This is a genomic window from Actinotignum sp. usb-actsch-213 (genome assembly GCF_059085665.1).
Map to the genome: position 1 here is coordinate 1 of NZ_JBHNSQ010000027.1, position 57,671 is coordinate 57,671.

General features: G+C 59.2%; 50 protein-coding genes (1 of these 50 running past the window's edge). 28 read left to right on the forward strand and 22 right to left on the reverse strand.

Annotated features, from left to right (window positions below; translation table 11 throughout):
- From AC5RK6_RS02020 to AC5RK6_RS02035, 4 genes are all read left to right on the forward strand, one after another.
- A partial coding sequence (locus AC5RK6_RS02020; RefSeq protein ID WP_493926334.1) for an integrase core domain-containing protein occupies nucleotides 1-1,495 on the forward strand: 1,495 nt, incomplete at its 5' end.
- 249 nt (nucleotides 1,496-1,744) lie between these two features.
- Entirely contained in the window at nucleotides 1,745-2,128 is a 384-nt protein-coding gene (locus tag AC5RK6_RS02025; RefSeq protein ID WP_435730787.1) for a Panacea domain-containing protein, read from the forward strand.
- Nucleotides 2,129-2,498: 370 nt separating this feature from the next.
- Nucleotides 2,499-2,831 (forward strand): TM2 domain-containing protein, encoded by a 333-nt coding sequence (locus tag AC5RK6_RS02030; RefSeq protein ID WP_435730786.1) that lies wholly within the window; start codon nucleotides 2,499-2,501, stop codon nucleotides 2,829-2,831.
- A gap of 14 nt (nucleotides 2,832-2,845) precedes the next feature.
- Nucleotides 2,846-3,466 (forward strand): hypothetical protein, encoded by a 621-nt coding sequence (locus AC5RK6_RS02035; protein ID WP_435730785.1) that lies wholly within the window; start codon nucleotides 2,846-2,848, stop codon nucleotides 3,464-3,466.
- 56 nt (nucleotides 3,467-3,522) lie between these two features.
- On the opposite strand, the gene AC5RK6_RS02040 is transcribed toward AC5RK6_RS02035, so the two are convergent.
- Nucleotides 3,523-4,293 (reverse strand): DUF4261 domain-containing protein, encoded by a 771-nt coding sequence (locus tag AC5RK6_RS02040; protein WP_274778515.1) that lies wholly within the window; start codon nucleotides 4,291-4,293, stop codon nucleotides 3,523-3,525.
- Nucleotides 4,294-4,464: 171 nt separating this feature from the next.
- Between AC5RK6_RS02040 and AC5RK6_RS02045 the strand changes: the two genes are divergently transcribed.
- The 5 genes from AC5RK6_RS02045 (at nucleotide 4,465) to AC5RK6_RS02065 (ending at nucleotide 12,265) form a co-directional block, all read left to right on the forward strand.
- Nucleotides 4,465-4,947 carry a helix-turn-helix domain-containing protein gene (locus tag AC5RK6_RS02045; protein WP_435730784.1) on the forward strand — a complete coding sequence of 161 codons (483 nt, stop codon included), beginning with the start codon at nucleotides 4,465-4,467 and terminating at the stop codon, nucleotides 4,945-4,947.
- 108 nt (nucleotides 4,948-5,055) lie between these two features.
- Entirely contained in the window at nucleotides 5,056-6,000 is a 945-nt protein-coding gene (locus AC5RK6_RS02050; RefSeq protein ID WP_435730783.1) for an Abi family protein, read from the forward strand.
- A 150-nt stretch (nucleotides 6,001-6,150) separates the two neighbouring features.
- On the forward strand, nucleotides 6,151-8,901 hold the full coding sequence (locus AC5RK6_RS02055) for a DNA methyltransferase (protein ID WP_435730782.1): 2,751 nt from the start codon (nucleotides 6,151-6,153) through the stop codon (nucleotides 8,899-8,901).
- 2 nt (nucleotides 8,902-8,903) lie between these two features.
- Nucleotides 8,904-11,015 carry a DEAD/DEAH box helicase gene (locus AC5RK6_RS02060; protein ID WP_435730781.1) on the forward strand — a complete coding sequence of 704 codons (2,112 nt, stop codon included), beginning with the start codon at nucleotides 8,904-8,906 and terminating at the stop codon, nucleotides 11,013-11,015.
- Nucleotides 11,015-12,265 (forward strand): GIY-YIG nuclease family protein, encoded by a 1,251-nt coding sequence (locus AC5RK6_RS02065; RefSeq protein ID WP_435730780.1) that lies wholly within the window; start codon nucleotides 11,015-11,017, stop codon nucleotides 12,263-12,265. Before AC5RK6_RS02060 ends, AC5RK6_RS02065 begins: the two co-directional genes overlap by 1 nt.
- Before the next feature lie 122 nt (nucleotides 12,266-12,387).
- Here AC5RK6_RS02065 and AC5RK6_RS02070 read toward each other — a convergent pair whose 3' ends face one another.
- Genes AC5RK6_RS02070 through deoC form a run of 4 tightly spaced genes read right to left on the reverse strand, consistent with a single transcriptional unit; the run spans nucleotide 12,388 to nucleotide 16,863 of the window.
- A complete protein-coding gene (locus AC5RK6_RS02070; RefSeq protein WP_274732620.1) occupies nucleotides 12,388-13,491 on the reverse strand; it encodes a PTS transporter subunit EIIC in 1,104 nt (367 codons plus the stop codon).
- A 27-nt stretch (nucleotides 13,492-13,518) separates the two neighbouring features.
- Nucleotides 13,519-14,640 (reverse strand): PfkB family carbohydrate kinase, encoded by a 1,122-nt coding sequence (locus AC5RK6_RS02075; RefSeq protein WP_274778510.1) that lies wholly within the window; start codon nucleotides 14,638-14,640, stop codon nucleotides 13,519-13,521.
- A gap of 15 nt (nucleotides 14,641-14,655) precedes the next feature.
- Nucleotides 14,656-16,110, reverse strand: a complete 1,455-nt coding sequence (locus tag AC5RK6_RS02080; RefSeq protein WP_274736450.1) for a glycoside hydrolase family 1 protein — start codon at nucleotides 16,108-16,110, stop codon at nucleotides 14,656-14,658.
- Between the two features lie 27 nt (nucleotides 16,111-16,137).
- Nucleotides 16,138-16,863: a deoxyribose-phosphate aldolase gene (gene deoC, locus AC5RK6_RS02085; protein ID WP_274732616.1), complete on the reverse strand. Its 726-nt coding sequence runs from the start codon at nucleotides 16,861-16,863 to the stop codon at nucleotides 16,138-16,140.
- Nucleotides 16,864-17,003: 140 nt separating this feature from the next.
- Here deoC and AC5RK6_RS02090 point away from each other — a divergent pair, with 140 nt between their 5' ends.
- A complete protein-coding gene (locus tag AC5RK6_RS02090) occupies nucleotides 17,004-17,786 on the forward strand; it encodes a GntR family transcriptional regulator (RefSeq protein ID WP_274732615.1) in 783 nt (260 codons plus the stop codon).
- Between the two features lie 504 nt (nucleotides 17,787-18,290).
- Here AC5RK6_RS02090 and AC5RK6_RS02095 read toward each other — a convergent pair.
- Nucleotides 18,291-18,989 carry a CYTH domain-containing protein gene (locus AC5RK6_RS02095; RefSeq protein WP_274732613.1) on the reverse strand — a complete coding sequence of 233 codons (699 nt, stop codon included), beginning with the start codon at nucleotides 18,987-18,989 and terminating at the stop codon, nucleotides 18,291-18,293.
- A 76-nt stretch (nucleotides 18,990-19,065) separates the two neighbouring features.
- Between AC5RK6_RS02095 and ilvA the strand changes: the two genes are divergently transcribed.
- Together ilvA and AC5RK6_RS02105 are read left to right on the forward strand one after the other, a co-directional pair.
- The gene (gene ilvA / locus AC5RK6_RS02100) at nucleotides 19,066-20,367 is read left to right on the forward strand and encodes a threonine ammonia-lyase IlvA (protein ID WP_274732612.1); all 1,302 of its coding nucleotides are present in this window, start codon (nucleotides 19,066-19,068) and stop codon (nucleotides 20,365-20,367) included.
- Nucleotides 20,368-20,565: 198 nt separating this feature from the next.
- Complete coding sequence (locus tag AC5RK6_RS02105; protein WP_126135490.1) at nucleotides 20,566-21,240, forward strand: 1-acyl-sn-glycerol-3-phosphate acyltransferase; 675 nt, start codon at nucleotides 20,566-20,568, stop codon at nucleotides 21,238-21,240.
- A 47-nt stretch (nucleotides 21,241-21,287) separates the two neighbouring features.
- Here AC5RK6_RS02105 and AC5RK6_RS02110 read toward each other — a convergent pair whose 3' ends face one another.
- Nucleotides 21,288-22,655 carry an alpha/beta fold hydrolase gene (locus tag AC5RK6_RS02110; RefSeq protein WP_274732610.1) on the reverse strand — a complete coding sequence of 456 codons (1,368 nt, stop codon included), beginning with the start codon at nucleotides 22,653-22,655 and terminating at the stop codon, nucleotides 21,288-21,290.
- A 138-nt stretch (nucleotides 22,656-22,793) separates the two neighbouring features.
- Here AC5RK6_RS02110 and AC5RK6_RS02115 point away from each other — a divergent pair, with 138 nt between their 5' ends.
- From AC5RK6_RS02115 to AC5RK6_RS02145, 7 genes are all read left to right on the forward strand, one after another.
- Nucleotides 22,794-23,048 (forward strand): 50S ribosomal protein L7/L12, encoded by a 255-nt coding sequence (locus AC5RK6_RS02115; RefSeq protein ID WP_274732609.1) that lies wholly within the window; start codon nucleotides 22,794-22,796, stop codon nucleotides 23,046-23,048.
- A 222-nt stretch (nucleotides 23,049-23,270) separates the two neighbouring features.
- The gene (locus AC5RK6_RS02120) at nucleotides 23,271-24,377 is read left to right on the forward strand and encodes an ATP-binding protein (RefSeq protein WP_274732608.1); all 1,107 of its coding nucleotides are present in this window, start codon (nucleotides 23,271-23,273) and stop codon (nucleotides 24,375-24,377) included.
- 189 nt (nucleotides 24,378-24,566) lie between these two features.
- Nucleotides 24,567-25,406, forward strand: a complete 840-nt coding sequence (locus AC5RK6_RS02125; RefSeq protein ID WP_274732607.1) for an aldo/keto reductase — start codon at nucleotides 24,567-24,569, stop codon at nucleotides 25,404-25,406.
- Between the two features lie 193 nt (nucleotides 25,407-25,599).
- The gene (gene thiD / locus AC5RK6_RS02130; RefSeq protein WP_274755818.1) at nucleotides 25,600-26,403 is read left to right on the forward strand and encodes a bifunctional hydroxymethylpyrimidine kinase/phosphomethylpyrimidine kinase; all 804 of its coding nucleotides are present in this window, start codon (nucleotides 25,600-25,602) and stop codon (nucleotides 26,401-26,403) included.
- Nucleotides 26,404-26,406: 3 nt separating this feature from the next.
- Nucleotides 26,407-26,976, forward strand: a complete 570-nt coding sequence (locus AC5RK6_RS02135; RefSeq protein ID WP_274755817.1) for a YdcF family protein — start codon at nucleotides 26,407-26,409, stop codon at nucleotides 26,974-26,976.
- Between the two features lie 39 nt (nucleotides 26,977-27,015).
- The gene (locus AC5RK6_RS02140; RefSeq protein ID WP_274735570.1) at nucleotides 27,016-27,738 is read left to right on the forward strand and encodes an HD domain-containing protein; all 723 of its coding nucleotides are present in this window, start codon (nucleotides 27,016-27,018) and stop codon (nucleotides 27,736-27,738) included.
- Nucleotides 27,735-28,958 carry a serine hydrolase domain-containing protein gene (locus AC5RK6_RS02145; RefSeq protein WP_274755816.1) on the forward strand — a complete coding sequence of 408 codons (1,224 nt, stop codon included), beginning with the start codon at nucleotides 27,735-27,737 and terminating at the stop codon, nucleotides 28,956-28,958. Before AC5RK6_RS02140 ends, AC5RK6_RS02145 begins: the two co-directional genes overlap by 4 nt.
- A 121-nt stretch (nucleotides 28,959-29,079) precedes the next feature.
- Here the strand turns inward: AC5RK6_RS02145 and dnaB are convergent, their stop codons facing one another.
- Nucleotides 29,080-30,444 carry a replicative DNA helicase gene (dnaB, locus tag AC5RK6_RS02150; protein WP_126135498.1) on the reverse strand — a complete coding sequence of 455 codons (1,365 nt, stop codon included), beginning with the start codon at nucleotides 30,442-30,444 and terminating at the stop codon, nucleotides 29,080-29,082.
- 403 nt (nucleotides 30,445-30,847) lie between these two features.
- Between dnaB and AC5RK6_RS02155 the strand changes: the two genes are divergently transcribed.
- Entirely contained in the window at nucleotides 30,848-32,212 is a 1,365-nt protein-coding gene (locus tag AC5RK6_RS02155) for an MATE family efflux transporter (RefSeq protein ID WP_274755815.1), read from the forward strand.
- Between the two features lie 105 nt (nucleotides 32,213-32,317).
- Here the strand turns inward: AC5RK6_RS02155 and rplI are convergent, their stop codons facing one another.
- From rplI to rpsF, 4 genes are all read right to left on the reverse strand, one after another.
- Entirely contained in the window at nucleotides 32,318-32,773 is a 456-nt protein-coding gene (rplI, locus tag AC5RK6_RS02160) for a 50S ribosomal protein L9 (RefSeq protein WP_016442030.1), read from the reverse strand.
- A gap of 11 nt (nucleotides 32,774-32,784) precedes the next feature.
- The gene (rpsR, locus tag AC5RK6_RS02165) at nucleotides 32,785-33,024 is read right to left on the reverse strand and encodes a 30S ribosomal protein S18 (protein ID WP_016442031.1); all 240 of its coding nucleotides are present in this window, start codon (nucleotides 33,022-33,024) and stop codon (nucleotides 32,785-32,787) included.
- Nucleotides 33,025-33,167: 143 nt separating this feature from the next.
- Entirely contained in the window at nucleotides 33,168-33,731 is a 564-nt protein-coding gene (locus AC5RK6_RS02170) for a single-stranded DNA-binding protein (RefSeq protein ID WP_274778508.1), read from the reverse strand.
- A 57-nt stretch (nucleotides 33,732-33,788) separates the two neighbouring features.
- The gene (rpsF, locus tag AC5RK6_RS02175) at nucleotides 33,789-34,079 is read right to left on the reverse strand and encodes a 30S ribosomal protein S6 (RefSeq protein WP_126135501.1); all 291 of its coding nucleotides are present in this window, start codon (nucleotides 34,077-34,079) and stop codon (nucleotides 33,789-33,791) included.
- A gap of 287 nt (nucleotides 34,080-34,366) precedes the next feature.
- On the opposite strand from rpsF, the gene AC5RK6_RS02180 reads away from it, so the two are divergent.
- Nucleotides 34,367-35,038: a TetR/AcrR family transcriptional regulator gene (locus AC5RK6_RS02180; RefSeq protein WP_164545936.1), complete on the forward strand. Its 672-nt coding sequence runs from the start codon at nucleotides 34,367-34,369 to the stop codon at nucleotides 35,036-35,038.
- Here AC5RK6_RS02180 and AC5RK6_RS02185 read toward each other — a convergent pair.
- The 5 genes from AC5RK6_RS02185 to AC5RK6_RS02205 all read right to left on the reverse strand — a co-directional run bounded on the left by AC5RK6_RS02185 (nucleotide 35,035) and on the right by AC5RK6_RS02205 (nucleotide 42,897).
- A complete protein-coding gene (locus AC5RK6_RS02185; protein ID WP_435730779.1) occupies nucleotides 35,035-36,132 on the reverse strand; it encodes a hypothetical protein in 1,098 nt (365 codons plus the stop codon). The genes AC5RK6_RS02180 and AC5RK6_RS02185 overlap by 4 nt on opposite strands.
- A gap of 61 nt (nucleotides 36,133-36,193) precedes the next feature.
- Nucleotides 36,194-38,455 (reverse strand): transglycosylase domain-containing protein, encoded by a 2,262-nt coding sequence (locus tag AC5RK6_RS02190; RefSeq protein ID WP_435730778.1) that lies wholly within the window; start codon nucleotides 38,453-38,455, stop codon nucleotides 36,194-36,196.
- Between the two features lie 84 nt (nucleotides 38,456-38,539).
- Entirely contained in the window at nucleotides 38,540-39,949 is a 1,410-nt protein-coding gene (locus AC5RK6_RS02195) for an AI-2E family transporter (protein WP_435730777.1), read from the reverse strand.
- Between the two features lie 159 nt (nucleotides 39,950-40,108).
- Complete coding sequence (locus tag AC5RK6_RS02200) at nucleotides 40,109-41,407, reverse strand: MFS transporter (protein ID WP_279058326.1); 1,299 nt, start codon at nucleotides 41,405-41,407, stop codon at nucleotides 40,109-40,111.
- Nucleotides 41,404-42,897 (reverse strand): CCA tRNA nucleotidyltransferase, encoded by a 1,494-nt coding sequence (locus AC5RK6_RS02205; RefSeq protein ID WP_435730776.1) that lies wholly within the window; start codon nucleotides 42,895-42,897, stop codon nucleotides 41,404-41,406. Before AC5RK6_RS02205 ends, AC5RK6_RS02200 begins: the two co-directional genes overlap by 4 nt.
- Before the next feature lie 36 nt (nucleotides 42,898-42,933).
- Between AC5RK6_RS02205 and AC5RK6_RS02210 the strand changes: the two genes are divergently transcribed.
- From AC5RK6_RS02210 to AC5RK6_RS02240, 7 genes are all read left to right on the forward strand, one after another.
- A complete protein-coding gene (locus AC5RK6_RS02210; protein ID WP_081637277.1) occupies nucleotides 42,934-43,473 on the forward strand; it encodes an NUDIX hydrolase in 540 nt (179 codons plus the stop codon).
- Nucleotides 43,470-45,995 carry a DUF6049 family protein gene (locus AC5RK6_RS02215; RefSeq protein ID WP_435730775.1) on the forward strand — a complete coding sequence of 842 codons (2,526 nt, stop codon included), beginning with the start codon at nucleotides 43,470-43,472 and terminating at the stop codon, nucleotides 45,993-45,995. Before AC5RK6_RS02210 ends, AC5RK6_RS02215 begins: the two co-directional genes overlap by 4 nt.
- 36 nt (nucleotides 45,996-46,031) lie before the next feature.
- Entirely contained in the window at nucleotides 46,032-48,632 is a 2,601-nt protein-coding gene (locus tag AC5RK6_RS02220; RefSeq protein ID WP_435730774.1) for a protein kinase family protein, read from the forward strand.
- A 136-nt stretch (nucleotides 48,633-48,768) separates the two neighbouring features.
- Entirely contained in the window at nucleotides 48,769-49,743 is a 975-nt protein-coding gene (trxB, locus tag AC5RK6_RS02225; protein WP_320757406.1) for a thioredoxin-disulfide reductase, read from the forward strand.
- A 175-nt stretch (nucleotides 49,744-49,918) separates the two neighbouring features.
- Nucleotides 49,919-50,503 carry a YbbN family protein gene (locus tag AC5RK6_RS02230; protein ID WP_320757405.1) on the forward strand — a complete coding sequence of 195 codons (585 nt, stop codon included), beginning with the start codon at nucleotides 49,919-49,921 and terminating at the stop codon, nucleotides 50,501-50,503.
- 236 nt (nucleotides 50,504-50,739) lie between these two features.
- Nucleotides 50,740-52,023 carry an aminotransferase-like domain-containing protein gene (locus tag AC5RK6_RS02235; RefSeq protein WP_320757404.1) on the forward strand — a complete coding sequence of 428 codons (1,284 nt, stop codon included), beginning with the start codon at nucleotides 50,740-50,742 and terminating at the stop codon, nucleotides 52,021-52,023.
- Between the two features lie 27 nt (nucleotides 52,024-52,050).
- Nucleotides 52,051-53,070 (forward strand): D-alanine--D-alanine ligase family protein, encoded by a 1,020-nt coding sequence (locus tag AC5RK6_RS02240; protein ID WP_435730773.1) that lies wholly within the window; start codon nucleotides 52,051-52,053, stop codon nucleotides 53,068-53,070.
- A 467-nt stretch (nucleotides 53,071-53,537) separates the two neighbouring features.
- Here AC5RK6_RS02240 and AC5RK6_RS02245 read toward each other — a convergent pair whose 3' ends face one another.
- The 5 genes from AC5RK6_RS02245 to yidC all read right to left on the reverse strand — a co-directional run.
- On the reverse strand, nucleotides 53,538-54,848 hold the full coding sequence (locus AC5RK6_RS02245; protein ID WP_320757402.1) for a ParB/RepB/Spo0J family partition protein: 1,311 nt from the start codon (nucleotides 54,846-54,848) through the stop codon (nucleotides 53,538-53,540).
- Nucleotides 54,849-54,860: 12 nt separating this feature from the next.
- Nucleotides 54,861-55,802 carry a ParA family protein gene (locus tag AC5RK6_RS02250; protein WP_320757401.1) on the reverse strand — a complete coding sequence of 314 codons (942 nt, stop codon included), beginning with the start codon at nucleotides 55,800-55,802 and terminating at the stop codon, nucleotides 54,861-54,863.
- Nucleotides 55,803-55,998: 196 nt separating this feature from the next.
- Nucleotides 55,999-56,649 (reverse strand): 16S rRNA (guanine(527)-N(7))-methyltransferase RsmG, encoded by a 651-nt coding sequence (gene rsmG / locus AC5RK6_RS02255; RefSeq protein ID WP_320757400.1) that lies wholly within the window; start codon nucleotides 56,647-56,649, stop codon nucleotides 55,999-56,001.
- A gap of 21 nt (nucleotides 56,650-56,670) precedes the next feature.
- A complete protein-coding gene (locus AC5RK6_RS02260; protein WP_016442050.1) occupies nucleotides 56,671-57,171 on the reverse strand; it encodes a Jag family protein in 501 nt (166 codons plus the stop codon).
- 112 nt (nucleotides 57,172-57,283) lie between these two features.
- Nucleotides 57,284-57,671: the final stretch of a membrane protein insertase YidC gene (yidC, locus tag AC5RK6_RS02265; RefSeq protein WP_320757399.1), read on the reverse strand. The gene runs 740 nt beyond the window's last position; the window shows 388 of its 1,128 coding nt (coding positions 741-1,128); its start codon lies beyond the right edge, outside the window — the gene reads right to left on this strand; it ends in the stop codon at nucleotides 57,284-57,286.

Here is a 57,671-nt window from a genome sequence, read left to right on the forward strand (position 1 = left end):
CGACTTCTTGGACACCATGTCTACCGACTTTTTAGACAAGCCCGCTCCCAACGACAATCATGGGATGGCTATCCCAACACGGTTAAGAAAAAAGATCGCTGATTTCGACCCACTACAAGCCGGAATCACGATCACCCAGTTCTGCAAAGACAACAGTATTTCCCGGCAAACCTATTTCAACATCAAGAAACGCATCACTACCCGCGGGCGCGCGGGCATACTCCCCGACAGCACCGCACCGAAAACACCCCACCGCCGCTACGGACAAGACATCCGCTCCCTCGTCATCGACACCCGCACCCGCCTGGCTGAGGAAGGACGAGACTGCGGACCCTGGTCAATCTACTATTACCTGATCGACGAAGCCGGCATCACCAACCCTCCCGCACGTGCTACTATCGCCACCTGGCTCACAAGCGAGGGACTGGTAGACGCTAACGCCAGAAAACGCCCGCGATCTTCCTGGCGGCGATTTTCCCGCGATAAAGCTGGCGAGTTATGGCAAATCGACGGCCTGGTCTACCGACTCTTCGACACCGACCACACCCAGGTCACCATCTACCAGATCATCGACGATGCCACACGCCTTGACGTAGGCACAGCAGCCTTCCCCACACCAGAAAACGGGCATGATGCCAGGACGGCCTTGCAAGCCGCGTTTGACAATTACGGCCTACCCCAGGAAATCCTCTCGGATAACGGCCATGCTTTCGCTACCTACCATCGCGGGTATCTATCCCAAACCGAGATCTGGCTCGCCGGTCTGGGAGTGCGGGCAAGCGCCGGGTTTGCCCCCACAACCCAAGGCAAAGACGAACGCTCCCACCAAACACTCACGAAGTTCTTGGACAGGCGCAAACCTGTAACACTCCAAGAACTACGCACCTACCTGGCCCAGTATCGCGATTTCTATAACAACCAACGTCGCCATCAAGGACTACTACGCGGGAAAATGCATATCACTCCTGCCCAGGCATGGCAGATATTCCCCCACGCTAGCGCTCCGACCAAGCCCATCGACGTGGAAGTCCTCGAAGGAAAACTCGAAGAAAACAACCGTGTAAAACACGGCACTGTGGCAGAAGATGCCGCTTTTACCACAGTGCCCGGCGCAGGCTTAGAATCCTTCGAGCAAGATCCACAACCCACCACGCCCACACTACCCACCAATCAGCCTATCTCGTGGGATATCCCAGAAGAACTACGGATCAACAATCACGGAGTCGTACGGGTAGGTGGCTACCGGCTTTACGTGGGTACCCGTTTCAAGAACCGGCAGATCTGTTGCGTTATCGGCGAGGATGACCACGCCCGTTTCTTCACGATTCATGACGGTGAAGAGCTCTTCTCTTTCCCGCTGCCCATCCGTTTGAGTAAACGCCCCGCCGGCGGCCAGATCAATATCAATTTCGTGATTGGTTCCTGGCATCGCAACCCGCCCCAGGTCAACGAACGCCTATCACACCCGCGCCCGTCTCGGGCCCGGCGAGGATAAACACCAGCTGGCTAGAAATTGTCAAAAAAGGTCATGGACTCCCTGTCAAAAAAGCAGGGAGACTCCATGTCCATTAACTCACCAGACTCCCTGTCAAAAAAGATACTGGACTCCTTGTCAAAGAAGTATATGGACATAACAGATACTAACTAGCCAAGACCAATTCAACTAGGATTCAGACGGAAGGGGGACACTCGAATGGCATCTATTACACATGTAGCCGGATATATATTGCAGCGCTGTGGGGATATGACCACCATGAAGATGCAGAAGCTCGCTTTTTACAGTCAAGCTCACTGCCTCGCCACGCGAGGATATCCTCTTTTCCCTGAAGATTTTCAGGCTTGGAGAGGTGGCCCGGTTAGCCCTGCGCTTTTCAACCAACACCGTGGAAAGTTCATTATCCGCAAGGGCGAACTTGACAGCACGATCACGGCCGCTGAAGCCCGGATCGTGAACGAGGTAGTTGACCGGCTCGCTCAGCTTAGTGGCAATCAGCTTTCGGCTCGTACCCATAGCGAAGACCCGTGGAAGAACATGCGGGAGGGTCTTTCTCCCATAGAATTTGGAGACCGTCTCATTTCCAAGGAGTCATTGCAGAGCTACTACAGTCAGCACCCGGTTCTCGGGTGATGAGTTCCCCTCGCCAAGGAACTTGGTGAGGGGACTTTTACCTATTCGACTAGGCTAACGAAAGTTAGCGCCAATGGCTGAACATCATTCGCGTTATCACTTTTGCGAGGTTTTCATTATCACTTTTACGGGATGGTATCCCCGCAATAATTACTACTTATCATTGGATTTCCGTAACTAGGAAGGCTATTTATGGGCATCTTTTCTACGTTCATTAACACGCTCAAGAAGCAGAAACCCTAATTCTGCACCCGCCTTCATTGCAGAACCTCCCCTCGGACCCTTAAACTCCCGTCCAGCTCACAGGCCCGCCAGCTATACTTTTCGGTAGATGCTCGTTACATATCGAGCGCAAGGAGAGAATGGATCAATGAGCGCTTTCGAACCGTATCCGCAGCCCAGCAACCAGTGGGCACCAGAGCAGAACACCTACCCCACACCACCACCTGCCTATTACTACCAAGAGCCGCAATTCCGCACGGTCAATAAGATCGTTTACGTGCTCCTTGCTTTCTTCTTGGGCGGCTTCGGCGTGCACCGTTTCCTGCGCGGGCAGGTAGGTATCGGAGTCTGCATGATTCTGTTTAACTGGCTCACTATCGGCATTTGGGCGCTGGTGGAGTTCATTATCGGCTGCGTCAAGCTCAGCAAGTATCCCGGTGACGATTTCATCTTCACGATGAGCGGGGATTGGATTTACTAAGAAAGGTGTGGCCCGTGGACGCGATTCGTCTCACTTTTGACACAAAGAATGATGTCATTACCCTAGAAACTCCGCAGTCCACGTTCGAGGCCGATTTCCCTCCGCGCGACGGAGTCTTTGCCGAGGAAACCGGTGTGAGCATGTCCGTGATCGTTTCCGCCATGATGCATGCAATTTCTCTCTATCCGAATACCATCAACGTCAGAGACTCATGGTGGCGACTCGACGTCTCCCCCGAGGATATTCTCGACTACGAGAATAAGCCGTCTGGCTGGGACGCAACGTTCTCCTTTACTTTCGTGGGGAAAAATCCTTACGAAAAACTCGACGGGTGTATTTCGCAGCTCTACCTCGACGAAGGCTCTGGAGAGGTCAGCGGGTACAGGGGGATCCCACCTAAAAACGAGTGGGATGACGACGAAGAGTACCTTTGGAGTACACAAGAGGATCCATTTTTCCTCCCCGGTGAAGAGTTGGGAATGGTTACGAAACTGGGTGTCGAAAAAGGCTACTCGGCCAAAGACTACTGGTTGGTTCACCCCTTAAAGGGCCCCGAGAAGGGTCAGTGGAAGGTGGAGTTCCGCCTACCAACCACCTGGAAGCGGCCCCCGTTGCCTTCACTTGACTGGCACTAAGAAGGTTGGGGCTCATGAAAGGAGGGGCTGCAGTACCCCTCCTTTTGTTTTCCCATCTAGTAAAGCAACCGCAGCGTGGGGGTGTCGCCGTCGCGACCCTGGGCGATGGCGATGGACTCATCAGCGGCAGTGCCTAGAGTTTGCCCCGGCATGAGGGTTGCGCCGTCGGAAATAATATATCCGGCGGTGTTCGCGAGCAGTTCGTACACGGCTTCGCGCGGGCGGTGGCTGTCTTTCACCTCAAGGTCGAGGTGCCCGAATAGCGGCAGCCCCACGGTTCGCCCGGACACCACCTCGCCGGCGTGCATGGGCACGTAAATCCACAGCAGGAACGGGTCTGCGGCGTCGATCCGATAACTGGTCACCACATCGGCGGGGTAGATGATGCCCAGCTCGGGGCGCGCCACGCCCACCGCGGCTTCCTCGCCCATGAGGGAACGGATTACTGCCGTGTACACCCGGTGCAGCGTGTGCATGGAGGTACGACGCCGCGCCGCGAACTCGTCGCTCACCGGGTCGGGCATGTCCTCCCCGGAGCGCGCCATATCGGAGAAGAACGTCATCATCACATGGAAGGCGTGCGGCGGGGTGGCGCCTTCCAGCGCGGCCGGCCCGGAGACGGGCGTGAGCAACACAGTTACGCCACTGGCCAGGAAATTGAATACCTGCCCGCCGGGGAGCTCATCCAGATGGACATCAAGGGCCTGGCCGTCCACTTCCACGCGTTCCAGCGCCGCGCGCACGTCAATGGGCGCACTAAAAAGGGCGACGGCGCCCAGGTGGTCAGGGGCAACAGGATGAATAGCGGACACCGGAACTTGAGCCATGTGCCCTATCGTAGCGGCTCGGCCAAGGCGGGCGCGATGCGGGTTCCGCGGGAACGATGCTAGGTTCCCTCTCTAGGCGAGACCCGAGTAGAGCCTCGCAGGAATACACTCTTCTCTCCCCTCGCGAGGCCCGCTACACTAGAAACGAAAGAAACGAAAAGGAGGTGTGACATGACGATTACACATGACGACAAAACCGCGCAGATTGATCGGGAGATCATGGATCGCATCCGCCGGCTTCTCGCTAAGTCGCGCAGGGTTGGATTGACCTTTGACGGCATCACTATCGAGATCCCACCCCTGCTACGCACGCAGATTTTGATGGCCGTGCAGGAGGAACCGGATGGGGATAGGGAAATTTCCACTCAGGAAGCTGCCGATCTTTTGAATATGACTCGCCCAACCGTGGTGAAGCTATGTGAGGAAGGCGCGATACCTTTCCGGAAAATTACCACCCATCGCCGCCTCATGCTCTCCGATGTTCTGAAGTATCGCGAAAAGCAGCGGAAACAAACTCGTGAAGCTCTCGATGCCCTCATGGCCGATTCCTATGCGATGGGCGATTACGACGAAGATCCCGCAGTCATCGCCCAAGCAATCCGTGAGATGAGCAGCGGGCAACAGCCACAATCCCTCAACAATAGAGCAACGTGACATGACCCACTTGTTTCTAATCCAGGTTGCGCATACGATCAAAGCAATAGTTCAGCCTGCCCAAGTTTTCTTGGTGTGGGCTGATCCTCTTTCCACCTAGGTGTGAGCATGGCGGAAAAAGTTTTCACAACTGTCAGTGAGCAGCTTGAGATTCTCCGTGCCCGCGGGATGTACCTTGACCAAAATGAAGCTACTACTTGGCTCACGCACGTCGGTTATTATCGCCTCAGTGGCTACTGGTACCCCTATCGCAAACCATCAGATGAATCCAGGCAACGTCGCGATGATTTTATTCCGGATACAACATTCCATGACGTTGCTCAGCTTTACGAGTTTGACCGTAAGCTACGGTGCCTGACATTTGATGGCATTGAGCGACTGGAGGTCGCACTGAGAGCCCGGATCGCCGCGTGCGTGGGCGCTATATCACCACTCGCCTATCTTGATCCAGCAACATTTCGAAGCTCATTCAACATGGAACAGTGGTTAGAGAGAGTGGGTAGGCGCATTGAACGCGCTAAAAGTAGGAATGAGTCAATCCGCCACTGGTATGCGAACCACGAGGGCCCCGCGCCGATCTGGATTGCCCTAGAAGTCCTGGATTTTTCCGATATTTCCATTTTCTACAGCGGACTGCCGACTGCAATACAGTGGGATATAGCAGATAGCCTTGGCCTCACGATTGATGTGACTATCTTGACTAAGACCCAGAAGAATAGCGCACTCAAGAGACATCCTTTCGCCCGCTGGTTGCAACAAATTACTATCGCTCGCAACTCATGTGCCCATCACGGCAGGCTATGGAATCAGCACTTTTTACCGGTATCTACCGCAGCATTTCGTACGAATCCAAAACTGTCGGGGTTGCCAGTCAAAGAAAGTAAGCACTTGTACGGCATACTTGAAATCATCTCCTGCGTCCTCACTACCGTCTCTCCGGGAAGCAGCTGGAGAGCGAAAATCGAAGATCTCATCGAATCGTCTTTCATGTCCATCAGCAAAAGATCCGTAATCGAGATGGGTTACCCCATTGCGCCGCCTAGCCTTGCCTAACAATCCCACCCAACGCCGGACATCATGAAGAGGTGATCCTGCACGGTAGCGCAAAATCTTTGTCGCAAGCCCCCTCTAAGATAGGAACGTATCGCCCGAGCCGCAGCAGCACTCGCGCCGCGCCCGGGCCCGTCCGCGAAAGGAGCCGCCGTGGCCGTCACTCTCCAGAGTATTGAGGAGCACGTCAAGAAACTCACCTCCCGCGCGCCTTTCACCCGTGACTTCTTCTTCGACCTCCTCCTCGCCTACGGCATCTCCAAATCCAGCGTCACGCGCCTGCGTTCCACCACCGCTAGCTCGCTCAACGTCGCGGCAAACCCGGAGCGCGATATCGTGTGGAAAAACAAAATCTACCTGGCCGAAACCAGCGATAACCTCACGTCCGCGGCCCTGGAAATGAAAGAGAGCGATACTGCGCTGCGCTTCAATACCCGCTTCGTCATCGCCACGAATTACGAAGCTCTTGCCGCAATCGACACCAAAACCGGTGATTCCCTCAGCATCCCCCTCGCCAAACTGGCAGACGATTTCACCTTCTTCCTCCCCTGGGCGAATATGGAGAAACAGCACTTCTCCTCGGATACCCACGCGGATCGCCGCGCTGCCGAACACATGAGCAAGGTGTACGACGAACTCCTCGCCGCCAACCCCAACCTCTTCCACGAGGACAAATCTCCCCACAGCCTCAATATCTTCTTCACTCGCCTCCTCTTCTGCTTCTTCGCGGAGGACACCGGCATCTTCGCAAAAGGCCAGTTCACCAGCGCGGTCGGCTCCCACACCCAGCGCGACGGCTCCGATACCGCCGCGTTCCTCACCGCACTTTTCCACGCGCTCGACACCCCCAGCCCCGCGGATAAACCCGTTTACTTGCAGGACTTCCCGTACGTCAACGGTCGCCTTTTCCGTATTAATAACGACGACGCCGCCTCTTTGACAGTCCCCCAATTCACCAAGCACGCGCGCGATTCGCTACTGGAGCTCGGCACCCTGGATTGGTCGGAAATCAATCCGGATATTTTCGGCTCCATGTTCCAGGCGGTTGTTGATAAGGACCAGCGCGCCAACCTGGGCCAGCACTACACTTCGGTGCCCAATATTCTTAAAACGATCAAACCGCTCTTCCTGGATGAGCTCTGGCATGAATATGACAAAGCCTGTGAATCGGTGCCCCGCCTCAAGAAGCTGCTTACCCGCATCTCAAAAATTAAGCTTTTTGATCCGGCCAGCGGCAGCGGTAACTTTTTAGTTATCGCATATAAGGAATTACGCAAGCTCGAACATGCCATCCTGGATCGCATCGATTCTCTGTCGTCGGCGGGCCGTTGGGGCCTGCTCGGCATGGGTGAAGAAGAAAAGCTCGGCGCAGCTACTCTGGGCTTCGGTTCCTCAGTGATCAATATCGAGAACTTCTACGGCATCGAAATTGATGACATCTCCGTGGAGATGGCCATCCTTTCCCTCTGGATCGCCAAGCACCAGATGAACCAGGAGTTCAAAGCCAAGTTCGGCCTGGATATTCCCCTCATCCCCCTCAAGGAAACCGGGCACATCGTACACGGCAACGCCGCCCGCTTGGACTGGAATGAGGTGTGCCCCAATAACGGAACCGACGAAATTTATTTAATCGGAAATCCGCCCTATGTTGGCTCAAAGAAATCTACACCCGAGCAAAAGGAAGATTTTACCTTTGTTTTCACTGAGTCAAAGTACCCGAAAGAATTAGACTACGTCGCGCTGTGGTTTATCAAGGGTGCCAATTACATCCGCGGCACCCAGGCCAAGCTCTCTTTCGTGACTACGAATTCCATCACTCAGGGAGAGCAGGTCTCGATGCTCTATCCCTACGTTTTCAGTGAAGGCATCGAAATTGGCTACGCTTACACCTCGTTCGCATGGTCGAATAATGCCTCCCACAATGCTGGCGTAACTGTTGCTGTTATCAGCCTTAGAAACAGGAGCTCCGACCCTAAATGTCTTTTTACCAACGGCGTGCAACGTGAGGTAAAAACCATTAACTCTTACTTGGTAGATTCCAACGTTCCAGTTGTCTCACCGACGAATCGCGCACTGGATCCCCAACTTCCCATCATGAAAAAAGGAAGCCAGCCAACCGACGGTGGGAACTTGATTCTTGCACCCGAAGAAGCTGAAGAGCTCCTCGCCAAACACCCCGAAATCTCTCCCTTGGTTAAATGCTTCATCGGCGCGAACGAATTTATCAACGGTAAAGAACGTTTCTGCCTCTGGCTTACCGAACATGACTATTCTGATGCGGTTAAGATTCCAGAGATCGCCCACCGTCTTGATCGTGTTAAGGCAATGCGAGAGGCAAGTACAGATAAAGCAACACGTAGTTACGCTTCAGAACCCTGGCGGTTCCAGATGATCCGGTACAAGCCCACGGACTCAATTATCGTGCCCAGCGTCTCTTCCGAGCGGCGTGAGTATGTACCCATCGGGTACCTCGGGCCAGACAGTGTTATTTCAAATCTTGCGTTCGCGGTCTACGATGCGGAGCCCTGGTTGTTTGCTTTGCTGACCTCGAAGATGCACATGGCCTGGCTACGCGCCGTCGGCGGAAAAATGAAAACCGACTTCCGGTACTCGAATACCCTGGTCTATAACACCTTCCCCGTGCCAGAGTTATCGGCGTCGTCGAAAGAAGAACTCACAAAACGCGCGCTACGCGTACTCGACGTGCGCGAATACCACTGCGAAAAAACACTCGCGGAACTCTACGACCCCGACCACATGCCACGCAACCTACGCGAAGCACACGAAAAAATTGACGAAGCGGTCGATAGACTTTACAAGAGCACCCCGTTCGCATCCGATGAGGAACGCCTCGCGGTGCTGTTCGCGAAGTATCAGCAGATGATCGAAGCAGAAGGGAAGTAGCCGTGGCCACCGAAAACGTTGTGGACGTGACCTATGCGCAAACCGGGAAATCGGTTGCCACCGATGAGCTCGGGATGCGGGAAATGCAGGCTCGTGCCTATGAACAGCGCGCCTCCCAGTACCTGCTTATCAAAGCACCGCCGGCATCCGGGAAGTCGCGCGCGCTCATGTTTATCGCGCTCGATAAGCTCTTCAACCAGGGCCGGCGCAAGGTGATCGTGGCCGTGCCGGAACGCTCCATCGGTGCTTCCTTCGCACCCACCGACCTCACCACCTACGGCTTCTTCGCGGATTGGGACGTTAAACCCGCGAACAACCTGTGTACACCCGGCAGTAACGAATCGAAAGTCGCGGCATTCCTCCGGTTCCTGGAAGGGCCCGATGCCACACTCGTCTGCACGCACGCCACCCTGCGTTTCGCCTTTGAACAGGCCAAACCCGAGGACTTCAACGGCTGCGTGATCGCGATTGACGAATTCCATCACGTCTCCGCAGACCTGGACAACAACCGGCTCGGCTCCGTGCTGCACGCCATTATGGAGCAGTCCGACGCCCATATCATCGCCATGACCGGATCCTACTTCCGCGGGGACTCCGTGCCCGTGCTGGACCCGAAAGACGAAGCGAAATTCACGCCCGTCACCTTCAACTATTACGACCAGCTCAACGGCTACCAGTATCTGAAAACGCTGGGAATTGGGCACCACTTCTACCAGGGCCGTTACACCGATGCCATCGGGGAAGTGCTCGATCTCGACAAGAAAACCATCCTGCATATCCCCTCCGTCAACTCCGGGGAATCCACCAAGGATAAGTACGAAGAAGTCGGGAAGATCCTCGACATTATTGGCGAGGTACTTTCACCCGAAGAAGTCGCGCAGGTCGAGCCACGTTTCCCCGGGGATGAGTGCATGATCTTCGTGCGCCGGCGCGATAACGGGCAAGTACTGCGGGTCGCGGATCTCGTGGACGATAGTGACGAAAAAGCGCGCGCTAAGACCCTGGTGTATTTGACCGATGTGGCCGCCAAAAATCGCGACGCCGCGGATATCATCATCGCGCTCGGGATGGCCAAGGAAGGTTTCGACTGGCCTTTCGCTGAGCACGCCCTCACGGTTGGTTACCGTGCTTCGCATACCGAACTCATCCAGATCATCGGGCGCGTGACCCGCGATAGCCCCGGGAAAAGCCACGCCCAGTTCACCAACCTTTTGGCCGAACCGGATGCTACCCAAAACGAAGTGACACTTACCGTCAATAACGTGCTGAAAGGCATCACTGCGGCGCTGCTCATGGAGCAAGTGCTTGCCCCGAACTACAACTTCCGAGCCAAGCGCAACACCGATGAGGCTCCCGATCCGGGCACCCTGGAAGTGAAGGGCTTGGTAGAGCCTTCTACGAAGCGGGCAAAGCAGATCATCGCCACCGATATTGATGATTTGAAAGCCACTATTCTCCAAGATGACCAGGTGGCGCGGGCCGCGGCCGGAGCTGCCGAACCCGAAGTCATCAACAAGGTGCTTATCCCGCGGATCATTCGCGAAACCTACCCGGATCTGACCGAGAAAGAAGTGGAGCAAGTTCGCCAGCATGTGGTGGTCTCCTCGGTAATCAAGGCCGGTGAGGTGCGGACCGTGGGTGACCGGCGCTTCGTGGAGGCGGGGAACAAGTTTGTGGATATCGATGAGATCAATATCGACCTCATCGAATCGATCAACCCCTTCCAGAAGGCTTTTGAAGTGATGTCCAAGCAGGTCTCCAGCCCGGTGCTGCGCATTATCCAAGACGCCATCGCCGCTACCCGCATCACCCTGAAGCCGGAAGAAGCGATGGAAATGTGGCCGGCAATCACCGACTGGGTCAAGGTCAATGGCCGCCGCCCAGACGTGCGCAGCGAAAACCCAACCGAGAAAATGTACGCCGAAGGCCTGCTCGTGCTTCAGCGCGAAAAAGCAAAGCGGGATGCTGAGAAGGCCGCCGCCGAGGCAGCGGCTGAAGCTGGGGCTGAGCAGAGCGAACCCGAGGCAGTCCGTAGCGGCGGCAAGCACGCCGAAGACATTCCGGTACCGGCACGTACCGCGGGTACCGATGCTTCCCAGGGGGACAAGAACTAATGGCCGATTTCGATTTTGAAGCTGAATTCGCGAAGATCCTTGCCTCGGATACCGAAGGGCTACTTGACGCGCCTCCGGCCCCGCGGCGTTTCACCAGCGAAGACCGCCTAGAACGTGCCTTCCTGGAAATCGTGGACTTCCGAGCCAAAGAAGGGCGCGAACCTGACCCCCACACTCGCGCTATCGGAGAACGTAAGCTCGGAGCACGCCTGGAGGGAATCCGTGCCGATCCCGAAAAGCTTGAGAAGCTCAAGGACTTAGACACCGAATTCGGGCTACTCACCCGGCACGAAGCTCCGCAAAACATTGATGATGTTCTGGCTTCCGACGAGTTCAACCTCCTGGACGACGGATACGGAATCACGGATGTGTCCCGACTTCCCGCTGCGCCGCCGCGGACCATCGCTACACCGGACTACGTGGCCAAACGCGTGAAAGCGAAAGAGTTTGAGAAGTTTGAGCCGCTCTTCAAAGCCAAGCATGCGCAGCTATCGGCTGGGATCGTGGAGCAGAAGCCTTATAAGAGTCTAGATACCGGCATCAACGCGATTCGTGAGGGCCTGTACTTCGTGCTCAACGGCGTCATGGGATATGTCGTTTTCCAAGGAGACGACGAAAAACACCTTACTGGCGGCGAAATCCGCACCCGGCAGCGCCTGCGCGTGATTTTCGAAAATGGAACAGAATCTGATCTCTTCCGCCAATCCCTTGCAGGACGCATGGGAGAAGAAGACGGCCGGATCATCACCCAACCAGCAGAAGCGGCTTACGATCTCGCCTACGCTGAACCCTCGGCAAATATTGAGGCATCTAGTGAAACTACTAGCGAAGCTTCTCCGGACGAAACTCCAACCGGGTGGATCTATGTGCTGCGGTCACTCTCTACAGATCCGCAAATCTCCAGCCTGCGTAACCTCCACAAGATCGGATTCTCACGCGGACCGGTAGAAAAGCGCATTGCGGGCGCGGAACAATCACCCACCTACCTCATGGCACCCGTTGAAATCGTGGACACGTACGTAACCTACGATGTGAATGCCGCGAAGCTGGAGCACCTGCTCCACCAGATCTTCGCGGACGTAAAAGTATCCCTCTCACAAATTGATAGCGAGGGCAAAAACTACGACCCGAGCGAATGGTTCATCGTCCCGCGCGAAGCCATCGCCACCGCCATCGAGCTCATTCAAAACGGGGAAAATACCCGGTACCGCTATGACAAGGGGAGTGAGAGTTTCGTGCCGATACAGTAGCGAAGAACAACTGTGGCGGGGCCTGCCCGGTAGTACCCGATCAAGCCCCGCCACACGCGGGAGACATGACAACCACTGTTCCGAACACTCTGTGAAAGAGTGCCTACGGAAGGGGAAATAGCTTAGTTAGTCGCCTTCACCTCTTCTTCCTCTGTGATCTTCAAGTCAGCCTCGAAACGCAAGAACAGCGTGCAGATGAATGCAACGAGGAACCCGACCAAGCAGGAAATAACGAACAGAACGAACCCGTTACCGAAGAACACCGGCAGTGTAGCAAGCGACGGAATCGCAAAACCTCCAGCCTGCGCACCCGAAATACCTGCAATAGCGCCGCCCACGCCACCGCCAAGGCAGACGGCAATCATGGGAGTCTTTCGCGGAAGATTGACACCAAACAACGCCGGCTCGGTAATTCCAAACAATGCTGAAATCACCGAGGAGGCACACACCGTACGCGTCTTTCCGTTCTTCGAGCGCACCAGTACCGCCAACGCGGCGCCAGCCTGGGCGAAAATCGAGGGACCGAACAGGGCCAAAACCGTATCGTGCCCCAGCGCAGCAACATTATTCATCGACACCAGCATGATGCCCCAGTGCAGACCGAAAATAACGAGAAGCTGGAAACATGCACCCAGAACCAAACCAGCCGCAGCCGGCGAAAGATCGTATAGGAACTCGTATCCAGCAGCCAGTCCATTACTGATCAACGTGCCGATAGGCCCGAACGCCATTAGCGTGACCAGCCCGACCAGAATTACCGAAATGAACGGGGTGAGGAATCCTCGAATCACCTCTGGGAAAATCCTGTCCAGACCCTTCTCAACAAAGGCCAGCAATCCAACCGTCATGAGAATCGTGATAACACTGGAGTGGTAGATCGCGCTGAAGACAGGGATCCCCAGGAAGTACATCGTTGTGCCGGACTCCAAAGTCTGGTTCAGATCCGGGTACAGCAGCACACCCGCAATCACCACTGCCGTATACGGATTAGCGCCGAACTTCTTAGCCGACGTAAATGCCAGCAGGACCGGCAAGAAGTAGAAAACGGCGTCGCCCATAGCAGCAAGAATCCGGTAGGTATCCGAGGCGTCACTCAACCACCCGGCCGCCACGCAAATCGCCAAAATACCCTTGAGAATACCCGCTGCAGTTAGCAGATTAATGACGGGCAAAAAGATTGCCGCAACGGCATCAATAATTTTATCGAAAGTCTTTTTCTCACTCATGGCTGTCCTCCTTTCGGTAGCCCATGATTAATCAATGTCGCCCCGCGCCCACTGCACCAGGAATTCTCTGAGCTCATCGAAAGCAGGACTCCGGCCCGCACGAACATAGAAGCCTGAGTTCGCTACACCCAGAAGGAGCGATTCTTTACTGGTGAGACCAAGCGAACGCCCGGTGAGGAACCCCGAGTTGAAATTATCCCCGCCGCCCGTTGTGAGCGTTGGATCGGCACAATACGGTCCATCAACAGCAACGTCCTCGTGAGCGTTACTGAGAACCGCGCCATCCACCGGGTGAATAACAATCTCGCTAATTCCAATCTTCTCCCGCAAGAAACGCGCAAGCTCGTGAAGATCCGCGAAGTCCTCCTTCGCTGCACCGTAACGGCTAGCCACTTCATAAGCCTCCTTCTTGTTGAGGCCGAGCGTAGTATCGAAGAACTCCTCGTACTTGCGAATAGTCGCCATAACATTGAGGACATCCTCCGTTGTGCGCTTAGTCGGATCAGAAAGATCGAAGAACATCATCCGCCGCTCGCGGTTCGTCATCTTCGGAAGAACTTCGTCAGCAATGCCATCCCAGATGCTGCCAACATTAATCAGCAGGGTCCAATCGGCAAAAGCTACGATATCCGCGCGGTCAAAAATCTCCACCAGGCGCTCAAGCGTGGTTACCTCAAGGAGGTTCTCCCAGCTCACCATCTTGAGCGGCTCCAGCTGGCTGGAAATCACCTTGCCGTCGGTAAATTCCAGTGCGTCAGAAACCCCGGGGTCGGAGAAGGAAATAACCTCCTCAGCCATATTCGCAAAATCCTGGAAAACAGGATTGACTCCACCCAGGCCCAGCGCGCCCATATATGTCACCCGATTACCCAAGGTCGCCAGTGAATTCGCAAGAATAGTCGCCACGCCCCCGAGTTTCGTGGTAACAGGCACCATTTCGATATTCATACTGAGCCCGGCAGCATCAATAAATTTCTGCCCGTAAGCAGTCAGCGTCTCTACACGCTGGTAATCATCCGGCCCAAGCCGTTTGTCAACAACATGGGTAATACGGTCAATGAAACCATCGTAACCAACCGGAATATTAGCGTTAGGCTTCTTTGCCTCTATTTTTTGTGCCAGATCAATGATCGCTTCGTTGCTCATCATCTCACCTTTCTTGTGTTATATATTTTCTCCGCGGCTGCGGATCACATCGCGGTACCAGAAAAAGCTCTTCTTCCGAGTTCGTTTCCCGCTCCCGTGGCCTGCGTCGTCGAAATCCACATGAACAAAGCCGTACCGTTTACTCATCTGTCCTGTTGATTCAGCAATCAGATCAACGCATCCCCACGTCATGTAACCGCGCAGGTCCACGCCATCGGCAAGCGCTTCTTTGAGTTGCTCGATATGCGCGCGCAAGTAATCAATGCGATAGTCATCCTCGATTCGCCCATCTTCTGTCACAACGTCGACGGCGCCGAGCCCGTTTTCAACGATGTACATTGGAAGCTGATAGCGATCCCAGACCAGGTTGCAGGCAATGCGGATCCCAATTGGATCAACCAACCAGCCCCATTCGCTTTTCTTGAGATAGGGATTGGGAACGCCAGCAAGATTATTACCCTCAACCCCGCTCTGCCCTTCAGCACTGATACAGCTCGAGGAGTAGTAGGAGAAACCAATAAAATCAACCGTTCCTGCGCGCAAAAGATCGGCGTCCTCGGGCTCCACAGTGATGGAAATACCCTCCTCAGCCATATGGCGTTTCATATAACCGGGGTACTCCCCGCGTACGGCCACATCTGAACAGAACCAGCAGTCACGCTGGAGAGACTGGAGATTCGCGAGATTATCTTCCGGTGAGCAAGTCAGGGGATAGCTCGCCGGGCCGGCAAGCATGCACCCAACATGGTTCTCCGGGTCAATCTCCCGCGCCAGCTTCACCACTTTCGCGTTAGCAACGAAAATATGGTGCATAGCCTGGTATCTGGCCTGGATGCGCTCAGGAGAATTCGTTTCCCGCGGGAAGGGGCCTTCCGGCGGTAGGATGCCCGCGGAGGTCGCCTCACCAAAAGCGGTTAGGGTCAGATTCACCTCAACAAATGGAATCCAATACCGCACTTTCCCGCGAAACTCACGCATGATTGTTTCGCAGAACTTCAGATAAAAATCGATGGTTTTCCGGTTCGACCAGCCTCCGTATTCTTGCGCTAAATACAGCGGCGGTTCGTACTGAGTAATCGTAACCATCGGGATCATGCCACTCGCGAGACATTCGTCAATCAACGCGCGATAGAAAGCTAATCCTGCCGGATTAGGACTATCTTCATCACCCCGCGGGAATATACGCGTCCAGCTGATGGAAAAGCGGTATACATTGAAGCCCATCTCGGCAAGAAGCGCGATATCTTCACGCCAATGATGGTAATGGTCAGCCGCAAGATGGCTCGGGTAATGCTTATTCGGATCTAGCGAGAGGGAAAACTCCCGCTTCGTTGTTCTACTTCCTACACTCAGATGATCCCCGATTGAGGGGCCACGTCCATCCTCATTCCACCCACCCTCAAACTGACTGGCAGACGTGGCCCCTCCCCATAGGAATTCTTCAGGGAAACGAGTGGTACTTATGTGAGTCACTTTTCTTCCCTTTTCGGCCCGTCACATCTATTTATCCGCTGGCGGGTTAATGCCAAGAACAACCGGAGTGGAGCGGTAACCAATGCCCATGCGGTCAATACCGAGATCAATGAGTTCAAGGAAATGCTCACGAGTGCGAATGCATCCCGCGCCCTTCACGGCAATCTTGCCGTCAGCCGCCTCGATCATGGTTTTCACAACCTCAACCGTCGCACCCTTGTTTTCAGCGCCGGTGAAGAACCCGGTCGATGTCTTAATGAAGTCTGCTCCAGCGCGGATTGCCGCCTTCGTCCCCTCCGCAACCTGATCCAAGTTGAGGGAGTCCGTTTCGATAATGACCTTGACCTTGGTATTCCACTTATGAGCGGCAGCTACGACCGGTTCGAGATCCTTGACAACATCATCGAGACGGCCTGTGCGCAGCCACCCGTAATTAGCAACAATATCGAGATCTTCAATATCCCACTTCGAGCAATAGTGCTCGGTGAGCATTTCCTTCGCCTCAGTTGTGGCAAGTCCGAAGGGGAAATCTGCCACCACACACAGGCCGGTATTGGTTCCCTCAACCATGGGAGCCACAATTGGGAGAGACGCGGGATTAATACAGATCGTCTTGCACCCAAAATCAATACCTTCCTGGGTGTACTTCCGAATGTCATCATCGGTGAATTCAGGTTTGAGCACTGACTGATCAATGTAGCGTGCCAATTCCTCCGGAGTCATATCAGCGGCTTTACGTGCGGGAATCATCATTTTCCTTTCATTAGTAACGCGTATTGAACTGCATTGTCCGGTACGTTCCATACTTTTAGGTTTAAGGTAGCCCCGAAAATGCAACCTGTCTACAAAATTCGCGGTAATGTTAGCTTTGTACCGTACAAACCGAGGAGACCATGAACACTCTCGATGTCATCGCCAGTCAGCCTTTGAATACCGAGTCCGAACACCCGCTGTACCGGCAATTACAAGAACGAATCGTGCAGCTCATCGCCACCGGATTCCTCAGTGAAGGAACAGCGTTGCCCACCGAACAGTCCTTGTGTGAGTCCTTTGGTCTTTCGCGAGCAACCGTACGTAAATGTTTCGAGGGTTTGGTGAAATCTGGGCGGGTTATCCGTAAACGCGGTAAGGGGACTTTCGTTTCCAAAGGAAATGACCGGCCCGGTTTAGATACCGCCCTCAATTTTTCTGCCGAGATGGCAGGTTTCGGTAAGACGCCGTCGTCCCATGTTGTGAGTTTCCAACAAGTGGAAGCGCCCAACTGGGTAAGCGAGCTGCTCGAATTACAGGAGAGCAACGCGGTCTGGCAAATAGAAAGAGTTCGGCTGGCCGATGAAACGCCGCTACTTCTCACCACCGCATACATTCCGGTGGAACTCTGCCCAGAATTGAGTGAGGAGGAGCTCGAAGATTCGCTTTATTCCGCGATTGCGCGCCATTCTGGAACGCTTCCAGAACGCGCAGATGAGGTGTATGAAGCGACGACGCTGAACGCTGTTCAAGCTAAGCAGCTCCGGGTTCCAGCTGGTTCCCCGGCCTTAAGAATTCTCCGTCATTCCATTGATTCACAAGGCCGGATATTCGAACTATCCGTCATTATTGCCCGGGCTGATCGCTATAAGCTCGCGGTAACAACCACAAGTCGGGGCGCGCGTCTGCGGAAAAATATTACGTGAGGGGACTCTGGTTATTTCACGATTCTGAAGAGACTGCATGACCCTTCGAGGCAGAAACGGTTGCTCTTACCCGGACTTTCCCCTGGTATAGCAACGAAAAATCACAACCGCTGAGCCCGAAACTTTGAAGGCTTGCGAAACCCTACCACTCCGCGGAAAATAAAGAGGGGCGACGTTTGCACGCCGCCCCTCAACGGCAGGATCAAGCAACCCGCTCACATCAGGTTGAGTGATACACATGCCGTGGTGTGCACACCGAAACGGTGGCACCGGTCTGTCAATGTAGCAACAAGTGAGTACTTGTATAAGTCTAAACGCATGCGCAACAATACTTGCGATTATCGCGCCACCAAACACCGTGCCATTACTCACATTTAATATTGATTAATTTAAACTCGGTACATTGGAGCCTTGTGGAGCGCTCAGAAGCACCTTATTCCACCAAAATCCCCTGGGTGAATCGTCAAGCTACGTGAGTGAATCTCCCTCAGTAACATCCCACGCTCAGGCTTCTTCGCCCTCGCGTTCGCGCTGCTGGGGCGCGTGCAGATCCAAGAAATGCGGCCCGCGCGCATCTAGCTCCTCCATATAGGCCGCACCCCATTGCATCCACGGATCCTTGGAAAGATGGTCATTGGTGAAACGTAGATCGTCTGAAACCTCGGTGGCGCAAAAATCGGGAATTTTTAGATCCACCACCGGCGCACGCCGCTCCACCTCCGCGATAATGAGCCCCGCGTTTTGCCCGCCGAAAGCATCGAATTCCCAGCCGTCCTCATCGAGCCACAGGGAAAAACGATTCTTGAGGACCAGATCCACCGAGCGCCGCAGAATCTGCACGGCCACATCGGTATCAATTTCCATTTCTTTTTCGTACCGCTCCGCGCTCACCACCGGGGATTTCACCGCCACCGAGGCGCTGGCCTGGCATCCCGCCCCCAGCATCCGCGCGAGCGCACGGCGTTCGTAACCACCGCGGAAGTCGGCGGCGTCGTCGAACTCATCAAAAGGCACGAACGCATCGGGGAAACGTACCCGCACCCGCACCGCGTACCCGTCCTGCGCGAAAGTATAAGCCTGGATGATGACCTGGGTGGAGGCGTGCTCAGCGACGTCATCGGGAAGCTCGCGCACCAGGAATTTGCGCTCGAATTCGAAATCGGCGTCCGCATCGACGCCGGGGCCGTGGCCGGGTTCCATCATGATTCCATCGTAGACGCGCGCACCCACGTGGTGAAACAGCCACGCCATCACACCCGCATCCCGGCACAATAGGAGAATGACTGAATTACCTTCACCCGAGCTCATCGCCGCAGCCGCCCGCACCCTCGCGGGCACCGTGCGCCGCACCCCGCTGCAGCTATCCGAGCGCCTCTCCGCCGCCCTTGGCCGCCCCGTTTACCTCAAACGCGAAGATACGCAGGTCGGGCGCAGCTATAAAGTCCGCGGAGCCTACAACGCGATTCACGCGCTCGGGGAGAAGGAACGCGCCGCCGGAGTGGTCTGCGCTTCGGCCGGCAACCACGCGCAGGGCGTGGCCTATGCCTGCAACCACCTGCGGATTCACGGCAAAATTTTCCTGCCCGCCACCACCCCGCGCCAGAAACGCGAACGCATCCGCGATATCGGCGGCGCGTGGGTGGAACAGATTATCGGCGGACCTACGTTCGACGCCGCAGCCGGCGCCGCCCTGACTTACGCCTCTGCGCACGGCGCGACCTTCGTGCATCCTTTTGATGCCGCCCCGATTATCGCCGGGCAGGGCACCGTCATCGCAGAAGCTTTTGAGCAGTGCGTGGAGCAAAGCGGGCTGGAACCCGAAGCGGTCCTGGTGCCGGTGGGTGGCGGCGGGCTGCTGGCCGGCACCGCGATCTGGGTGAAAGACGCCCACCCGAACACCCGCGTCATCGGGGTGGAACCCACCGGCGCCGCCTCCATGCAGGCAGCGCTGGCCGCCGGCGGGCCGGTCACCCTGGAATCCGTTGATAATTTCGCGGATGGCACCGCGGTGGCCCGCGTGGGTGACCTCACCTATGCCGCGGCGCGCGACCTGGTGGACGGCTTTATCACCGTTCCCGAAGGGGCGCTGTGCACCGAAATGCTTGAGCTCTACCAGGTGGACGGAATTATTGCCGAACCTTCCGGCGCGCTCGCCCCGGCCGCGGTGGGGCGGCTGCGGGAGCTAGGGGAGCTGGGAGAACTCGGGAACAAGCCCGATACCGCCACCCCGCCCCGCCCGCTTATCGCGGTGATTTCCGGCGGGAATAACGACGTTTCCCGCTACGCCGATATTTTGGAACGCTCGATGGTCTACGAAGGACTGCGCCACTACTTCCTCGTGACCTTCGCGCAGAAACCCGGGGCGCTCAAGGAATTCCTTGACCGCGTGCTCGTGGCCGACGAAGACATCGTGTACTTCGAATACACGAAGAAAACCAACCGCGAAACCGGACCGGCGCTGGTCGGCATCGATATCCAACACCCGGAAAACCTCGCTGACCTGCTGGATCGCATGGATCGCTCCGGGATTGATATTCACAAGGTCGAACCCGGTTCGCCCGAATTCCGCTTCTTTATCTAAGGCAGCGTTGCGTGGCCGTCGTGGCCGTCGTGGCCGGCGTGGCCGGCGCGCCCGGCGCGCCCAGCGCGCGGTGTACAGCCCGACGAGCCTGCGCCACCGGGTTGCGCGTGGGCCACAGCTGCGCCGTCGTGCTTAAAAGCCCCGCGCAAGAAGCGGGTACAATACCGGCCAGACGCCACCCTCCGCGAAAGGACCCCCATGGCATTCCGTAGCGCCGCCGCGCGTATTTTCCGCGCCTGCTCCCGCTGGACCTTCAAGCACGAACCCCTCGCGCCAAAAACGATTCTCATCGGCGCCCCGCATTCCTCTAATTGGGACGGCATCTACGATATTGTCGCGTTTTGGAGCTACGGGCGCTCCATGAAATTCCTGGTCAAAAATTCGCTCGTGCAGGCCCCAATTCTGGGGGCGGTGGTGCGCGCCGTCGGCGGAATTTCCGTGGATCGCAACCATCCCAGCGGAATCGTGGGCTCACTGCTCGACCAGGCCGAACGCAGCGAAGAATTCTGCGTGGCGCTCGCCCCGGAAGGCACCCGGCGGGATGTTGAATACTGGAAATCCGGTTTTTACCGCATGGGCCTGGCCGGCCGCCTGCCCATCACCCTCGGCTTCATCGATTCGCGCACCAAAACATACGGGTGGTGGAAGCACCTGTATCTTTCCGGCGACGTCGAGGCGGATATGGATATCCTGCGCGAGTTTTACCGCGATTTCGTGGGGAAGAACGGCTCGAAACGCTCGCTGCCGCGCTTGCGCGCTGAGGACGACGCCGCCGCGCGCGCCCACCTCCTCGACGGCATCGATCTGGAAGAAGCGCGCGCTTTTGCGATTCGGATGAATCGGGAAACCGGCGGGGTGGGGATTACCGAGTAGCGGTCCCGCTCCGCTGAGCGCTCGCGCTCCGCTGAGCGATCCCGCTTCTAGGGCTCCCGGTACACTGCGTCAAGCAGCGCGCTGATCACGGTATGCGGATCGCGGCCCAGCGCATCATGCTGGTAATCATCGCTGATCAGCGCGGTGAGGCCCCGAATGCGCCCGGCCGTTTCCAACGAAAGTTCGGCCGGCACGTACATATCCTGACGGAAAATCCACGCGGCCACCGGAACCTGGTTACCCCCCAGCACATCCGGGCGGTACAGATCATGCCAGGACGTACGGAAGGCCAGCTCATTAGCGGCCCCGCGCAGCGGGAGGAGCGCCGGGTCCTGCTCGAACTGCCAGGGGAACACACTTTCCCCGGAGAACCGGAAACCGCGGCCTTCCTTACGTAGATCCGTTTCACCCACCCCACCCATCGCGAGCGCGGGGATGGCAAATTCGGGGAATTCCCCGCGGATCCGGTGCGCGGCCCAGGCCAGCGGCCCGGTGCCCGATTGCGCGTAAATCGCTTCTTGGAGCGCGAAATAGAGCGGGGCATGGGCGGCTGAAACCGCTTCACCCACCCGCTGCAAGAAGCTGGGCCGCAGCCGGCGTTGCCCGCGGAAGGACCACACCGGGTCCTCGAGCAGGTAGTGGAGCTGCTCGAATCCGTAGGTGAAGCCGAGGCGCTGGCCGAGCTGGCGGAAACGCGCCGGGGTGAGGCGCTCCCCGGTGGGTAAAATTTCTTCCACGTCCGCCAGGTGGGTGGTGATATACCAAGCGGTACCTTCATCATCGGGATAACGCTCGAAATAGGCGCGGTTCCGGGCAGCTAGGCGCGGGAACGTCTGCCGGTACACGGCCTGCGGTCCCTCATCCAGGCTGGGCAGCCCTCCGGTAATCATGACCTCGCGCAACCCTGCGGGCGCGTGGGATAGGTACGAAACCGCGGCGAAACCTCCGAAACTTTGCCCCAGCACGCTCCACGGTTCCTCGCCTTGGAGGTGGCGGCGCAGGTGTTCGGCGTCGTTCACAATAGAATCCTGGCGGAAACAGGACAGCAGCGCGGCCTGAGCGGCGGGGCTGCCGGCCGCGGTGATGGTGAGCGAATCAAGCGGGTAGGAATTTCCGGTGCCGCGTTCATCTAGCAGCACGAGGCGGTAATGGTTGAGCAGCAGGTCCTGCCAGCCACTCAAACCAGCGGGGCGCGGTGCCGCGTGGCCCGGCCCACCTTCCAGGTACACCAAACGCGGTGCATCTTCGCGGCCGGCCCGCACGATTTCCCGCGCGAAAATCGTGATGGTGGCGGGAACGTGGGCAATTTCTTCATTCGGGGGCAGCTCGGTGAACGCACCAAAGTAATCAAGGGGCACCTGGATGCGGTGCTCGATGACTGTGTAACCCTGAAAACGATAGGTAACCGCGCTCATACCGTGAAGATTACCCGAGCGACGGCCCGATCTCGCCGGCTGTACGGTAGCTCTCATTTCTGCGGTGCCGCGATCGGGGCACAATGGAATAATAAATACGTACAGTTAATGCGAAAGCGGCACGTTCGAGGAGGAACCGTGGGTAAGTGGTTTGATCAGGCTGCGGAAATTGAACGCTTGCAGAAAGAAAACAAACGCTTGCGCGCGGTTATTGCGCAGTTACGTGCGCAGTTGGGAACGGTTTCGGGCGACGACGCCGCAGCAGACTACGGGGTCAGTGCTGAGGAACGCGCTTTGGCCGCCAGCGGGCGCAAGGTTGAGGCCATCAAAGCCTACCGGGAACGTACCGGCGCGGATCTGGTCACCGCCAAAAATGCCATTGATTCGCTCTGACTCGGGAATGAAGCACCCGGGTGCCCGAGCGGTTTCTCGGTAGCTATCAAGCTACTCTCACATCTACTCTAACGTACTCTAACATCCGGAGTTAGAGTAGAAATCCGCGCCATAGCAACGTTTTCTCGGGGTCACCCGGAGCTACTCTAAAGCTACTCTAACAATGTTAGAGTAGATGCATGCTGCAGCGTAGCGTGGAAAGCCTTCTCACTCTTCCGGTTCATGAAGCCGTGGACGAGCTTCTTCGCCTGCCAGAAGACCAGTGGAATGAACGAAACTAACAAGGGCGATTGTTTCCAGCGGATCGGGGATGAAACGCGCAAACTCACTTTCCGGCAACGTCAAGAACTTGAGTGGGATCGCGGCTTTGTTGGCTTTGATGGAGCTCCCGTTCCCGGCGGTCAGCTGGATGATCTCGACCGGGAACAACTGGAAGCGTACCGCGCCCTACTCAGCTCGTCTTCGGGAACCAATGCGCTACGCGCCCGCGACCTCATTGATCGCGATGGCCAACTGCGAGTAGCTGGGTATCTCCTCTTCGCAAAAAATCCGCAACAGGTTTTTCCGAACGCCTACGTACGGGTGGTCAAGTATTCCGATAACGAACGCGGTGCTGGGCGTTTCCAAAACGTAGAAGCCGGGAAAGACATTCGGGTAGGCGGATCCCTTCCGCGGCAAATTGCAGATGCCAGCCGCATTATTGAAGAGTTTTTGCCGGGGCATCGCCGGCTCACGGATGCGGGTATTTTTGCTAACGTGCCGATTATTCCACGGGAGGCGTGGCTTGAGGGCCTGGTCAACGCCGTCGTCCACCGTTCCTACGGCATTGCCGGCGATCACATTCGAGTGGAGATTTTCCCCAACCGGATAGAGTTCACCAGCCCCGGGCGTTTTCCCGGTCTCGTAGATATTTCCCATCCGGAAAGAATTGGGCGCAATGCCCGAAATCCGCGTATCGCCAGAGTTTTCTTCGATATGGGCATTACGCAGGAACTGGGCGAAGGCATTCGGCGCATTTTCGAAGAGACGCGCCGGGCCGGACTGGCCGAACCCCTGTACGCGCAATTGCCCGAGGCCGTGCGCCTCACCCTCCTCGCCAGCAACGCTATCCCGGAAGAAATCATGCGGCAGATCGGACCGAGCGGCCGCGCGATTCTGGACGCCCTGCGCCTGGCCCAACAGCCGCTGGGAACCGGGCAGATCACCGAACTTGTGGAGCTTGCCCGACCCACCGTGCTCCGCCATCTCAATATGCTGCGCGATGCTGGCGTGATCCGCTGGAATGGTAAATCCCCGCGCGATCCTCGCGCCACCTGGGAGCTGCTATAAAGCTACTCTCACATCTACTCTAACGTACTCTAACATCGGGAGTGAGAGTAGAAATCCGCGCCATAGCAACGTTTTCTCGGGGTCACCCGGAGCTACTCTAAAGCTACTCTAACAATGTTAGAGTAGCCGGCCGGGTGCCGGAGTGCCGGAGTGCCGCTGCGCCGTCGTACCTTCTGCAAGAATAGAACCATGGCAACAATCCCGCTTCTTCCCCTCAATTCCGGCCATTGGATCCCGCAACTGGGCATCGGGACCTACCGCATGGACAACGTCACCGCGCGCCGGGCCGTGCGCGAGGCGCTCGCCATGGGTTATCGGCATATCGACACCGCGCAAATGTACGGCAACGAAGCCGCGGTGGGCACGGCAATCGCGGAATCTGGCGTGGATCGTGAGGATATTTTCCTTGTCACGAAACTCGATAATCCCCATCACGCTCCGCGCGCGGTGCGGGAAACTTTCGCGCGCTCACTCGCGGATCTCGGCACTGATTACGTTGATCTGTTCCTCATTCACTGGCCGATGCTTAGCGGCGATTACGTGGAGGCGTACCAGGTCATGGAGGAATTTGTGGCAGACGGGCGCGCTCGCGCGATCGGCGTTTCCAATTTCGAGCGCCACCACCTTGAGGCGCTGCGTTTCGCCGCGCATATCCAGCCCGCCGTCAACCAAATCGAAGCGCACCCCTATTTCCAGAACGCCGAAGTCACGCAGTACTGCACCGCCGCCGGGATTCGCGTGGAAGCGTGGGCGCCGCTGGCGCGCGGCGCTGTGAACGACGACGCCGTGCTTGCCGAGCTTGCGGCAGCTAAGGGATGCACCGTTGCCCAACTGGTGTTGCTCTGGCACCTCTCGCGCGGGAGAATCGTTTTCCCCGGGGCATCCTCCACCGCGCACCTGGCTGAAAACCTGGCCTGCTTGGAGTACATGCTCCTCAAAGAAGAAGCGGAAGAAATCGACAATATGGATCGTTTCGAAGCCGGGCGCACCGGGCGCCACCCGGATACCTTCCGGCGAAACGGAGAATAACTGCTGCCACGCTAGCTGAATGAGCTGGGCTAACGCCCTCGGATTTGGTGTCCAGCGCATAAAACGCCCCATAAAGATGTCGTAGCCCTTCGCTAGCATAGAAGTGGTGAAAGGCAGGTCACGCCCCGATGGGCCGGGGCGGAATATCAGGTGAACGTCACCGTGCCGGGAACCCGTAAGGAAAAGGAGCGGAATGTATTTTGCATACACCATCGCCGGATCGGAAGCTACCGGCGGTGCTGGATTCCAAGTTGATTTAAAAACCTTCCAGCAACTCGGGGTGTACGGCATGGGCACGCTCACGTGTATCGTGTCCTTCGATCCGAAGAATAACTGGAACCATCGCTTCGTGCCCGTCTCTCCGGAAGTGATCAGCGCTCAGATGGAAGCGGCGCTGCGCTCCCAGAATATTCGCACCGCCAAGGTCGGTATGCTCGGCCACCCGGATACTATTGAGGCGGTACGCGCCGGGCTCGCTTCCCAGGATTGGGACAATGTGGTGGTGGATCCGGTTCTCATCTGCAAGGGTCAGGAACCCGGCCAGGCGCTGGATACCGATAATGCGCTGCGCACCAAGATTCTTCCCTTCGCCACCGTCACCACCCCGAATAATTTTGAGGCACGCACCCTCTCCGGTTTGGATGCGCTGGAAACTGAGGAGGATCTCATCGAAGCCGCCAAGCGCATCGGTGAGCTCGGCCCCACGTACGTGGTGGTCAAGGGCGGGATTGATTTCCCCGGCCCGGATGCCGTGGATGTTCTCTGGGATGGGGAGAAAGCCACCGTCTACCGCGCCCCGAAGATCGGTGAGGAACGCGTTTCGGGTGCCGGCTGCACCCTGGCCGCCGCCATCACCGCGGAACTGGCCAAGGGCGTGGAGATCCACGAAGCCGTGCAGCGCGCGAAGAATATGGTGACCGCCGGCATTAAGGCCCGCGTGGAAGCCAATACCCCCTTCGCTACCGTGTGGCAGGGCGCTTACCGGGATCAGGACTAAGCCATGCCCGGCATCGATCCGGCCGTTCCGGTCATTATTGTGCTGGGCGGCCGGATCGTGCACACCCGCGTGGGTTTTGTGCCCAGCGGTAGTTTGAAGCGCCGCCTGGCGCGGGCGCTGGCTGAATATCGCTATGCCCGCTCGCGCGGGGCACACCCCGCCCTCATCTGCTCGGGTGGGCGGGCCTCACCCGGCGTGCCCAGCGAAGCCCAGGTCATGGCCTCCTGGCTTGCCGCCCGCGCAGTACCCCGCAGCGCGCTCCTGGTAGAAAGCCACTCGCGCACCACCGAAGAGAATATGGGAGACTGCGCCGCGCTGCTCCGCGGGCGCACTCCGATTCCCGGGCTGCTCCCCGATGGCACCATCGCCGCGGTGATCGTGACCTCCTGGCAGCACGTGCCGCGGGCCCGGTATTTCGCCGTGAAATACCGCTTCACCCCCGTCATGCGCGGAGCCAGCCTCGCTCCTTCCACCACCCCGAAAGCCCTCATCTGGGAACTGGGCGCGGTGGGGATTTACCTGGCGCGGGTGCTGGCGCGCCGGGTGCGCAAGCGGCGTCGTCGTAGCACTTAAGTACGGAAGGGAGCCCGCGTGCCGTGCCACAATAGAAACGTGACAACGAATCCGTACCTACGCCCCGCCCTCGCGTTCCTGCGTGAGCACCTGGAAGGCGCCCCGGCCAGCCCGCGCGCCCGCCGCTACCGCTATGAACACTGTTTACGAGTGGCGGCCATCGGGCGCGGAGTTGCCATGTCAGAAGGCTTGGCGGTACATACCCTAGAAATTGCCTGCCTCCTGCACGACGTCGGGAAATTTGATTCCGCCCGCCCGGTAGACCACGGCCGCGCCGGCGCACGCATCATCCGCCCGTTTTTGGCAAGTCTAGGCATGCCGGAAGCGGAGGTCACGGAGATCTGCCAGGGCATCGCCATGCACACCGATGGCCGCAGCGAATATCCGGAAGATTCCCCCGAATACCCCGGCCATCGCGAATATCCGGAAGAAGCCAGCGTGCTGGCGCGCTCGGTTGGCGACTGCGATAACGTGGATCGTTTCAGCGTCTACCGCATCCACGACACCCTGCTGTATCACAATATGGACGCCATGCCGCTCCCGGAACAACTTGATTTTATTGACGGATACCTGGCGCGCCTGGGCCGCGAGCGCCACTACCGCTGCGCCACCCGCAGCGCGCAACGCCTCTGGATTGAAGCGCTGGAATTTCAGGAGTATTACTTTTCCCGGATGCGTGAGCAGCTAGCCAGCGCGCACCCGTATATGGACCTTGCCGAGGGCGAGTCAATACCCTCGGCGCACTCTAGGAGGAATCCATGACAACATTCACGCAGGCGCGCGATTCCATCCGCGGCTCCTACGCCCCGGAATTTGCGCGAGTGGTAGACGCTTTCGCCGCCTCCATCGCCACCAACCAAGATCGCGGCGGGCAAATCGCGGTGCTCTGGCACGGCGAACCCGTGGTCAATATTTACGGGGGCTGGAATCCGCCCGCCGGTGCAAATACCGGAGGCGGGGTGGCCGATGGCGCCGTCGTTGAAGATCCTATCGAGGAACGCACGCCCTACCCGGATAACGCGGTGCAGCTTATTTTCTCGCAAACGAAGGGCCTGACCGGGATCTGCTTCGCGGACTGTGTGGCGCGCGGCCTCATCGACCCGGATGCCCGCGTGGCTGACTACTGGCCGGAGTTTGCCGCCAACGGCAAGGAAGATATTCGGGTGAGCCAGCTGGCCAGCCACTCCGCCGGGCTGCCCGGTTTTGACCATATTCTGCCCGCGAGCGCACTTTTCGATTGGGACCTGATTACCTCCGAGCTCGCGGCCCAGGCCCCGCGCTGGGAGCCCGGCACCAAACACGGCTACCACGCGCTCTCCATGGGCTACCTGGCCGGAGAGCTGGTGCGGCGGGTTTCCGGGCTCACCCCGAAGCACTACCTGGAAGAAAACTTCCGGGCGCCCCTCAACCTGTCCGTGTGGATTGGCTGCCCGGAATCCGAGCGTTCCCGCATCGCCAAGCATTTCTGGGGCCCGCGCACCCAGGGCTGGGGCGGGGCGCTGCGCCAGGCCCAGGCCGATCCGAACTCCACAACCTCCTACGCCTACCAATCCCCGCAGGACACCGATTCGGCCATCACCGATCCGCATTTCCTCGACGCGGAAATGCCCTCTATTAACGGGCATGCCGACGCACTCTCCTTGGCAACCCTCTACGCGACGTTCTGCGACGGGCGCTATGCGCGCTACGATGCCGAGCTCATCACCGCGGTTTCAGCCACCCGCGCCGAAGGCTTCGACGAAGTCCTGTGTGATTCGACCTCCCGCTACGGGCTGGTCTTCCAGCTGGGCAGCCAGCGCGAGCCCATGCTCTCCCGCGGCAGCTTCGGACACAACGGGCGCGGCGGTTGCCTTTCCTTCGCGGACCCGGGTACCGGAATCTCCTTCTCCTACGTGGAGAACCAGCTTTCCTCCGAGCCGCTGCCGCAGGCGCGCGTCTGCCGCCTCCTGGCCGCGGTGCGAGACAGCCTTGAATTGGCGTAGCTAGATCGGGCAGCTAGCTTGGCGTAGCTAGCCCACCGGCACAGCACCGGGAATAAATAGTATTTTGCGCGGGGCGCGTTGCATATGCGCAGCGCGCCCCCGCGACTGTTTCGGCTCGGATTTAGTTTTCGGCAAGATTCGCGAAACGCGCGTAGTGGCCCTGGAATGCCACCTCCACCGTGCCGGTAGGCCCGGAACGCTGCTTGCCAATAATGACTTCCGCGAGCCCGGCCTTCTCCGAATCCTGGTGGTACATATCATCGCGGTGGATAAGAAGGACGACGTCGGCATCCTGCTCCAAAGAACCCGATTCACGCAGGTCAGCCACCTGGGGGCGCTTATCATTTCGCTTTTCCGAATCACGGTTGAGCTGCGCCACCGCAATAATAGGGATCTCCAATTCCTTAGCGAGCAATTTAATCGAGCGTGAAAACTCCGAGACTTCCTGCTGGCGTGATTCTGGAACCCGCCCAGCCGAAGCCAAAAGCTGCAGGTAGTCGATCACAATCATCTGAATATCGTGCTGCTGCTTGAGGCGGCGCGATTTTGCGCGGATTTCCGGCAAGGTGAGATTTGGAGAATCATCCACAATAAGCGGCGCGGTAGAAATACGTTCGACGGCGCCGGCGACTTTGTCCCAATCCTGCTGCGTCATCTCACCTTTAATCATGCGATCTTGGAAAACTCCCGCCTCGGCAGCGAGCAAACGCATGGACAGTTCCGTACGGTTCATTTCCAGGGAGAAGTAGACCACCGGCTGGTGATTGTGGATGGCAGCCTGCCGGCAAAAATCCATGGCGAGCGTAGACTTACCCGCACCCGGGCGGGCCGCCACAATAATCATCTGCCCGGCGCGCAAACCGTTAAGCTTGGCATCCAGGTCAATAAACCCGGTGGCCACCCCTTCTAGTTGGCCCGCGCGTTCCGCGTTTTTCTCCAATTCATCCAGCAGCCCGGGAACGATTTCCGCCATCGTGGCGTAATCCGTAGCCTCCCGCGATTGACCGAGGGAAAAAACCTCCGATTGGGCCATATTGATGAGACCCATAACATCCGCTCCGTCAGTGGTGTAGCCGAGCTGGGCGATGCGGGTACCCACTTCCACCAAGCCGCGCAGCTGGGATTGTTCACGCACAATATTCGCGTAATACCCGGCATTCGCAGCCGTGGGTACCGAGGCGACCAGAGTATGCAAATACGGCAGCCCGCCAATGCGCTCCAGATCCCCGCGTTTTTTGAGTTCCGCGCCCACGGTAATGGCATCTGCCGGCTCCCCGCGCCCGAAAAGCTCAAGGATGACCGTGAACACCGTGGCGTTGGAGGGCTGGTAAAAATCATCGGCGGTTAGCACGGTTACCACATCGGCAATAGCGTCTTTGGAGAGCAGCATTCCGCCCAGAACAGATTGTTCGGCCGAGAGATTTTGGGGAGGGGTACGTTCAAAAGATGACCCCTGCATCTTTGCACCGTTGTTGACGACGGACATAGCTTCCCTTTCTCGGCAATAGATCTCCACTGGCTTTCGTAACGCGTTTACGAGGTGAATTTCAAGTTAATTCCCCCGCGCGGATGTGTAAACACGCCGGTGGATCCGTGCATAACCGGTGGACAAACTGTGGATAGCTTGGGGATTGTTCACCATTTGTACCCACAACTATCCACAACTGTGGATGGAGTGGGGGAAATCCCCGGTATTCCGTCCCCAAGTTTGTCCACAACTGTGGAAAGATGCGGCCCCAAGTTCTCCACACTCATGGGCCGTGAGGTCGCTCACGTTGAGGCTTTCCTCAAGTACCGGTGGCCGGGAGCTTACGGGTGCCGCTGAGGCCAATTGCGGCTGGCAGCCCTGAAACCGGCGGCCTCACCCGGGCTCGGCTAAGCTAGCGGACGTGACGACACCCGAGAACAATTCCAACAGGCCCACCGGCGACCGCGCCACCACCAAGCACGCTATCGACCGCGAGATCGCACGCCTGGCCCTTCCCTCCCTCGGCTCCCTCCTGGCTGAGCCACTCCTCGTTGCCACCGATACCGTGATGGTCGGCCACCTGGGCACCGGGCCGCTAGCCGGCCTCGCCCTCGCCTCCACTATTCTCACCACCCTCGTTGGGCTATGCATTTTCCTGGCCTACGCCACCACTTCCGCCACCGCCCGCTACGTGGGAGCTGTGCGCATGAAAGCCGCCCTTTCCCAAGGCATGGACGGGCTCTGGCTGGCCGGTACCCTGGGCGTGCTACTCGGCGCGGTCTTAGCTATCTGGGCACCCCAGATTCTGGAGATCTTCGGAGCAGAGGGAATCGTCGTCACCGAAGGGGCACGCTACCTGCGTTTTTCCGCCGCGGGGCTCCCCGGTATGCTCGTCGTCCTCGCCGCCACCGGAACCCTGCGCGGGCTGGGGAACACCACCACGCCCTTCAAAGTTTCGGTACTCGGGGCACTCGTCAATATTCCCCTCAACTTTGTTTTCATCTACCCTGCCGGGCTGGGCCTGGCGGGAGCCGGAATCGGTACCGCGGCGGCGCAAACGGTTATGGGTGTAGTACTGACCGGCGTCGTCGTACATCATGCGCGCGAGCACCACGCCCCGCTCGCGCCGCGCGGAGTGGGTGTGCTCCGCGCCCTCCACGATTCCGTACCTCTCATCGTGCGGTCCGCGGTGCTGCGCGTGCTTATCCTGCTGCAAATCACCGGAGCGACCCAACTCGGCACCGAAGCGCTCGCCGCGAACCAAATCACCATGACCATCTGGAATTTCGCCTCCTACGGGCTGGATGCCCTCGCCATGGCCGCCCAAATCCTCGTGGGCCAAGCCTCCGGCGCCGGCGACGAATCGCGCCTGCGGGTAGTGCTCGGGCGCTGCCTGACGCGCGGCATGAGCGTGGGTGCGGTGCTGGGGGCCGCTACCGTCCTCACCTCGCCGCTTATCGTGCGGATCATGAGCACCGCGGGCGACGTGCGCTGGCTAGCCTTCTGGGGCCTCCTCGTTATCGCGGTATTTTTCCCGATTGCCTCGGTTGCATTTATTCTCGACGGCGTCCTCATCGGCGCGGGCGACCTCACGACCTTGGCGTGGATGATGTTTATCCCCCTCGCCCTGTACGGGCCGATGGTGCTCGGACTGCTGGAATGGACCTCCGGGCAAACGGGATTCATCTGGCTGTGGATCGGCTATGCCGGGGTGTGCATGAGCGCCCGGGCGCTGCCCATGTACCTGCGGGTGCGCGGGGAAAAGTGGGTGCAGCTAGGGAGCTAGGCGAGAGCGGGCACGGCAGCACAAAGGCGACGGCAGCACAAAGGCGGGGGAGTCCCACTAAGGTTCTCCCCCGCCTTCGCGTGCTGATGAACTAGCTATCAGCTATTACTTCTTGGGTGCGCGCAGCACATCCACCTGGAGGGATGCCGTGACATCCTCATGCACCCGCACCTTAGCGGTGTAGCTGCCCAGGGACTTGATCGGGGATGCCAGCGTGATCCAACGCTTATCCACCGGCTTGCCCACGGTTTCGGTAGCGGCTTCAGCGATGTCCTTGGAGGTCACCGCGCCGAAGAGGCGGCCATTTTCACCGGCGGCCTTCTTTACCTGCACCACAGCTTCGTTAAGCGCATCGCGCAGCGCGTGCGCGGCTTCCAGATCGGTGATGGAGCGCTTGCGGCGCGCTTCGGCCATCTGATCGATCTGCTTCTGAGCACCCTTGGTCCACGGAGTGGCGTAGCCGCGCGGCAGCAGGTAGTTACGGCCGTAGCCGTCCTTGACGGTGACAACGTCACCGGCGGTGCCGAGGCGTTCGACGTCGTGCGTAAGAATGAGCTTCATTATGTGCCTCCTTAGCGAGCGTTGCTCGAGTAGGGAAGCAGAGCCATCTCACGGGCGTTCTTAATCGCCTTGGCGATCTTGCGCTGCTCCTGAACGTTGACACCGGTCACGCGGCGGGCGCGGATCTTGCCGCGGTCCGAAATGAACTTGCGCAGCGTAGCGGTGTCCTTGTAGTCAATATTGCCGACCTTGATGGCCTTCACCGGAGCGGTCTTCCGCTTCAACGGCTTGCGAAGATGTCCCTTCGCCATAGTTGTCTCCTTGTGTTGCTGCGACTCATGCCTACCGAAGCTCCCGCAACTACCGCGCTTTTTCTGCGCGCCGCGGGGCAGTGGCCCGAGTCAAAATGTCAATAACTGGTGTGTGCGTAATCCCGGAAATCTAGAACGCGTATTTAGAACGGGGGCATATCGTCAAAAGCGGAACCGCCCTGCGGGGCTTGCGGCTGCTGGCTCCACGGATCGTAAGCCGAGCCGCCCTGCGGAGCGTTGTAGCTGGCCTGACCCCCGTAGGAGCCCTGCCCGCCCTGACCGCTCGGAGCGCCCTGGTTCTGGCCGTAGCCACCCTGGTTGCCGCGGTTGTAATTACCGCCGCCACTGGTTTTCGTGACCTGGGCCTTGGCGTAGCGCAGCGAGGGCCCGATTTCATCAACCTGAAGTTCCAGACCTTCGCGCTGTTCTCCGTTCTGGGTCTGGTAACGATTGACCGTCAGCCGGCCCGTTACCAGCACGCGCATGCCCTTCGACAGCGATTCAGCGACGTTCTCCGCGTAGTCACGCCACGCCGAGCACCGCACGAACATTGGTTCGCCATCTTCCCACTGGTCTGTTTGGGCATTGCGCTTGCGCGGGGTGGAAGCAACCGTGAAGCTCGCGACCGCCACACCACCTGACGTGAAACGCATTTCCGGATCGGCGGTGAGGTTACCGACGATCGTAATGACCGGTTCGTTTGCCATAATCGCTCCTTTTACCCCGTTGTTTTCTCAGATTCGGTTCTTACGCTGGTGGTACGTTTACTTTTCGTCGCGACGCAGGAGCTTGATGCGGAGCACGTCCTCGTTGAGGCCGAGCTGGCGGTCAAGTTCGCTTGCGGTTGCGGGAGTCGCTTTCATATCGACGACGACGTAAATGCCCTCCGAGTGCTTGTTAATGGGATAAGCAAGCTTCCGGCGGCCCCAAATATCGACCTTTTCCAGTTCGCCGCCCTCATTGGGGACAACCTGGAGCAGCTTCTGAACGTTGGTCGACAAATTACGTTCGTCAACGTTCGGAGAAAGGATGATCATCATCTCGTATTCACGCATGTCTACCCACCTCCTCTGGTCTAAACGGCCGCGGTCCGTCCGCGGCAGAAGGGTTATGCGTTGACCCGCCCATCCGCATGCTGACGCCCGCGAACAGATAGGTCAGTCCCTCAGTCTAGCCGGTACCGGCATTGTTTTCCAGATGGTTAAATATGGAGCGGCCCACGCCTTTTCGCCCGTATTTCCGTGAGAATCCCGGCCCTGCACGCATGGGGAACGGTAGACTTTCCCTAGGTCGCTCCACCGCGATTGTGGCGACCTACCGGGCACAAACACAGGAGCGAGCTATGAGTGAAGGTGAAGCACCCACCACGCGGGAAAAGCTGTTGGATGCGGCCCGCGCGCAGCTTGACCGCGCCGGGGCCGAACAGCTTTCCATGCGCGCGATTGCTCGCTCCCTTGAGCTTTCCCCGGGTGCTCCCTACCGCCACGTACGCTCCCGCGAAGAACTCCTCACCACCCTGGCGGCCGAAGCCTACCGTGACCTGGCCGGGGCGATGCGCCGGGCTGCGGATCAAAAAATGTCAGGGCGGGAACGCTGGGTGGCGGCCTGGCGCGCCGCCCACACCTGGGCCCTTGATTACCCGAATCGTTTCTCCCTTATTTATGGGGCCAGCGCGATTGATTTTTCCAATCCGGAAATGACCACGGCCGCGGCCCTGCGCGTCCCCCTCGAATTGGCCCGCATCGCCAAAGGTGGGCGCAATAAAGCCCTGACAGGCCCCGAAACCCGGGCGCTCGGGGTGGATCTGTGGCGCATCCGCATGACTTTCGGGTCTCTTGATGCGGAGCTGGCTGAACTACCGGACGGCCTCATCGTCTCCGTGATCCGCGCGTGGACCGAACTGGTAGGAACCATCACCCTGGAGATGACCGAAAGGTACGCCGGGCTTTTCGACGATCACCTCGGCTACCTCGATACGGTGGCCAACCAGTGGGCGGGCACCCTCCAGCTCTAGGCGAGTGGCAGGCCGGATTCCGCACCGGTAGCGCGTGCGTGCACAGCCACCATCTCCGCCGCGCGCCCGGTAGGAGAAGGCCCGAAGGCAGCAATGAAGCGCGTGGTGGCGTAGCCGGCGCGGGCGGCGTCGTACCGCATCAACCACCGTGACATTTCCTCGCGCGCAGCCGGATCGCATAGCGCCGACGACGCATCGTACTCGGGCCAACGCACGCTGGGCGCCGCGATCCCGACTCGCCAGGGTTTGGCGGTGAGGCGCGCCCGGTAGGATTCGTACACCCGGCACAACCGCATATAGAGCGGGTCGGAACCGAGCTGATTGAGGATCATCTGCGCTTCCCCGGAGTCCGCGGCGATACCCTCGACAGCCACGATCACGCGGAAACCTTTGAAAGTGCGGTAGACGAAAACCGGCCAGGCCGCATTGAGACGCGCGAAATGTTCAATACGATCAAAGGCAATGAGTTCGGCTTCGATCATATGCTGGCGTACCGGCGCTGTTTCGGTGATGAGCCCCGGGATGGAGGCGGAACCGGGAGCGGTGTTCGCCGCGGTTACCGATGCCGGTTCCGGTGCGAGAGCAGGTGCCGCACCCGGTCCGGGCTCGAAAGCAGAGCCGGCGGGCCGCTCCTGCTTCTTCGCGCCGAAACCGAAAAGTCGGGCGAGGAAACCGGGTTTGTTCTGAGAACCTGCGGCTCGCCCGCCGGCCCGTTTGCCGCCTCGCGCGCGGGCCACCTCTTCTAATTCGGGAACATCCACATCCGCGATGAGGATATCTGCGGTATTGAGAACCTCTGCTCCGTAGCGATTTCGGGTGATCGCGCAGGTAGGGGTGCCGTTCTCCCTGCTGAGGACGGACAGGATCTCTTCGCGCAGCGGGGTGCCCGGATAGTATTCCGCGCGAGCTTGGCGTTCGCGGGGAAAATGACCGAGTTCAGCGATGCGATCAACGAGGCGATGCAATCGCGCTGCCGCGACTTTTTGCGCCTCTTCTTCCGAGTTGGCGGACCAGCCCCATTGCGCCACCGTGGCTGGCCCCGACGTGGTAGATACCGGGGCGCTCTCCCGCGCCCAGAAGGGATAGATTTTCATGAGGTCAGTCTAAAACGCGGGTGGCCAACACTTCGAGAGTGTGGAACGCGCTAGCCCACTCCTACCCCACCGCGCCGGGAACGCGCTCGCGTTCAGCCGGCTCGGTGGGCAACGGGATAGTTTCCGTGGGCGGGGCGGGCATCCGGGTAGGTTGCAGCTCCGGGGGCACCGTAGCGCTCGGTTCGGGTGCCGGCTCTTCGGTGGCCGGCGCCGGTTGCTCGCTTGGCTCCGCGCTCGGTTCGGGCGTCGTCGTTACTTCTTCCACCGGTTCGAGGCGCGTAGGCCGCAAGCTGGGGCGCTTCTCGCCAATAAGCTCCGGTTCGGGGAACTTCGGCAGCTCCATAGTGCCGGTAACGGCCTTCATGAAGTCCACCCACATATCCACCGGGTAGCCGTTCCCGCCGATACCCCACGGGTAGGCACCCCAGCCGCCCAGCGACTCTTCCTCACCGTTCGGCCCGATCTGGAACATATTCACCGTGGTAATAATCTTCGGGTTGTAGCCCACGAACCACGCGGATTTCAGATCCGTGGAGGTTCCGGTTTTCCCAGCCACCTGGAAGCCGAGCCGCCCGGCCCGATCCGCCGTCCCGCGCGGGCCGGTGGGTTCCTGGAGTAACTCGTTGAGGTTATCGGCAACGCGCTGATCGAGCACCCGCTTACCGGCCGTATCCGCGCGGTACACCACGGTACCCTGCGCATCGCGCACCTCGCTAACCACATGCAAGGGCACACTCACCCCGCGGTTGGCGAAACCGGCAAAGGCCTGGGTGAGCTCCTTATTGGTCGGGGAAGCCGAGCCGAGCACATTGGTGAGGGAATTATCCAGACCCGGCGTGGTTTCCGGAATCCCGGCCTCAATCGCGGCGGCACGGGTATTACGCGGCCCCACCTCCTCGTTGAGCTGCGCGTAGTACGTATTCACCGAGTTCGCGGTGGCGGTACGCATATTGATATTTCCCATATTGGCGTCGTCGAAATTACTAATGGTGATATCACCAATTTTCAGCTCCGCGGGGGAATTGTAATAGGTACCGTCGATGGATTTGCCCTGCTTGAGAGCCGCGAGCGCGCCGAAGGGTTTGAAGGTCGATCCGGCCTGAGCGCGATCCTGCGTGACGGTATTGCGCTGGCGTTCCTGGTAGTCCGCGCCGGCGTACATCGCGTAAATACCTCCGGTGGACGGATCCGCGGAAAGCATACCCACGTAATTGTTTTCCGGGCGATCTTTGGGGAGGGCATTGACGACATCGACCGCGGCCTGCTGCATGGTCGAGTCAAGTGTGGTGACAATCGTATAGCCACCCCGGTTGAGGCTGTCCTCGGTGAACTTTTCCGTGGCGATAAGTTCCTGCTGGGCGGCGGCCAGCAGGTAGCCGTTCGTTCCGCTGAATTGCTTGGCTGCAACATACTCGATGGTCGCGGGCATGGTGGCACCCGCGGCCTGGTCAGCGGTGATATAGCCGTCTTCGAGCATGCGGTTAATGACCCGGTCGAAACGTTGGGCAGCTCGCTCCGGATCAACCGCCGGGTCCCAGGCGGAGGGCGCCGGAATAACCGCGGTGAGGAGCGCGGCCTGGTCCAGGCTCAGCTGGGCGGCGGGAATACCAAAGTAGTTCTGAGCTGCGCTTTCAATCCCGTAGGCACCGCGCCCGAAGTAAATAGTATTGAGGTAGTTTTCCAGAATGTCCTGCTTGGAGGAATTGCGGTCCACCTTGACCGCGAGCACGGCTTCTTTCACCTTGCCGATGTAATCAGTGGTGGTGCCCAGGTAGTAGTTCTCCACGTACTGCTGGGTGAGGGTGGAGCCTCCCTGGCGCGCCCCACCGCGAATATTATTGACGACGGCGCGCGCGATGCCACCCAGGTCAATCCCGGAATTGGAGTAGAAAGTGCGGTCTTCTGAGGCAACCACTGCATTGCCCACGTACTCGGGCAGGGATTCCAGGGGGACCGGGGTGCGGTTCACCTCGTACATGCTGCCCAATTCGGTGCTGCCGTCGCGGTAGTAGAGAGTGGTTTTTTCCGCGGTCGCAATATCATCGGGGCTGGGGACGGGCAGGAAAATGTAGAGCGTCACCAGGGCAACCAGCCCGCCGAAGCCCAGGGTGAAGAACATTCCGAGCACGAAGCGCCACGAGGGAATCCAGCGGTGAATCGGCCCCTTGCCGCGGCGCGGATAATTCCATAGCGAGCGCTTGCGGCGCGCGCCCGTGCCCGTTCCGCCCCGGCGCGCTCCGGCACGACCCGCAGGGCCTGCGCTGCGCCCCGTAGTGGTGCGCGCGCGCCCCTTCTGTGTCCGACCCGTTCGCGTTCCAGCCATCGTTACTCCCTACCGGCGCGCGGTCGCGCCGCGTATCTAGTCTGCCTCAGGTCACACGCTCGTGGCTAACCCGCGTGGTCCAAGCTACCCGCGGATACCTTTCTTGCGGCGTCGCGAAATCTTCCGCAGATCCCGCATCTTGGTGCGCACCTCGGAATCCCGCGAAGTGAAATCACGGTAAATTTCCCGGACCGGTTCGTCAAGATCGTAGACGCCGCGCTCCGCGCGAGTTTTCGCATTCGATTCGGGCACGAGGAAAGCCTCCACCCAGCGCGAACGCGAAGAAGAATCCACGAAAATCGCCTTGATAAACAAGGTGAGCGGAACCGCGAGGATCGTTCCCAGCGGTCCGAGCACCACCGCCCAGAACAGCAGCGAAAGGAAGGTGACGGTCGTGGACAATCCCACCGCGTCCCCCACGATCTTCGGCTGCAGCACGCCCTGAATCGTGACGTTGAGGAAGGTGAAAATCACCAGAATCCACAGCGCGGTGGCCGGCCCGCTATCCACCAGCCCCATGAGTGCCGGCGGGATCACACCGAGGATGAAACCAATATTCGGAATGTAATTCGTAACAAAGGTCCACAGCGCCCAGGCCAGTGCCAGCGGAATCCCCAACCACATCATGACGAAATAATTGAGGGTGGAAACCAGCAAACCAAAGAGGGTGGCCACCAGCCAGTATTGGCGCACCCGCCCCTCGAAGGAGGCCAGGGCACGGTAGAGATCCGGATCGTGATCGCGCACGATACGGGCGCGCGCCGGCACGGACAGGGTGTCAATCGTGATGAAGAAAATCGCGAGCGCCAGCACAAACATGAGGCTCCCCACGCTCATGAGCGCCCCGGATGCCTGGCTGAGCAGGGAAATAATCGTGTCCATATTGAGCACGTCACCCAGGCGCTGACTGAGCTGATCCGTGCTCAAACCCAGGCTTTCCAGCCAGGTCATAGTGTCTTGGAAAAGCTTGGTGAATTTATCTTCGTAGCTCATGAGGGTGCGCGGCAGTCCGGCCAGAGACCACGCCGTCAAACCCACCACCGCGAGGAGCACCACCACAATAATGGAGACGGTCAGTGTTCCGGACAGCCACCGCGGCACGTGGTGGCGCAGGAGGAGGCGATGCACCGGGCGCACCGTCAATACCAGGGTGAGAGCCAGGAACACCGGCCCCACAAAATCGTGAATGAGGTAGAGGCCCACGCACACGATGGTGAGAAGTGCCGCCGCGTGCAGCAGCTTCACCCCAAAATCCTCGCCGTGACCCGCATCCGTGCCGCGGTTCACCTCCGAGTTCCCGGAGCCGCTTTGTTCACCGGCGCCGGAATTCTCCGCATCGCTTGCCCGTCCTATAGCCGACGACGCCGCACCGCCCGCGCTCTCCTCACCGCCGCTATCGTTGCCCGCCCGGGAGCCAGCAACCTGGGTGGGCAGGGTGTCAATAGCCTGGGCAATACGATCACGTGGAATATCACCTGGTCGAGTGGCGGCCATAGGATCCTCCGTCCTGGTGGGAGTCCCGGTGGCGGATGCGCGCCGGGTCATTTACTTCTTATCTTGCCAGTTTTCCGCGCTCCGCACGGATTGCCCGCGCCCCGCACCCAAGGTGCCGCGGCGGGTCGCGGTGGCGGCGTCGTACCGTGAGCGGAGCGGCTACAGCGTGACCGGGGTGGGCCGCCCGCCGCTGGAACGCACGAAAAGCGCGTACGCTCCCGCCACGCACCAGACCATGACGATAAGGGCGAGCTGCACCTCGCGCGACCATCCGATGCTCGGCAAGACGAGAATCGCCACCCCGGCCGCGATGCATTCGGAAATATTGAAGAGGACGTCGTAAATAGAGAAGGCGCGGCCGCGGAAAGTATCCGCGGTATCGGATTGCACAATGGTATCCACCGCGATTTTGGCGCCCTGCACCCCGATCCCGAAGATGAACAGCCCGGCCATCACCCAGCCAAGGTCCGTGGTCGCCGCGATAATCGCCTGCCCGGCGGTGCCGCCCACCAGCGCGCACACCACCCACCAGCTCGGGCTCATGCGTTCGTGGGCGAGAGGCGTGAGAATAATGGAAACCCCGTGCCCGAGGACCATCATGCCGAGCAGCATGCCGAAGTAGGCGATGCCGGCATCGGCATTAGCCGGGTCGGCGTAGAGGTTACGGCCGGCCAGCACGATGGCGATGAACTGCATTCCGTAGACGAAACGGTGCAGGGACATGGTGGTGAGGGCCGCGGCCGGGGTGCGGCGGGCAATAAGGTAGCGCAGCGCCGCCACGAGGTCGCGGGCCGCCTGCGCGAGCGCCGTGCCGAACGAACCGCGCGGGCGGGTATGCGGGCCCAGTTCGTCGCGCCCCAGCAGGCTCGCCACCCCCGATCCGCCCAGGTAGAGCGCCAGTGCGCACACCAGCGCCCCCACTTTTTGCATTTCTTCTCCGGGCAGCGCGAGGCGCAAAAAGAACGCCAGAATCGCGCCCAGCGCGGTGGAGGCCCCGCCCAGGGTCGGCACCAGGGAATTCGCCACGAGCAACCGCTCGCGCGATTCCACCACATTGGGCAGCCCGGCGCTCATGCACGCGAGGAGAATCCGGTTGAGCCCGAGGGTGACGAGGGCCAGCACGTAGGTGAGCCACGCAATATTCGCCAGGGTAGTGACCACCAGCGCCACCGTGAGCCCGGCCCGGATCTGGTTGCCGTACACCAGGATTTGGCGGCGGCGCCACCTGTCAATAAACGGCCCGGTGAAAGGCCCGACCAGGGAGAAAGGTAGGAGCAGCACCACGAGGGAGAGCGCCACCCCGTGCACATCCGCGTTCGCGGCCGGGTTGAAGAAGAACAGGGAGGCCAGGCCGATTTGGAACATGCCGTCCCCGCACTGGGTGACGAGCCGAACCGACAGCAGCTTGAGGAATCCCCGCGAGCGGGCCAGGGAGCGCAGATCACCAACGAGTTTCACTGGGCGTCCCACCATTCCAGCAGGCGCTTTTCAGCTTCTTCCACACCTAGCGGGCCTTCGTCCAGGCGCAGGGAGAGGAGGTACTGGCGGGCTTTGCCCACTTGCGGGCCGGGTTCGAGGCCGAGCAATTCCATAATGCGGGTGCCGTCGATATCGGGGCGTACCGCCTCGAGTTCCTCGCGTTCGCGCAGCTCAACGATGCGGCGTTCCAGTTCGTCATTCGCGGCGTGCAGGCGCGCCACCCGGCGCCGGTTCTGGGAGGTGATATCGGCGCGGATGAGGCGCAGCAGGCGCGGGAGGAGTTCCCCGGCATCGCGCACGAAGCGCCGCACCGCGCTATCGGTCCAGTCGTGTTCGCCAAATCCGAAAGCCCGCAGGTGCAGCTCAACGAGGCGCGCCACGCTTTTCGTCGTCGTTTTATCGAAACGCAGTTCGCGCATGCGCGCACGGGTCATTTTCGCGCCCACTACATCGTGGTGGCGGAAAGTCACCGAACCGTCGCGTTCGAAACGGCGGGTGGCAGGCTTGCCGATGTCGTGGAACAGCGCGGCCAGGCGCAGAATGAGGTCCGGCCCGGGCACCTCCTCATCTTCCAGCGCGATGGCGTTATCCACCACTTGCAGGGTGTGCTGGTACACGTCCTTGTGGCGGTGCTGGGCGTCCACGGTATCGGTGAGCGCCGCGATTTCGGGCAGCACACGTTCCGCCACGCCGGTATGGACAAGCAGCTCAATGCCGCGGCGCGGAGCCGGGGCGGTCATGAGGCGCTCCAGTTCGGCGCGGATACGTTCCTGCGAGACGATCTCGAGGCGCTCGGCGTAATCTTCCATCGCCCGCATAACATCCGGGGCCACATCGAAACGCAGCTGCGCCGCGAACCGCGCGGCCCGCATAATCCGCAGCGGATCATCATCGAAGGACTGCGCGGCCGTGACGGGGGTGCGCAACTGCCCGGCGAGGAGATCGGCCACCCCGCCGCACGGATCCACCAGTTCGAGACCGGGCAGGCGCACCGCCATCGCGTTGACGGTGAAATCGCGCCGGGTAAGGTCACCTTCGAGGTTGTCACCGAAATCCACATCGGGTTTGCGCGAACCGATGGTGTACGTATCGGAACGGTACGTTGTTACTTCGACGACGAGGTCACCGCGCCGCGCCCCCACCGTGCCAAATTCACGCCCGATATCCCACGTGGTTCCCCACCGGGCCAGGAGTTTTTCGGTGGTTTCCGGGCGCGCCGAGGTAGTCAAATCGAAGTCGTGAATGGGTGCACCGAGGAAAGCATCACGAACCGGGCCGCCCACGAGGGCCAATTCTTCGCCGTGATCTGAGAAGATAGAAGCTAGTTGCAAGATGTCGTCCGGGAGATTCGCCAGGGCGCGCTGGCCTGCCAGGAGCAGGAGAGCGCGGCGCTGGCCCGGAGGCATATCGTCCGTTGTTGGAGTCTTCGGAGTCTGTTGAGAAGTGGTCACCCTTAAAGGTTGCCACATCCGGGGGCTCTGACCGTTAGTTGTAGTGTTAGAGGTATGTCGAAGTCAGCACCGTTGCCCTCCAAGTTCGGGGGCCGTAGATCCTGGAGGCGCGCCGCTGCCGTGCACCAGGCCTCTGCGCGGCGCCATTCACTTCCGGTGGTGAACGAAACGAGTGCGGGGGGAATTGTGATCGGGGTGCGCGGCGGGAAGGCCTATGTGGCCGTTATTGCGCGGCGCAACCGCGGCGGGCGGCTGGAGTGGTGCCTCCCCAAGGGGCACCTGGAAGGTAATGAAACGCCCGAAGAAGCCGCCGTGCGGGAAATTGCGGAGGAAACCGGGATTACCGGGCGGGTGCTCATGCATTTAGCCACCATTGATTACTGGTTCTCCGGCACCAACCATCGCGTCCATAAAGTTGTCCACCACTTTTTATTGGAGGGGATCACCGGGCATATCACCGTTGATAACGACCCGGATCACGAAGCGGAAAAGGCCGAATGGGTGCGCTTGGATCGCGTGGCATCCCGGCTGGCCTATCCTAATGAACGCCGTATTGTGGCCTCGGCCCGCGCGATTCTCGCGGGGGAGGAATGATGTGGCGGGGCGCGCTTGCCGGGCTGGTGGCTGCCTGGGTGCCGCTGGGCGCCGGGGGGCCGCTGAGCGCGCAAGCTCTTCCGGTACGTCCGGCCTCCGCACCCAGCGTGGAGATCGTGGACGTAGGTGCCCCGGTTCTCGGTAAGGACGCCACCCTCACCCTCACCGCCGCCGTGACGAATTCCACCACGGAAACACGGCATCTTAATTCGGTCTCGCTCTATATCCAGCGCTACGTCCCCTCCTCGCGCAGCGCGGTGCTCAGCTTCATGCGCGCGGAGCCCGCCGGCCTGGCCCTCTATGACACCCTCACCCCGGATGCGGATATTGCGCCCGGAACGTCCACCCGCGTTACCTTTTCGGTTCCGCGGGAGCGGATTCCCGCCGAGTGGGGGCCCCGCGGGGTCCAGGTGAGTGCCGTGGTGGATGGGGAAACGGCAACGGACCGTAGTTTTATTGTCACCGCTCCCGGCGACGACGCCGCGCCTGTCCCCATCAGTGCAATTGTGCCGGTCACGCGCTCCCTGAGCGATGTGAGCAGAACCCCGGCCCTCGAGGAGCAGGTCTACGCCAGTCTCACCGCACCCGCGCCCGGGGCCAGCCCGCAACCGCAGCCCTCGGCACCGGTGCCCTCAGCTCCGGCCGGCGCGGCCACTCCTTCGCCCACCGCACCTTCCGCCACCTCGGGAAGCCTCGCCGTACCGAGTGTCACCTCAGCTTCCGACCCGGCCGCGAGCGCCGCGTCATCCGCGCCGGCGGCATCCCAGGGGGCGAGTGCCCCGGCTGCGCCGTCGGCCCCGGGCACCGCACCTAGTTCTTCACCAACGGCTTCGGCTCCAAGTTCCGCATCGCAGGCCGAGCGGCTACCCCACCGCTTGAGCACCCTGGAGTATTTTGCCCACCCTGGTGTGAGTGCCGCCGTCGATCCGCTTCTTATCGGGGGCGATCCGGAGCGGGCCGCGCTGCGCAATTTTGAATCTGCGGCCGGGACCAGCGTGTTCTTCGGTTTGGGCGCGGACGTGGATGCCGCGGCGCTCACCCATGCCGGGCGTGCGGATAAGCTCGCCCTGGCACGGCAAGACGCGGTGCAGGCGGCACAGGCTTCCGGCTTCGCGGCGCGTTCGGATATTGCGGTGACAGCGCTGGGTGCGGACCGGGCCACCGCGCGGGCGCTGCGCGATGCGGGAGTCGCGGCGCTCATCACCACCGATGTGGATGCGACGCACGCCTCCTGGCTCAGCCCGAGCGGGCGGGTGAATATTCCGCTCGATGCCGAGGGGAATAAAACGTGTTCTTTGAGCGAAACTCGCGGTGCCGGCGCGGAAGCCGCGGGCCTTGCGGATGCGGATTCCGGAACCGCCACAAACGAAGCGGCGGATTCGGGTGAAATTGCAACGGGTCCGGATGAAGCCGCGGCACTGCGTGCGGACGGCGTGCTCTCCGCCCTGGTGCAGGGATATCTGCCCAGCTCAGATGAGGCAAATGTACTAGCCTCCGGAGGTGGGGAAGGTTTGCCGGAAGCCGCCGGGAGCCGCCTCTCCGCCATTGATGCCCGCCAAACGGCCCTCGCGCTCTCGGCAGCAACCTACCGGGAACTACCCGCCGCACCGCGCGCCCAAGTGGTGCTGGTGGACCGGCCTGAAAGTGCTGCGCTGGCGCGAGCCGGTGCTTTGCCGGATCGCGATATCGGGGCCGCGCTCGGGGCGCTCACAAGCGCACCGTGGTTAGCGCCCACCGCGGCCGGTGATCTTCTTGAGAAACCGGCGGCCGGGTGCGCCCAGCTTCCCGAGGAGCGCGTGCTGCCCGGGGAGATTTCCGCGACGCAGCTGGCCCGGGGTGATGCGCACGTCACCACAATTTCCACCACGGCCGCTCTTACTCCGCGACCCGCAGATATCACCGGGCCGGTCACCCATCACGCCGCGCAACTGGCCGGGGTGGCGCTACGCGACCACCACGAGCAACGCGAGGAACTTGCCGCGCAGCTCGCCCAGCTGGCCGAGGAGATGGCCGGTGCCGTCACGGTCCAGCCCTCCTCCACGATCAATATCATTTCGGAAAGCGCGGATCTGCCCGTGCACGTGCATAATTCCCTTCCCGTTCCGGTGGGCGCGGTGGTGGAATTGCGCGCCGAAGATTTCCGCATCGTGCCCTCCGATCCCGTTGCGGCAACGATTCCGCCCGCTGCCTCGGTGACGGTGGCGGTGCCGGTACAGGCTTCCGGCTCGGGGAATGTCACGGTGACGGCCGCGGTGACCGATCCGGTGGGTACGCCGATCGGCGCGGTGCAGGATATTAATGTGCGGGTGCGCGCCGGGTGGGAAACCACGGGGACGTATATTATTGGCGCGCTGCTCGCGGTGCTCCTGCTCGGTGGGATCGCGCGCAGCCTGCGCAGCGGGCGGCGGTCGGGCGGCGTCGATCCTGAAAAACATCTCCACAATTTACGTGAGGCTAGCGCGGCGGAAGAAGCCGGGCCGCGCGCCGTCGATAAACTGCGCGAGGAACACGAAATACCATAGGAGTAATGTGGCCGCGAGGCACGGCAAGGAGGAACTGTGAGCGCCATCGGAACCAGGGGCATGACTCTCGCCGGTCGCTACCGCCTGGAGAATTTGTACGAGGAGCAACTCGATATTGCGGGTACCGAGCAGTGGTACGCCGTGGATGATGCGCTTGGCACCGCGGTGCGGGTACTGCTCATCGGGGATATTCCCACGCGTGCGGATGCGCTGGATGCGGCACGGCGCACCGGGCTGCTCGACGACGCGCATATTGTGCGCACGCTTTCCGTCGGCGAAAAGTTCGTGGTGAGCGAGATCCCGCTGGGCACTTCGCTCACCGGCTATGTGCACGGGGAAGGTTTCGCGCCCGAGCAAGGCAAGGCAGTGGTGTGTGAACTCGCCGCGATTCTCACCCAGGTTTCCGGGCGCGGTATGCGGCATTTACGCATCACGCCTTCGCGGGTGCGGGTGGGCGATGCCGGGGATGTGTACCTGGACGGCATCGGTATTGACGCTGCTCTGGCCGGTGCGCGCACGGATGAATACGATCCGGCCAGTCTCAATAACGCCGAGGCCGCTGACCTGGTGCTGTTCTTGGCAACTTTGCTCGAAGGCACGCAGGCGGACGAAACGACGCTCGAGGCGCTGGCGCGCGATGATTCGCTGCCCGAGGATATCCGAGAAGTGTTCCGGCGCACCCTTTCCCCCGAACGCCTGCTTTCCCCCGGGGAAGTACTGCGCAGCCTCGTCCCGTTCAACCGGCCTGACCTGCGTGAATTCCCCACTCCGGTGCTAGTGGCGCCGCAGCTTCCCGGCGGCGGGGATTCCCGTTTCGGTTTCGATCCGCTGGGCGGGCATGTCCGCGGGGGCGCGATTGGCCGCGTCACCTTGGGCTCCAGTCACGTTTCCTTCGGCGCCGCTGATTCTGAGCACGACGACGCCGCAGCTGCCACCGGTGCATCTGACGTGGCAGGTAACTTCGGCGCCAGTGACTTCAGCGAGCCGTCCGCGACCGATATCGTTCCCGGAATTGACGAAAGCGTGCACGCCGGAGAAGAAGCACCAGAAAACAAGGACGTTTCAGCCGGCGATCTTTCTGAAACTGATGATCGGTCCGACGATACTGGTGAGCCAGCCGAAACCGGCGAACCAACCGAAGCTAATGAGACTCCCGTTGCTCCCTCTGCCGCATCGGCTTCTTCCGCTATCGGAGCCCAGGAATTGGACCCCGAGGGCGTTTCCGGGGCGAATTTCGAGGGTGATATCGATACCGAATTAGGTATTACCGCAGCTCCGGAAGTAGAACTCCACCCGCAGTGGGTATCACCGGAAGAATTCCGCGACGAAGAAACCGAGGTAAACACTGCTTACCATAACCGGGGCGAAACGCAAACTGAGGTAACTCCCGCAGTCCACAGCGATAGCCACAGTGGTCACGATGGCGCTGGCGGCGGCGCTCAGGATGCTGCAACACCGCGATTCCAACCGCATTTCCCCTCGTTACGCGAAGCGGAACGTGAGCTGGAAGAATGGGAGCGCGAGGCTGCGGAACACGAAGCTGCCGAACGGGCCCGTGCTGAGCGCGAAGCCGCACAATATGAACACGCAGAAAGTGAAGCCGCTGCCCAGGAACGCGATCATGATGCCGCACCCACGGTTTCCTTAAACAGTGTTCACAGTGCAGCGAGCCCGCAGCGTCGTTCCATTATGAGCGCTGGCGACGCCGACGAAACCGGAGCATTCCAGGGGACCGATATATCCCCGAGACGTCCAGCGGCAACCACACCCGCAGCCGCGGCCGCCGCAACCACCCGAGCAGCATCCGCTACCTCTCATCACTCTGCCCCGGCCGCGCCCCGTATTCACCCGATTTCCGAGGCCGCGCGCGCGAGCGGAGCGCCGGCAAAAGTTGCCGCCCGCACCCGCGGAGATCGCAAGCCGGCCACCCGGCCACCCGCTCCTTCGCGGCCGATTATCACCGACGAGGAAAATGGGCGGGATCTCGGATCGCGTATCTTCGACTCCTCCAAGCTCATCGTTGCGGGCGCCATTGCCCTGGTCGCAGTGGCTTTGTACTTTGCTGTGACCACTTTCTTCCGGCCCATGGACGTGTCCACCCGGCCGCCGGTTATTTCTGCCGCGCCCACGGCTTCGGCCAATCCGCAGGCTTCGGAAGGTCAGGGTGCCCAGCCGAGTGCGGGCGCCACGCCCAGCTCCACAACGCCGCAGATTATTTCAGCGAATCTTCTTAACCCGCAGAAGAGTGAAGCTGACGAAGACTACCCGCAGACGCTTCCACTCGCCATCGATAAGAATCCGGCGACGGAATGGGCCAGCTGGGAATACCTGCGAAATCCAAAATTTGGCTTGCTCAAAGAGGGGATGGGGATAGAGCTGCGGCTGGCGAAGCCGTCCACCGTCAAGGAAGTTACTTTACAGCTGAGCGGCCAGGGTGGACACGTACAGTGGCGTGATACCACCGCGGATCAGCCCAGCGGCGGCACCGTTGTGAACGAAGGCCCCATGAGCGCGAAAACAACACTTACTGCACCGACGCCGGTAAACAGTGATCACGTGGTGCTGTGGTTCACGGAGCTGCCCAAGAATGCAGCGGGGCAGTTCAAGCTGCAGATTTCCGAAATCACCGTGAAGTAAGCGGTGTTTACAGTCGGTGTTTACAACCGGTTGGGAATAGCTGCACATCCCGGGACGTTGTACCCAATGATGTGCCCGATGGGAGCGGTGTGCTCGCGCAACGCGGCACAATCACTCGTAAAAACACAGGAGAAATATGACCGAGAGCGATATTCGTGACGTCATCATCGTCGGATCCGGACCGGCGGGCTGGACCGCTGCGCTGTACACCGCACGCGCGGGCCTCAAGCCGCTGGTAATCGGCGGTGCCATTGATGCCGGCGGCGCACTTATGACCACCACCGAGGTGGAAAACTACCCGGGTTTCCCGGATGGAATCTTCGGCCCTGACCTTATGGCTAATATGCAGCAGCAGGCCGAAAAATTCGGTGCCGAAATGGAGTACGACGACGCCCTCTCCATGGACCTGAGCGGCGATGTCAAGATCGTGCGAACTGAGGAATCCGAATTCCGGGCCCGTACGGTTATCCTGGCCCTCGGATCGGCCTACAAGAAGCTCGGTCTGGATGGCGAGACCATGTTCGCCTCCCGCGGGGTTTCCTATTGCGCCACCTGTGATGGCTTCTTCTTCAAAGACCAGGAAATTGCCGTGGTAGGCGGCGGGGATAGCGCCGTGACGGATGCTCTTTTCCTTACCCGCTTCGCCACCAAGGTGCATGTGATCCACCGGCGCGACGAGCTGCGCGCCTCGAAGATTATGGCGGACCGCCTCCTGGCCAACCCCAAGATCGTGATGCACTGGAATAGTGAAGTCACGGATATTCGTGGGGAAGACGGCGGGTCCATGAACGCTATTACTCTCCACAACAACGTGACCGGAGAAGATTCGAATCTCGATGTGACCGGCCTTTTCGTGGCCATCGGTCATCTTCCGCGTACGAAAATTCTCGATGGGCAGCTTAAATTGGACGACGACGGCTATATCGTCGTCAACCACCCGCACACCGAAACCTCGGTTCCCGGAGTTTTCGCCTGCGGGGATGTCGTGGATCGGTACTACCGCCAGGCTATTTCCGCAGCCGGCACCGGGTGCCGGGCGGCTCTCGATGCGGAACGCTACCTCGAAAACCTCGCGGCCCAGCAGGCTGCCGCAGGTGGGAGCGCGGCGTAACTCTTGTGATGGGAGCGCTACGGGACTCCCGTGGTGAGAATTCCGCGTAATCCAGGGCGGGTACCGCTTATTTCTTTATTTCGAACCGGCGAGGTGGATTTCTGATCTGCCTCGCCGGTTCGCGTTTAGAATGGTGGAGCTAGAGTTTCTACCCGCTAGGCCGGAAGGAGGAACCGTGCCCGGGTATCGACCTGAGGTTCCTACGTTGCTGCTCTACACGGCTTCGTGGGTTCCCTATGATCGGCCAATGCGCGTGATTTTCGAGGAGAGCGTCGTCGACCTTCATCGTTTCATACCGGACGTAAGCTTCGACGCGTGGTGCGTCAACCTGGATATTCTTACCCAGCCACCCGTGGGCCCGCGGCGCGGTTACGAAACCGCTGCTGCCGGAGCTGATCCCGATAGCCAGTACGTGCTACCAGGTGGCGCTCCGGAGCATCAGATCGATTTTTCTGAGCTCTCCGCGCAAGTAACCCACGCAATCCAGCACGCCCTGGGTTATGGAGGTATTGATCCCGCCGAAGGTGAGCCTGTGAGTAGTTGCCCCGCGAATGCCGGTTCCGCGAATGCCGGTTCCGCCGATACTCGCGCGTCGAATCCGTGGGACGACGTCGCTGCTTTTATTCCGCGGCTCGAATGTCTGCCGACCCTGCTTCTTGTGCACCAGGGCAAGGAATATGCGCGCTTTGCGGGGCTTGTACCTAAACTTGAGATCCGCGCTGAACTTCTGGCACAACTCCCGGGCCTCGGGGACTCGTGAAACTCGCCAAACTCGCGGGATCCGAATAAGCGCGGTGCTGACAGGCACCTTTCTTTGCGGGTACGCTACTACCCCATAGGGCTCACACGCCCGGACTGCGGTAGCTCCGCGGTAATCCCGCGATGATCCCCGCAATGGCCTCGCGATTGAGTGATGCGTGAAGCACACCGGCGGACATTGTTTTATCGCGGCCCCGAGCGTGGCACACTTAGTGTGTTAAAAGAGAAGGAGAACGTATGGGCGAGCAGCACGCCGGTCCCGGATTTACCAGACTTGATCCATGGTACAATGTCTATGCTGATCGAGCTTTAGGAATGAAGCAATCTGAGGTTCGTCAGCTTTTCGCGGTTGCAAATCGCCCAGAAGTTGTGTCTCTCGCAGGGGGAATGCCTAATATTAGCGGGCTACCTTTAGACTTCCTCGCGGAAATGACCGCACGGCTCATCCGTAATAACGGGGCTAAAATGCTACAGTACGGCGGCGGCCAGGGCACCGAAGAACTGCGTGAAATGATCGTGGAGGTTATGCGACCCGAAGGTATTCGCGCCCACCCGGACGACATTAATATTACGACCGGCAGCCAGCAGGCCCTCGATCTTGTTTCCCAAATCTTCATTAACCCGGGTGATGTTGTTATTGCCGAAGCGCCTTCTTATGTTGGGGCCTTGGGAACTTTCCGTGCGTACCAAGCGCATGTGGTGCACGTAGACATGGATGCCAATGGCCTGATTCCCGAGCAGCTTGAGGAAACAATCAAGGATCTGGAGGCCGTCGGAAAGCCAATTAAGTTCCTGTACACCATTCCTAATTTCCATAATCCTGCCGGTGTGAGTCAATCTGAGGAACGCCGCCGGCGTATTGCCGAAATCTGCGATAAGCACCATGTTCTTATCGTGGAAGATAATCCCTATGGTCTGCTTGGCTTTGACGGTGATCCCATTCCTGCCATCCAAACCTTCAACCCGGATGGTGTTGTGTACCTGGGATCTTTCTCCAAGACCTTCGCACCGGGGTTCCGGGTGGGCTGGGCGCTGGCACCGGCTGCGCTGAGTGCGCGTCTTACCCTCGCCGCGGAAAATGCGATCCTGTGCCCGACCACTTTTGGTCAGCTCGCTATCGCGGAGTATCTGCGTACCTATGATTGGTACCAACAGGTCAAGGAATACCGCGGTATGTACGCCGAGCGGGGCCAGGCCATGCAGGCTGCGCTCGAGAAATACATGCCCATGTGCACCTGGAATAAGCCGCGCGGTGGCTTCTATACCTGGGTCAAATTACCCGGCGGCCTGAACGCGCATGAAATGCTTCCCCGCGCTGTGAAGAACCTCGTGGCGTACGTTTCCGGAACTGCCTTCTTCGCCGACGGCCAGGGTAATGACCATATGCGCCTGTCTTTCTGCTACCCCACCCCGGAACGCATTACCGAGGGCGTGCGCAGGCTTGGCGAAGTTATTAGCCAAGAAAATGATCTAGTCCAAATGTTCGGCGTGGATGATTCCTCGCCACAGGCAACGAAGTAATTCGATTGCTATCGGTTCTCATCACTGATGAGTAGAGTGAAGTCCGGAGGGAAAATGGACAATATTCTGACCGTTGCTATTCTTGCCGGTGGTCTCACGCACGAACGCGATGTATCGCTGAGTTCGGGGCGTCGGGTCGCCACGCTCCTGCGGGAAGCGGGCGCGCAGGTCAAGGTTCTCGATGTTGATGCAACCTTGCTCCAGCGCCTCAACTCCATGAATCCTACGGTGGTCTGGCCCTTGGTGCACGGCGCAACCGGAGAAGATGGAGCTCTTCAAGATCTGCTTTCTCTCAGCGGGTACCGTTTTGTAGGGTCGACGGCGAACGCCGCCCGTATCGCCTCTAATAAAACGGTCGCACAATCGCTTTTGCGCCACGCCGGGCTTGCTGTTCCCTGGTCGGTTAGCTTCCCGGAAGCTCTTTTCCGTGAAGTCGGGGTCGCGCCTATTCTTGATCTGCTTGGGGAACGCTATGAGTTCCCGCTGGTGGTGAAGCCGAATTTGGGCGGATCAGCGCTGGGAGTAACTATCGTTGATAAGCCGGGGGACCTCCCCCGGGCAATGGTCGATTGCTTCGCTTACGGGGAAGAAGCGCATGTCGAAACCTTTATCGACGGAACTGAGGTTTCTGTTTCGATTATTGATGGAGCCGATGGACCTATCGCGCTTCCTCCGGTCGAAATTGAAACCGATGGGCCGTATGATTACGACGCGCGCTACTTCGCCGGTCGTGCTAAGTACTATGTACCGGCTCGTCTTTCTGATGAGGAAAAGACTCGGGTTGCCGAGGCCGCACTCACAGCACATACCACTCTTCGACTTCGCGATGTGTCCCGAATCGACCTGATCCTGAAAGATGGTACTCCATACGTCATCGATGTTAATATTGCACCGGGAATGACGGAGACGTCGCTACTTCCCCAAGCCGTCGAAGCATATGCACGGGAAAATGGGACCAGCCCCGAATCGCTTTACCTGCAAATTCTGCACCGCGCAGCAAATCGAGACACCAGCGAACCGGAGGATCTCCCCGATATGGCGAAGTAGCGCGCATAGCAACTTCAGGAGAATCCCCAAGCAGCGGGCAATGTTTCACGTGAAACATTGCCCGCTTTTGTTTCTTAGATCAAGAAGAATCCTAGACCAAGGCTCGTACACGCCAAAATTTCGGTTTCAGTAAACGGTCTAGCCATACACATCTGGACTTCTTTCCAACCGTTGAAACTAGCCTATTTTTATACCGCCGTTCTGAAACAGCTTTCGACAGTTGATTGTGGGCTACTTTCTTACCGTCACTAACACCTAGCTTACCTTTGACACATATGTTTCACGTGAAACATTCGAGAGCGGCCTTCTCCCGCCTCCGTATTCGCGGTTGAGCTACTTCTCAACCATTATTCACAGTATCTGCACTATATAAAACCCCGACGAAATAACGAAACGGGGCAATGTTTCACGTGAAACACTGCCCCGCAACACGAAGGACCAACGATCTACTACTAACTATCTTCCCCTTAGGGAATCTCTACGCCTGTAACATCCGGTGCGAGCACGCTCAGAATGCGATTGAGATCCTCGAGTGAACCGAAGTCGATGCGCATAGTTCCCTTTGTACGGCCCATATCCACTTTGACGCGAGTATTGAGCCGGTCTCCGAGTTGCGTTGCTACCGAACTCAGTTCGTTTTCATAACGCTTGACCCGGACTCGACGCACGGAAGCCTGGGTGGACTCATCCCCAAGTGCAACGATCTCTTCAACCGCCCGAACAGACAATCCTTCTGCCACAATCCGCTGCGCGAGATGTTCCATCGCCCCTGCGTCCGCAAGACCGAGAAGCGCACGCGCGTGCCCAGATGAGAGCACACCCGCTGCCACTCTACGCTGCACCAAAGCGGGGAGCTTCAGAAGTCGTAGCGTATTGGTGATCTGTGGCCGTGAGCGTGCAATCCTCTTCGCAAGCTCATCTTGGGTGCATTGGAAGTCCTCGAGTAGTTGCTGATACGCAGCTGCTTCTTCCAGGGGATTAAGATCCGCGCGATGTAAATTCTCCAGAAGTGCATCGCGGAGCAGGTCTTCATCGGAGGTGCGCCGAATAATTGCCGGAATATGAGTCAAACCAGCCCGCTGGGTTGCTCGCCAGCGCCGCTCGCCCATGATGAGTTCGTAACGTGCCTCGGGGTGATCTTCCACAGGCTTACGGAGCGGACGAATAACAATAGGTTGGAGAACTCCCACTTCCTTAATTGACTGTGAGAGTTCCTCTAAATCGTCATCGTCGAAATTGGTACGGGGCTGGGCCCGATTGGGGATAATGACACTCACGTCGATCTCGCCGTAGGTGGCACCCGGAACTGCAACAAGATCATCGTCCGATGTTTCACGTGAAACATTGCTGGCCTTAACACCTGCCCCTGCGGTTTCGACACCTTCCACAGTTCCCACAGCTTGCGCGGTTGCTAGATCCTTTGATTCTGCAACAACGCTCTTGGCTTCGACCGCTCCGTTAATGACCTCAGATTTCTTGCCGGACACCTTCTTTTTAGGCGCAGCGGCCGACAGCTTCGAAGCCGTACGCTGCGAACCGCCCAATGTTTCACGTGAAACATTTTCGCTTACCGGACCATATCCAAGGTCGAGGGGATTAGCATCATCCTGCTGATGATCTTCGTACTGCCGTGAGCCCGCAGCTTCCGGCGACCCCGAGTCCTTCTTCTTCACCGTACCGAAAAAGATATCGATAGGGCTCTCGGTATTCTCTGCCTGTTCCGGTGGAATAAGGGCCCCGAGTCCACTACCTAAACCACGCCGTTTGCGAGTTGCCACGATGGCTCCTAACTATGAGAGAGCTGAAAATTCTTTTGCTGCTGCAAGATACGCAATAGCCGCCCGATTCCGGGGATCATGGGTGAGCACACTCTTCCCGAAAGACGGCGCTTCCGCAGCGGCCACTGATCGAGGAATCTCCGTATGAAGTACCCGATCACCGAAGTGTGAACGCACTTCCTCCGATACATCTTTCGCGAGATTTGTACGGGTATCCACCATCGTCACAATAAAAGCAGAGATATGCAGCTTTTCATTCCGGGACGAGCGCACGTCTTCAACCGTCTGTACCAATTGCGCCACACCCTGCAGGGCATAAAACTCCGCCTGAATCGGGACCAGAACCTCATCAGCAGCCACCAGCGCACTCACCGGCAACAGCGCCATACTCGGCGGGCAATCAATAAAGACGAAGTCAAAAGCTTTGCCCTGCGCTGCGAAACTAGCTACCGTTTCCCGAATTGCGTCCCGCAAAATAGAATAACGCCCCGGCACCTGACCTAATTCAAAATCAACAGCCGCCAAGGTGATGCTCGAGGGTGCCACGTAGAGATTCGGAATATCCTCGAGCTGAATAAGAACATCCTCCAGCCGCGCTTCGCCCTTAAAAACTTCGTAAACGTCAGTGCGTTCTTCCCGTGGGCTAATACCCAAGCCGGTCGAAGCATTCCCCTGCGCATCCGCATCAACCAGCAAGACCCGCATACCATTAAGAGCGAGGGCAGCCGCCATATTCACAGCAGTGGTGGTTTTACCGACACCACCCTTTTGATTCGTCACCGCAACAACGCGAGTGTGCTCCGGCTTCTGGAACTTACTCGCTTTTACCTTCTTGAGGCGCTTAAAATCCTCCCGAAGTTCGCGGGCAATCGGAGTGTCCCGATCCTGTGGTGCAGGCGAAGGTGCCGAACTCGGCGCAGCACGACGTCCAACTTTTTTGCGGGGATCACTCATAAATAACGCCCTCCTTACTTCAGAATATTCTAGCCGGTATTAGGGCGTCTCTGTGCCGCCGTCATCTGCGTCACGTACGTTATCCACAACAACTACATACCACGAACATATGTTCGATACACCCGGCGAAACCGACACGCGTTCCCCTCGTTACTTGGCCACACGCCTAAGTGGTGAAGCGCGCTACCGTAGCTACCTACGACGCCTTTTTAACCACTTCTACTACCCGAGTAGCCTCGTCCGTCCCGAAGGGAACTACCGCATGAACCGCAACGTCCACAGCTCCGTAACGCTGCAATTGCGCTGCGGCGTCGTCAATTTCCTGGGCAGCACGCTCGCCCTTGAGGGCCACCAAACGGCCTCCCGGTTTAACCAGCGGCATCGTCCACGGCAGTAGTTTTTTGAGAGCCGCCACCGCCCGGGCAGTCACGATATCCGCAGTGAAACGGCCTTTGAGCTGTTCAGCACGGGCGGTCCGCACCTTCACGTTCCGCAAACCTAATTCGCTCACCACGTAGCGTAGCCATTCGGTTCGCCGCTCCATAGATTCGATGAGGGTCACGGTGACATCTGGACGCACAATCGCCAGCACAATTCCGGGGAAACCAGCCCCCGAACCCACATCACCCACCGTAGCATTCGCGGGGATGAATTCCTCAATAGCTAGCGAATTGAGAAGGTGCCGGGACCATAAGCGGCCGAGTTCGCGCGGGCCCACCAGCCCGCGTACCTCGCCTTCCTCTTCGAGTAGGCGCGCAAAATGAAGCAAGGTTCCCCATGTCGCCGTGCCGAAATAGTCAGCTCCGGCGGCAGGAGGAACCTCGATCATCGGATGTTCTTCCGCCATATATGCGTATTAATCCTCGCCTTAATCCTCATCCGCGGGCTTGATAACCACGTGACGCCCCGCGCCTACACCCTCGGAATCGGAAACAAGTCCGGCAGCGGCAGCAGCATCGTGCACCACCTTGCGTTCAAAAGGATTCATGGGATCCAGCTCAATCTCATCGCCGGTTTCCTGTACCTCGCGGATGGCTTCCGCAGCGATTTCCTCGATCTTGGCGCGCCGCTCATCGCGGTACCCCGCGATATCCAACATGAGGCGCGAGCGTTCCCCGGTCTTTTCCTGAACCGCGAGACGGGTCAAATCCTGGAGTGCATTAAGAGTGGCACCGTGCCGGCCCACCAGGCGGCGCAGCCGCTCATCAGCTTCCCCCTCGGTGACAATGGCGATTGTGGCACGATCTTCGTCAATCGAGATATCAATATCGCCGTCGAGATCAGCAATATCCAGCAGTTCTTCGAGGTAATCAGCCGCAATATCGCCTTCGCGATCGAGCTTCTTAATATCCTCAGACGTTTCGCTCATTCTTTCTCCTGGTATCCGGGGGATCCCCTTCTGGGGCTGCCAAGATTTTGCGCAACCCGTCCGTTCCTTTTCTTTGACTAAGTTTAGCTTGTTCTACGCCGGTAGCCGGGTGTTATTTCCCGCGGTTTTTCTTATTCTTCTTGGCGCGGGCCCGAGCCCGTTCGGCCTGGCGGCGTTCGTAGCGCTTGCGGGCGCGTTCTTCATCCGTCAAACCATCTTTACCGACGGCAGGCTTATCGTCATCATCCTCATCCTCCGGACGCGGCATATAAGCATCCGGACTCAGCCCGGCCTTCTTCGCGCGTTCTTTGCTCATCGGCTGGTAGCGCTGGCCGCCCTTCTGCTCCTCAGCTTCCAATTCGGCGATTTCCTCATCGGTAAGACCCTTGCGCTTACGCTTTTCCAGAATGCGCTTCTCGCGTTCGATATAAGCCCGCGAACCGGGAGTCGGGTTATGGCGGATGAACCAGCTCTGCTGGCACATATTCCAGAGGTTACCG

Coding starts and splice junctions, on each gene's coding strand:
- AC5RK6_RS02025 (WP_435730787.1), top strand. CDS start 1,745: ATGACCACCATGAAGATGCAGAAGCTCGCTTTTTACAGTCAAGCTCAC.
- AC5RK6_RS02030 (WP_435730786.1), top strand. CDS start 2,499: ATGAGCGCTTTCGAACCGTATCCGCAGCCCAGCAACCAGTGGGCACCA.
- AC5RK6_RS02040 (WP_274778515.1), bottom strand. CDS start 4,293: ATGGCTCAAGTTCCGGTGTCCGCTATTCATCCTGTTGCCCCTGACCAC.
- AC5RK6_RS02045 (WP_435730784.1), top strand. CDS start 4,465: ATGACGATTACACATGACGACAAAACCGCGCAGATTGATCGGGAGATC.
- AC5RK6_RS02050 (WP_435730783.1), top strand. CDS start 5,056: ATGGCGGAAAAAGTTTTCACAACTGTCAGTGAGCAGCTTGAGATTCTC.
- AC5RK6_RS02065 (WP_435730780.1), top strand. CDS start 11,015: ATGGCCGATTTCGATTTTGAAGCTGAATTCGCGAAGATCCTTGCCTCG.
- AC5RK6_RS02070 (WP_274732620.1), bottom strand. CDS start 13,491: ATGAGTGAGAAAAAGACTTTCGATAAAATTATTGATGCCGTTGCGGCA.
- AC5RK6_RS02075 (WP_274778510.1), bottom strand. CDS start 14,640: ATGATGAGCAACGAAGCGATCATTGATCTGGCACAAAAAATAGAGGCA.
- deoC (WP_274732616.1), bottom strand. CDS start 16,863: ATGATGATTCCCGCACGTAAAGCCGCTGATATGACTCCGGAGGAATTG.
- AC5RK6_RS02090 (WP_274732615.1), top strand. CDS start 17,004: ATGAACACTCTCGATGTCATCGCCAGTCAGCCTTTGAATACCGAGTCC.
- AC5RK6_RS02095 (WP_274732613.1), bottom strand. CDS start 18,989: ATGATGGAACCCGGCCACGGCCCCGGCGTCGATGCGGACGCCGATTTC.
- ilvA (WP_274732612.1), top strand. CDS start 19,066: ATGACTGAATTACCTTCACCCGAGCTCATCGCCGCAGCCGCCCGCACC.
- AC5RK6_RS02105 (WP_126135490.1), top strand. CDS start 20,566: ATGGCATTCCGTAGCGCCGCCGCGCGTATTTTCCGCGCCTGCTCCCGC.
- AC5RK6_RS02110 (WP_274732610.1), bottom strand. CDS start 22,655: ATGAGCGCGGTTACCTATCGTTTTCAGGGTTACACAGTCATCGAGCAC.
- AC5RK6_RS02120 (WP_274732608.1), top strand. CDS start 23,271: ATGAAGCCGTGGACGAGCTTCTTCGCCTGCCAGAAGACCAGTGGAATG.
- AC5RK6_RS02125 (WP_274732607.1), top strand. CDS start 24,567: ATGGCAACAATCCCGCTTCTTCCCCTCAATTCCGGCCATTGGATCCCG.
- thiD (WP_274755818.1), top strand. CDS start 25,600: ATGTATTTTGCATACACCATCGCCGGATCGGAAGCTACCGGCGGTGCT.
- AC5RK6_RS02135 (WP_274755817.1), top strand. CDS start 26,407: ATGCCCGGCATCGATCCGGCCGTTCCGGTCATTATTGTGCTGGGCGGC.
- AC5RK6_RS02145 (WP_274755816.1), top strand. CDS start 27,735: ATGACAACATTCACGCAGGCGCGCGATTCCATCCGCGGCTCCTACGCC.
- dnaB (WP_126135498.1), bottom strand. CDS start 30,444: ATGTCCGTCGTCAACAACGGTGCAAAGATGCAGGGGTCATCTTTTGAA.
- rplI (WP_016442030.1), bottom strand. CDS start 32,773: ATGAAGCTCATTCTTACGCACGACGTCGAACGCCTCGGCACCGCCGGT.
- rpsR (WP_016442031.1), bottom strand. CDS start 33,024: ATGGCGAAGGGACATCTTCGCAAGCCGTTGAAGCGGAAGACCGCTCCG.
- AC5RK6_RS02170 (WP_274778508.1), bottom strand. CDS start 33,731: ATGGCAAACGAACCGGTCATTACGATCGTCGGTAACCTCACCGCCGAT.
- rpsF (WP_126135501.1), bottom strand. CDS start 34,079: ATGCGTGAATACGAGATGATGATCATCCTTTCTCCGAACGTTGACGAA.
- AC5RK6_RS02180 (WP_164545936.1), top strand. CDS start 34,367: ATGAGTGAAGGTGAAGCACCCACCACGCGGGAAAAGCTGTTGGATGCG.
- AC5RK6_RS02185 (WP_435730779.1), bottom strand. CDS start 36,132: ATGAAAATCTATCCCTTCTGGGCGCGGGAGAGCGCCCCGGTATCTACC.
- AC5RK6_RS02190 (WP_435730778.1), bottom strand. CDS start 38,455: ATGGCTGGAACGCGAACGGGTCGGACACAGAAGGGGCGCGCGCGCACC.
- AC5RK6_RS02195 (WP_435730777.1), bottom strand. CDS start 39,949: ATGGCCGCCACTCGACCAGGTGATATTCCACGTGATCGTATTGCCCAG.
- AC5RK6_RS02205 (WP_435730776.1), bottom strand. CDS start 42,897: ATGTGGCAACCTTTAAGGGTGACCACTTCTCAACAGACTCCGAAGACT.
- AC5RK6_RS02210 (WP_081637277.1), top strand. CDS start 42,934: ATGTCGAAGTCAGCACCGTTGCCCTCCAAGTTCGGGGGCCGTAGATCC.
- AC5RK6_RS02215 (WP_435730775.1), top strand. CDS start 43,470: ATGATGTGGCGGGGCGCGCTTGCCGGGCTGGTGGCTGCCTGGGTGCCG.
- trxB (WP_320757406.1), top strand. CDS start 48,769: ATGACCGAGAGCGATATTCGTGACGTCATCATCGTCGGATCCGGACCG.
- AC5RK6_RS02235 (WP_320757404.1), top strand. CDS start 50,740: ATGGGCGAGCAGCACGCCGGTCCCGGATTTACCAGACTTGATCCATGG.
- AC5RK6_RS02240 (WP_435730773.1), top strand. CDS start 52,051: ATGAGTAGAGTGAAGTCCGGAGGGAAAATGGACAATATTCTGACCGTT.
- AC5RK6_RS02250 (WP_320757401.1), bottom strand. CDS start 55,802: ATGAGTGATCCCCGCAAAAAAGTTGGACGTCGTGCTGCGCCGAGTTCG.
- rsmG (WP_320757400.1), bottom strand. CDS start 56,649: ATGGCGGAAGAACATCCGATGATCGAGGTTCCTCCTGCCGCCGGAGCT.
- AC5RK6_RS02260 (WP_016442050.1), bottom strand. CDS start 57,171: ATGAGCGAAACGTCTGAGGATATTAAGAAGCTCGATCGCGAAGGCGAT.